The following is a 56,550-nucleotide window of genomic DNA, read 5'->3' as shown; positions in this document are numbered from 1 at the left end:
GTGCCCCGCCCGATGCTGCCGGAGATCCGGTCCTCCGCCGAGATCTACGCCGAGGCCCGCTCGGTGCTCCCGGGCGTCCGCATCACGGCCGCCCTCGGCGACCAGCAGGCGGCCCTGTTCGGACAGACCTGCTTCTCACCCGGCGAGGCGAAGTGCACCTACGGCACCGGCAGCTTCCTGCTGATGAACACCGGTACCGACCTCGTGCGGTCCCGGCACGGGCTGCTCACCACCGTCGCGTACCGGATCGCCCCCCATCCCACGGTCTACGCCCTGGAGGGCCCGATCGCCGTCACCGGTTCCCTGGTCCAGTGGTTCCGTGACCGTCTGGGCCTGATCAACAGCGCACCCGAGATCGAGACCCTGGCCCGTACCGTCGAGGACAACGGCGGCTGCTACATCGTCCCCGCGTTCTCCGGCCTGTTCGCCCCCCACTGGCGCAGCGACGCACGCGGCGTCATCGTCGGCCTCACCTCCTACATCACCAAGGGGCACCTGGCCCGTGCCGTCCTGGAGGCCACCGGCTGGCAGACGCGGGAGGTCGTCGACGCGATGAACGCGGACTCCGGGCTCGCCCTGAAGCAGCTGAAGGTGGACGGCGGCATGACCTCCGACAACCTGCTCATGCAGTTCCTGGCCGATGTGCTCGACGTCCCCGTCGTACGGCCCATGGTCGCCGAGACGGTCTCCCTCGGCGCCGCCTACGCCGCCGGACTGGCCTCCGGCTACTGGCCCGATCTGGAGGTGCTGCGCAGCAACTGGCACCGGGCCGCCCAGTGGCTGCCCGGCATGGACCCTGAGCGTCGGGAGTGGGAGTACGAGAACTGGCAGCGGGCCGTCGAACGGTCCCTGGGCTGGGTCCGGCCGCCGAAACACCCCTCGTGACGACGGACGGTGGAACGGACGGGACACCGCCGGGGCGTGGCGACACAGGGGCGGCATCACCCACACCGGAACCGCTCGCTCACGACCGTCGTCCCCGCAGGAGCGCACGGATCCGCCGGCGTGCGCCCTCTTCCGCCGGGCCGGCGGGCCGCGGCGGCTCGGTCTCCGCGTCCACGACGAACTCCACGACCACGGGCCGCCGCGCGGCGAGGGCGGCGTCCCAGGCGGCGCCGATGTCCCTCGGGCGGTAGCAGTGGACGCCCTCCAGACCGAGCAGGCGGGCGTAGGCGGCGTAGGGCACGTCCGGGACCGAGGAGGTGCCGCTCAGCCGAGGGTTGCCGGTGGTCGCCCGCCGGTCCCAGGTGGCCAGGTTGAGATCGCGGTTGTTGAGCACGCAGAAGACCAGCGGGGGGCCGCCGGACAGGCGGTCGAGCTGGTCCTTGACGGTGATCATCTCGGCCATCCCGCTCATCTGGAAGGCGCCGTCACCCACGAAGGCGATGACCGGCAGGTCCGGGTGCGCGAAGCGGGCCGCCAGGGCGTACGGGACGGCGGTTCCCATGGCCGCGTGGTGCCCCGAGAGGGCGGTGCGCATGCCCGCGCGCAGTTGCAGATGGCGCGCCCACCACACGGTGCCGGCGCCCGCGTCGGCCGTGAGCAGCGCCCGGTCGGGGAGCCGGTCGGAGAGCTCGGCGGCGACGGCGGCCGGGTTGATGAGGTGTCCGAAGTGCTGCCGCGCCTCGGCGCGCCGGTTCTTGTGCCAGCTCCGCACGCTCTTCTCCACGCTCCGGCGCCAGGCGCGGTTCTTCTTGTGGCGCAGCAGCGGCAGCAGCGCCTCCAGCGTCTGCTTCGGATCGCCGACCAGACGCACGTCCCCCGGTCGGCACGCAACGGTCACGCCCGCCTCCGGGTTGATCTCGACGCTGCGCACCTCCCACCGGCCGGGCGGCAGCCAGGCCTCGCGGGGGCCCGCCCCGACCAGCAGCAGGGTGTCACAGGCACGCACCAGCCTCTCGCTGGCCGGGGTGGCGACGCGGCCCGCCGGACCGGTCACGTACCCCAGGTCGTCGGGGAGAACGTCCAGCGCCAGGAGTGCCTTCGCCACCCCGGCGCCGAGCAGCTCGGCCACCCGCTCGACCTCCACCCCCGCGTGCGCCGTGCCCCGCCCGATGACCATGGCCACCTTCCGGCCCTCGTCGAGGATGCCGGCCGCACGACGCAACTCCCCCTCCTCGGGCATCAGGTGCGGCCGGCTCCGACCGAGTGCGACGACGTCCGCCGGAACCGCCGCCCCGGCCGCTGACGGGGCCTGCTGTTCCAGGACGTCGGCCGGCAGGACCACCACGGCCACACCGCGCCGGTCCGACGCCGCCCGAAAGGCCCGGTCCAGCGCGGCCCCCGCCTGTTCCGGGGAGGTGACGACCTCGCAGGACTCCGACACGTCCGCGCACAGCCGGTCCAGGTGCACCGCCTGCGGCCGGCGGGCCCGCGCACCGGTCCGCGGCGCGTCGCCGAGCAGGGCCACCACCGGCTGCCGGTCCAGCTGGGCGTCGTACAGGCCGTTGAGGACCTGTACGGCCCCCGGCCCGGACGGGGCGAGGCAGCAGCCGACGGTGTCCGTGAACCGCGCGTGCCCGCAGGCCATGAAGGAGGCGGCCTCGCCGTGCCGTGCCTGGACGAACTCCGGTTCCCGGCCCGCCCGGCGGAAGGCCTCCAGCAACGGGTCGGCCCCCTGCCCCGGATAGCCGTACACCCGGACGACGCCCCAGGCGCGCAGGCGCTCCCGTACGACTTCCGAAACCAGGGCCATGAGTCCTCCCGCACATGTGCTGTGACGAGACCTGCCCCCGAGCCCGGCCGTCCCCGACCGCCACCGGCGGGAATGGGTCCCGGCGGACCGCTTTTTCCACCCATTGGCGCAGGTCCCTCGGGAGAGCCCGGCCGCCGGCGGATGCCGGACGCGGGCACCTGTACGGCGCAGCGGGCGTTTCGCCCGCGTCTCGACAGGACACGGCTGTGTCGATCGAAGCGGACGGCTGCCCCGGGAGGACGAGCGCGTGCGGGCGTCAGAGGATGAGCGGCCCAGTGGGGCGGAGCACCGCGGGGAGCGCCTGGTGTCCGTGCTCGACCGGCGCATGCCGCTGCGGACGCTGGCACAGGAGTACCTGCGCAAGGCCTTCCCCGACCACTGGTCGTTCCTGCTGGGCGAGATCGCCCTGTACAGCCTGCTCATCCTGGTGGTGACGGGTGTCTACCTCACCCTCTTCTTCCACCCGGACATGACCGAGACCTCGTACACCGGCTCCTACGCCCCGCTGCGGGGTACCCGGGCCTCCCAGGCGTACATCTCGACGCTGTACATCAGCTTCGACGTCCGGGGCGGACTGCTCGTCCGGCAGATCCACCACTGGGGAGCGGATGTCTTCGTGGCCGCCGTCGGCTGCCATCTGCTGCGGATCTTCTTCACCGGCGCCTTCCGCCGCCCCCGCGAGGCCAACTGGATGATCGGGGTGACGCTGTTCCTGCTGGCCCTGCTCGAAGGGTTCTGCGGCTACTCGCTCCCGGACGACCTGCTCTCCGGCACGGGGCTGCGCACCTCGCAGGGGATCGTGCTGTCGATCCCCGTCGTCGGCACCTATCTGAGCTTCTTCATCTTCGACGGCCAGTACCCGGGGCACGCCATCGTCTCCCGGCTGTACATCGCCCACGTCCTGCTGGTCCCGGGTCTGCTGCTGCTCCTGGTCCGGGTGCACCTCGGGCTCGTGGTGAAGCTCAAGCACACCCAGTGGGCCGAGCCGGGCCGCACCAACCGCAACGCGGTCGGCAAGCCGATGTTCCCCCAGTACGCCGCCAAGTCGACGGGCCTGTTCTTCGCCCTCGCCGGTGTCCTCACCCTGATGGCGGCCCTGTTCCAGATCAACCCCATCTGGGACTTCGGTCCCTACCGCGCGGACCACGTGTCGCTGGACTCGCAGCCCGACTGGTACGTCGGCTATCTGGAGGGCGCCCTGCGCCTGATGCCCGCCTGGGAGACGAACTTCGCCGGCCACACCATCGCCTGGGACGTGTTCCTGCCCGGGGTGGCGCTGCCCGCCGTGCTGTTCGGGGTCCTCTACGGCTATCCGCTGTTCGAACGCTGGCTCACAGGACCGTCCCGCGAGCACCACCTGTGCGACCGGCCCCGCAACCAGCCCACCCGTACGGCGCTCGGTGTGGTCGGGGTGACCGTCTACGGGGTGCTGCTGATGGCCGGGGGCCAGGACGTGCTGGCGTATGTCTTCCACGTTCCGGTCGAGTACCTGACGTACACCTTCCGCACCCTGTTCTTCGTCGGCCCCCTGTTCGCCTACTGGGCGACGCGGCGTCTGTGCCTGGGGCTGCAGGCTGCGGACCGACGCAGGCTGCGGGAGGGAGGGGGCACCGGGGACGTGCGGCGGACGGCGGTGGGCGGCTACCGCGAAGGCCGGACCGCGGTCCCGGCCGAGGAGGCGTACCGGATCCTGGTGCGTGACACCCCTCGTCCCCGGGCGGAGGGCACGGAGGTGTGGCGGCTCTTCCGTCGGCACCGGGTGCGCAACCGGCTCAGCGCCTGGTACTTCGGCGACCGTGTCGAACTGCCCGCCGCGGACTGGCAGACGCGGGCGGTACGGGCCGTGACCGCCGACCCGGAGGAGGCCGAGAAGGCGCACAGCGGCTGAGGGGCCGCGGGGTCAGCCGGCGCGTCGCACCTCCCGAGCCTCCTCCGCGTGGATCCACCGCCAGGTCACCGTCAGCGCCGCGAGACCGACCGGCAGCATGGACACCACCATGGCGAGCCCCGCCGCGTCCTCACCCGCGGCGATCAGCCCGACGGCGGGCAGGTCGAGCAACGGCATGGACAGGTAGAGGTACAGGCACCTTCCTGGGTCCGACAGCCGGTGCCGGGTGCCCACGACCGGCAGCCAGAACCACACCGCCGCCGCCACCACGGCCGCCTCCCACCAGGCCATGGGGCCCGGCGGCCGGGCGGCCCCGGTGCGCGCGAGCGTCACCGCGGCGTGCAGCAGGAGGAAGAACGGCAGCGCGACCGCCGCGGGCAGAGACAGGCGCCGCCACACCGGGTGCCGCCGGGTCGCCCGGATGACACCCGGAACCAGCGCGGACACCGCCAGCCCGGTCACGGCCATGTCCCACCCGGGGCCGACCATCGCGTGCCCGGTCACGGCTCATCCCTCGCCCGGGGTGGAGGTGCCCCGTACGGCGAGGGCGGCGGCCACCCCGAGCAGCGGGACGGCCACGACCAGCAGCCACAGACCGTAGACGGAGGACAGCACGCCCACGGTGATCCCCGCCGCCGCGGGCAGGACCGCCGCCGCGCCGCCGCGGTGCAGCCGGTAGCGGGTGTGCTGCTCCGGCCCGGCCTCCGAGGACCCGAGCACGAGCAGTGCGGCCACTTCGAGCAGCGCCACAGCCGAGCCCCACAGCCAGTAGACGAGGCTCGCCTCCCCGTAGACGGCGAGGACCGCGAGCAGCACGCCGTTGAGCAGCCCCCACGCCGCCACCAGCAGCGCCGCCGCATGCCGTTTCACGGGCGGCTCCCGGACAGCGCGGCCGGGCCGGCCGACTGCGCCCGCTCCTCCCGCAGCGTCAGCAGTGGGGCGTGGCCGTGCACCGGCGGCACCGGGTGCTCGGGCGTGAAGTTCGTCGCCGGCGGAGGCGAGGAAGTGGCCCACTCCAGGGTGTTCGCGCCCCAGGGGTCGGGCGGAGCGGGCACATGGCGGCCCAGTGAGCGCTTGCGCAGCGTCCACAGCACATTGACGACGAACACGACCATGCCCGCCGCGAGCACGGCGGCCCCGCAGCTGGCGAGCAGGTTGAGCAGGCTGAATCCGTCGAAGGGGGCGTAGCCGGCGACCCGGCGCGGCATTCCTTCGTAGCCGAGGGCGAACATCGGCAGGAAGGTGAGGTTGGTGCCGATCACCAGCAGCACGAAGTGCAGACGGCCCAGGCGCTCGCCCAGTTCCACGCCGGTGGCCTTCGGGAACCAGAAGTAGACGGCCGCGAACAGCCCGAAGGCGCTGCCGGCGAACAGCACGTAGTGCAGATGGGCCACCACGAAGTAGCTGTCCGTGAAGTGGTAGTCGAGGACCGGGGTGCCGACCATGATCCCGGTCAGGCCCCCGATCAGGAACTGCGGCAGGAAGGCCAGGGCGAAGAGCATCGGGGCGCGGAAGACCAGCCGGCCGCCGAGCACCGTGCCGATCATGCTGAAGTACTCCACGCCCGCCGGGACCAGCAGGCTGATCGACGTCAGGGAGTAGTAGTCGTTCGCGACCTGCCCGGTCGCGAACATGTGGTGGGCCCACACACTCATCGACAGCGCGGCGAACACCAGCAGGGACAGGACCGTGCCCTTGTAGCCGAAGAAGGCCCGTCCGGAGAAGACGGCCAGCACCTCGGCGACCGCCCCGAGATACGGGAAGAACATGACGTACACGACCGGGTGGCCGTAGAACCAGAACAGGTGCTGGTAGCCGATGTTCCAGGCGTTCGCGTGGAAGACGGACGGGTCGGCGCGGCCCGCGGCGAGCAGGATCAGCGCCGCGAGGAGCGAGGGGAAGGACCCGATGACCATCAGACAGCTGGCCACCATGGACCAGGTGAAGACGGGCATCCGCAGCATGGTCATCCCCTGGGTCCGCTTGCGCAGCGCCGTCCAGAGCACGGTCCAGCCCATGAGGATCATGCCGGTGGTGGAGATCAGTACGCCGGCGATCCACAGGTCGGGGCCGACGCCGGGGGAGTAGTCGCTGTCGGCCAGCGGCGGATACGAGAACCAGCCGGAGCTGGCGCTGCCGTTGGCGGTGGCGAGGCTGACCAGGACCAGAGCGGCGCCGCACGCGTAGAGCCAGTGGCCGAGCAGCGTGGTGCGGGGCGCGGCGATGGCCGGGGCACCGATCTGCAGCGGAACCAGGTAGACGCCGATCCCGAGGGCGAAGGGAGTGATGACGAGGTAGATCATCCCCGAGCCGTGCAGGGTGAACAGCTGGTTGTAGGTGTGCGGGGCCACCAGGTCCAGCTCCGGCTGGGCGAGCTGGGCGCGCATGACCAGGGCGAAGGCGCCCATCACCAGCAGCAGCACCAGCGAGGTGGCGATGGTCAGCAGGCCGATCCGCTTGTGGTCGGTGCTGGTGGCCCAGCCGAGCCAGTTGCCGGCCGGAACCTTGCGCGACCGGCTCCGCGCAGGAGCCGTCGTCATGCCGGCGTACCGCCCGCGGCCGCCCCCGCGTGCTGGGCCAGCCATGTGTCGTACGCGGCGGGTGACACGGCCTTGAACCAGAAGTCCATCGTGTGGTGGCGGTCCCCGCAGAACTCCCCGCACCGCCCGATCCAGCGGCCCTCACGGTCCACGGTGAGGGTGAAGGTGTTGACATGGTGCGGGAAGATGTCGCGCTTGTACCGGAGTTGGGGCACCCACAGGGAGTGGATGACGTCCCGGGAGGTCATCGTGAACCGGATCGGCCGTCCGGTCGGCACCACGAGCGTCGGCTGTTTTCCGCCGCGGCAGTCGGCGCTCACCGCGAGCGGCTTCGCGGCCTGCGGATAGTCGAACCGCCAGCACCACTGGAACGACGAGACCTTGATCTCGACCGGATCGGCCTGTGCCGCCGCTTTGTGCTCGTCGTGGTTCTGCCGGGCCGTGTAGGCCACCAGGAAGGCCGCCACGGCGGTCAGCACGGCGACGTAGAGGACTTCGGGACGGGTGTGCTCCAGTCGGCGCGACGGGCTGCGCCGGGCCCCCGCCCGGCGCCACACCAGGGCCAGGCACACCAGCGCCACGACGACGGCGAACACGAACGCGGCGAGAGCGGACTCGAGCGCGAACACCGTCCCGAAGAACTGCCGCGTGGTCATGGTGCTCCTGTTGTGTCGCGCCGGACGCGTGAACAGGAAGCGACATTACGGGCGTACGGTGCTTTCCGGCCAGGTGACACACCGTACGCCGATGCTCAGCGGGGGTGCCTTGAGCCGTGCCGGAACGCAACCATCCGCCAGATCCTGACCTCGCGCATGATTCCGGGCATCTCCCTCACCAGCAGGGACAGCGCCAGGCCGCCCACGATCAGCGCCTCCGCCATCAGCACTCGTCTGGCCGTCATCTTCCGTACTCCTCGCTCGTCGTCTGTCGGGCCGCGCCCCAGCGGGCGCGGCCTCGGGGCGCCCTGGCCGGCGCCTCACCCGGGGGAGAGGCTCGGCATCATCTTCATGATCGCGTCGTGCTTCTTCCAGTGGACCCCGGTCGAGCGCCGCGCGTCGGCGGTCCCGTCCCTGTGGTGTCCGGGCTGCCGGTGGTAGGGGCCCTTGTTCCCCTGGTGCAGCCCGGTGACGTGCCGGGGCGTAGTGGGTTTGACCTGCGGTCTGCCTACTCGGATCCTGCCCATCGTCAGCTCCTTGCCGGTCCTGGGGGTTGTTCGGTCAGCTCCTCGAAGAACCGCTCGATGGCGGGCCACACCCGGCCGCCGCCGGACAGGCCCCGCCACTCCCGCCGGACGAGCGCGACCATCCGGAAGCAGTCGTCGATCGGGACGATCCAGTGGTGCTTCGCGGAGCGTGCGGTGTTCACCAGCAGTGCCTCCACCTCCGGTACGAGGTCGGCGAGCGGGGGACACCGGGCGACCACATCACGCCAGGCCCCCGCGTCCGCCTCCCAACGGGTGGCGCCCGCGGGGCTCGGGTAGTGGGCGCTCACGGTGCCGTCCGCGTGCCGTACGAAGAACGCCAGCCCCACCGGAACGCCGAGTTCCCGGGTACCCACCTCGGGGAGCCGCACCCTGCGCCGCGGCACCAGCCGGTACCGCCCCTCGCTCGCCTCCTCCTCCACGAAGAGCAGGGAGCACGGCCGGCAGGCGCACAGCACCTCCTCCTGCCCGGTGTCGTACAGATGCCGGTGCCCGGGCTCGACGTCGGCGCCGCACAGGTCGCACCGCTCCGCGTCCGCACGCCGGTCGGCGCCCGAGCGGATGACGCGGGCCAGCGCGCCGGTGGTCATGACCGCTCCCCGGCGGACATGCTGCGCACCCTGAGCGTGTCGACCGGGACGAAGGCGGGGGGCCGCGCGTCGTCGCCCGGCGCCCGTTCGACGCCGGAGAGTTCGGGCGCCAGGGCGAGCACGGCCTCGCGGACCGCCTCCTCCAGCGAGGCCGAGGAGGACCCGCAGCCCTTCGCGGCCAGCCGTACCCGGGCGACCCCCTCCTCCACGCCCGTGAGCTCCACGTCCCCGCCCCGCTCCCGCACCGCCGGGCGCACACCGTCCACGGCGCGGGCGGCCCGGACCTCGGGCGGCTCGGGGTGGATGTCGTGCAGCACCAGGAGATGGCCGAGGAGGTCGTCGGCGGCCATACGGTCGACGAGGGCGGGGTCGGCGGCGTCCAGGACACGGGCCAGGGCCTCGCCGTAGATCTCGGTGAGGGTCCGCACCGCCTCGATCGCCGTCCCGGCCATCGGGCCGGGAGCGCCTTCCAGCTGTTCGAGCAGCCCGTCGAGGCGGGCGAGCCGCTTCGCGACCGCCGCCTCGTCGAGCCGCGCGGTGTCATCCATGAGCCGCTCCGAACATGGGCGAGTGCAGCTTGGTCAGCGTGTTGCCCTTGCCGAGGTACATGTGCACACCGCAGGGCAGACAGGGGTCGAAGCTGCGGACGGTGCGCATGATGTCGACGCCCTTGAAGTCCTCCGGGCCGTTCTCCTCGAAGATCGGCTGGCCCTGCACGGCGTCCTCGTACGGTCCGGGGGTGCCGTAGGGGTCACGGGGGCTCGCGTTCCACGGCGTCGGCGGGTACGGGTGGTAGTTCGCGATCTTCTTGTCCTTGATCACCAGGTGGTGGGAGAGGACGCCGCGCACCGCCTCGTGGAAGCCGCAGCCGATCGCCTCGTCCGGCACCTCGTAGTTCTCGAAGATCTTGGTGTCACCGCTGCGGACGTGGTCCATCGCCCGCTCCAGGAAGAAGAAGGCCATGGCGGCGGAGTAGGCGACGAAGTACGGCCGGGCCCGGTCGCGTTCGATCGTGTTGCTCCACTGGGGGATCTTCCACTCGAACGTCATCTCCGGCAGCTTGTCGCTCTTGGGCAGCGAGATGCGCACGCTGTGCCCGGTGGCCTTCACATACGGCGTGTCGACCAGCCCGTTGAGCGCCGTCGACCACAGCCGGGCGAGCGGGCCGCCACCGGTGTCCAGCGCCAGGTGCTGGGCGCTGTTCCTGTCGTACCAGCGCGGGCTCATCACCCAGCTGTAGTTGCCCTCGAAGTTCCGCTTCTGCGGCACCGGCACCGTCGTCTGGTTCCAGGGGTGGCGCATGTCGACGGCGTTGCCGAGCGGGTCGTGGGTGACGAACGGCTCCTCGTTCACCCAGTCCTCGTAGTACGAACTGCCCAGCAGGATCCGCATGCCGAGGTTGATGTCGACCAGGTCGTTGGTGACGAGACTGCCGTCCACGATGATGCCCGGGGTGACGAACATCGCCTTGCCCCAGTCGCTCATCGTCTCGTAGCGGTAGTCCACGACGTCCGGGTTCTGCCAGGCACCCCAGCAGCCGAGCAGGATCCGGCGGCGGCCCACCTCCTCGTAGCCGGGCAGCGCCTCGTAGAAGAAGTCGAAGACGTCGTCGTTCATCGACACGGCCTGCTTGATGAAGTCCAGGACGCGCAGCAGCCGGGAGAGGTAGTCGGTGAACGTGGTCGGCTGCGGCATGGTGCCGACCCCGCCCGGATAGAGCGTGGACGGGTGCACATGGCGCCCCTCCATCAGGCAGAACATCTCCCGGGTGATGCGACTGACCTTGAGTGCCTCCTTGTACAGCTCGCCCTCGAACGGGTTGAAGGCGCGCATGATGTCGGCCACCGTCCGGTAGCCGTGGATGTAGCCGTTGCGGGCCTCGGTGCGCTCGGCCCGGGCCAGGAGGCTCGGGTTGGTGGCCTTGACCATGGCCTCGCAGAAGTCGACGAACACCAGGTTGTCCTGAAAGATGGTGTGGTCGAACATGTACTCGGCCGCTTCGCCCAGGTTGACGATGGTCTCCGCCAGTCGCGGCGGCTTGACGCCATAGGCCATCTGCTGGGCGTAGTTGGAACACGTGGTGTGGTTGTCACCGCAGATCCCGCAGATGCGCGAGGTGATGAAGCCCGCGTCACGGGGGTCCTTGCCCTTCATGAAGACGGAGTAGCCCCTGAAGAGCGAGGACGTGCTGTGGCACTCCACCACCTCGCGGTTCGCGAAGTCGATCTTCGTGTAGATGCCGAGATTGCCGATGATCCGCGTGATCGGATCCCAGGACATGTCCACGATCTGCGCGGGCTTTCGCGCCGCGGCCCGCGCCTCGGTTGCCGTCATGTCCGTGCCTACCTCGCTCTCTCTCGCTGTCGTCTGCGCCCGTCGGGGCGCCAGTACGGGTCGTAACCGCTCGTCAACTTGTCCTTGTTGTGGCGCCACTTGGGCTCACGGTTGACGGCCATGTTGGTGATGCCGCGCAGGCGCCGGATCACGGCCCCGTAGGGCCTGATCACAGCGGACGAGAGGGTGCCGCCCGTCGGTTCGTCCATGAACGGCATGAAGGCGTCCGGGAACCCGGGCATCGTGCAGCCGATGCAGATGCCCCCGACGTTCGGGCAGCCGCCGATGCCGGCCATCCAGCCGCGCTTGGGCACGTTGCAGTTGACGACCGGACCCCAGCAGCCCACTTTGACCTGGCACTTGGGGGAGTTGTAGTCCTTCGCGAAGTCGGCCTGCTCGTAGTAGGCGGCCCGGTCGCACCCCTCGTGCACCGTCTTCCCGAACAGCCACTGCGGGCGCAGCATGTGGTCCAGCGGGGGCGGCGGCGCCGATCCGGCCGCGTGGTAGAGCACCCAGGTCAGGGTCTCCATGAAGTTCTCCGGCTGGATGGGGCAGCCCGGCACGTTGACGACGGGGAGCGCGCCCTGCGACCTGAAGTCCCAGCCCAGGTAGTCCGCGAGGCCCATGCACCCCGTGGGGTTGCCCGCCATCGCGTGGATCCCGCCGTACGTGGCGCAGGTGCCGGCGGCGACGACCGCCCAGGCCTTGGGCGCGAGGTGGTCGATCCACCAGTTCAGGGTGAGCGGTTCACCGGTGTCCGGGTCGTTGCCGAACGACGTCCAGTAGCCGTCGCCCTCGATGATGTTCTGGTTGGGGATCGAGCCCTCGATGACCAGGATGAACGGCGCCAGTTCACCGCGGGCCGCCGCGCGGAAGGGCGCGAGGAAGTCCTCGCCGCCCAGGCTCGGCGAGAGCACCTTGTTGTACAGGTTGACCTTCGGCAGGCCCGGGATCAGCCCGGCGACGATGTCCTCGATCGCCGGCTGGCCGGACGCCGTCATCGAGACGGTGTCCCCGTCACAGCTCATGCCCTCGGAGATCCACAGGATATGGATCTCGTCGAAGCCGTTCCTCTGTTCAGCCCTTGAGGGCTGCTGGCTGACCTCCGTGGTTCCGCTTTCGACGGTCATGTCCTCGGCCTCCCTTGCAGTCGGTCCCTAAGGCGGTCGTAGGCCGCGGCCACCGGTCCGGCGAACGCCAGCGCGGGAGGCTCGTCGGGCGCGTTGGGGTGCGGTCGGGTCGGGGCGGTCTGCTTGGACCGGGCCAGGAGCTTGCCGAGTCGCAACAGGTCCTCCTCGGAGACCGCGTCGCGGAGCAGGGGCATCAGCTCGCCCTCCTCCTCGCGGATGTGCTCCTCGACCTCGCGGCGCAGTTCGTTCATCAGTTCGCTCGTGCGCTCGTCGTCCCCGGACTGCTTGTCCAGGGCCAGGAGGGTCTCCTTGACCGCCCTGTGCTCGCTCAGGTGCTCGCGGATCCGCTGGTCCCCGTCCGACAGGACCTTCTTGGCCAGCGGATAGACCATCAGCTCCTCGAGCGCCGCGTGCTTGGACAGCTCGCGGACCAGGGTTTCCACCACGGCCCGGCGCTGCGCGGCGGAGGCGGCGGCGTGGTAGTCGCGGAACAACTGCTCGACCATCCGGTGGTCGTGCATCAGCAACTCGATGGCATCCATAACGGCCTTCCTGGTCGGGGACGGTGGCGGCACAGAGGTCGGGCGGATCCGCCGACTAGGAGGCGGAGGAGGCCGACGAGTGAGACGGGGCCGCTGAGGGGGCGAGGGAGCGGATGGCGCCGTGCAGCCGGGCGAGCACCTCCGGCGGCATGGTCTCCACCCGGTCGAGGATCCGCGCGGCCCGCGGGTCGGTGGCGCGTGCCTCGCGTTTCTCGTCGTCCGTGAGCAGCAGCGTCCGCAGGGTCAGGATCTCGTCGATCTCGGCCGCGTCGTGCAGGTCGCCGGGGCTCTCCGGGGCCACCTGCGGGTGGTCGGGCAGGATGATCGGCGACGACAGAACGAGCGAGTCGGACCCCTCCGGGCCCGCGAGCACCGGGAACGTGTGCAGGTTGCGGCACTCCCGCACGTGGGGCGCGACATCCTCGGGCGGGTCGATCGAGGAGTAGAAGCCGAGTCCCTCGCCGCCCAGGAAGGTGTGCGCCGCGATGAGCGAGTGGCGCAGGGCCTCGTCGCGGGGAGCCTCGGGCGGCGTCGTACGGCCCGTGTTCTCGGTGCGGACACGCAGGCGGTACAAGGAGGCGGCACCGGCGACGGGTTCGAGGTGCAGCGTGGTGCGCGCCTCGACGGGGGAGCGCCGGCGCACCAGCCGTCCCGCGCCCGCGGGCAGGGGCTCGGTGTCCTGGCCGCCGGGCGCCCCGAAGGTGAACTCGGCGTCACATGCGAGGAGTGCGGCGAGCGAAGCGGTGAGGTCGGTCTCACGCGGCACCGCCTCGTCGAAGGAGAGATGGACCGCATCGGCGGTCTCCAGGGAGTCGACGGGCGTGTGGCGACCGTCCTCGTCCCGGCGCTCCACGCCTCTGTACTGCATCTGCAGATAGCGCACCCGCACCCGCACCACGGCGCCGGGCCGCGCGCGCAGCAGGCACTCGGTCTGCTGCTGCCAGGACTCCACGGACCCCGATACCCCCGGCGTCACCGGGCCGTGGGCCTCGGCCCAGGCGCGGGGCGCGAGGATGCCGAACTGCCAGCGCACCCGGTTCTTGGCCGACGAACGGCGGTACGGGTAGAGCAGGTATCCCTCGTAGAGGACGGCGTCGGCCACGGCGCACGCCTCTTCGACCGCGGAATGCGCGCTCTCCGTTTCGCCCAAGGGGTCGCTCACCGTAACTCCTCGCTGACGGACTGTGCGTATTGCAGTGGTTTACAACGATCACACCTTTTATTGCGATGGGCGCGTATTGAGGGCGGACGGGTGAGTGGCGCGTCGACCCGGGCGTGGAGCCGTCGTGTCGGCACGGCCTGAGCGGGTACTGCGGGGGAGGTGACTGACGGCCGTCGGCCTCGGCGGGAACCCGATGCGGAACGAGACGGAGGCGGCAGCGATGCGGATGCAAGGCGACGACTCGGCGGAGGGCAGGAGCCGGGTGGGCGACGCGGCGGCCCGGCTGGCCCAGGACACCGCGCAGCTCGCCCGGCACGAGATACTCGCGGTGCAGAGCGAGGTCAGGGCGGCGCTGCGCCGGATCGGAGCGGGCGGTGCGCTGCTGGGCGCCGCCGGGGTGTGCGGCCTGCTGGCCGTGTGGTCGGCCCATGAGACGGCCCTGCGGGTACTGGAGCCGGCCCTACCCGGCGCCCGTGCCTCGGCCGTACTGACCTGCGCCTACGCCGCGGGGGGCGCGCTGCTGGGCGTCGCGGCCCGCAACCGGGTACGCGCCGCCGGCCAGGCGTCGGCGGACGCACTGGACCGGGCGCGGGAGGCCGTACCGACGGGCGCGCGCAGGGGCGAGGGGGGCGAGCGGGCCGACTGAGCGGGTTACCGGTGGCCGGCGCGGGCGCGGAACCGGGGCGGCCCGGACGGCTCGGTCGTGCCGGGCGTTGGGCCGTTCGGGTGGTCGCGTGGGAGTCGATGCGGCGCGTATGCGGGGCTGGGGCGCGTGTGGGGTGCCGGGGTGGCAGGCTGCGGGGTCGGGTCGGGGCCGTCTGGGCGAACCGTGGCCCTGCCGGGCGGTACCACGCTCGCGCGCCGTGTGGGCCGTCGGGTCCCTGGACGGCGCGTACGGAAGGAAGGGGTGTCCGTGGAGATGATCCCGGTCGACTCCGAACCGGCGCGATCCGGTACCGCGGTCACGGAGCCGGCGTACCGGCGCGTGCGAGCCGCACAGGGCGGCGGCACCCCGGTAGGGGACGCGACCGCCTGGGACCTGTTCCGCATGGCCTTCGCCTCGGTGGCCCCGCCCGGCGCCGCCCGGCCGCCCGCCGGGGGCGGCGGCTGCGGACGCCCGTGACCACCGCGGGACCTCAACGTCCGCCTCCCCTTTCCGCCATCGGTGTCTCCGGCGCGTTCTCCTGGTGCAGGTCCAGGCTCGTCGTCAGGTGGATCTGGGCAGCCACCCAGTGGGGGACGGCCGCCGTCGCGCCCTGGGTGTGCAGGGTGCCGGTCAGGTCGTCCACGAGGCGTGCGGTGGCGTGCAGGCCGACGCGGCGCAGGTGCGTGGCGGTGTCCGCGAGGGTGGTGCGGGACGTGCCGGTGAGGTGGCGCAGGCCGTGGTGGGCCGCGTCGGCCAGGGCGCTGAGTGCCGACTCTAGGGCTGTCGTGATCGGGTCGGACGGGCGGGGGCGGATCGTGGTGAGCCGGGTGTCGCCCTCGCCCGGGGCGAAGTCCGGGACGGTGACGCCCTCCGGGGTGAGCACGGCCAGCGGGTCCAGGACGATCCGGCCGCGGGCCCGGCTCAGCACGCCGCTGACGCAGCGGACCCCGCCGTCGGCCAGCGCGGCGGCCAGGGCGTCCAGGCCACCGGGGCACAGCGGGTTGTACTCGGCCCGGAGGTGGACGGGGTTGCCCGCGGGATCGCGCAGCACCGCTTCCAGGTACTGCCCGGCGGGGTCGTAGCCGATGTCGTCCACGGTGTCCACCGCGATCACGCGTACCGCATCCGCCTCGACCCGGGGGCGGATCAGCCGCGGTGGGCGTTCTCCGGCCTCCCGCAGGTGCGCGGAGGTGTCCCTCAGCAGCAGCCTGTCCGGCAGCTCCGTCCAGGCGGAGCCGACCGGTGTGATGCTGGTCGCGGCGATCCGGCCCCGGGAGAGGATGACCGTGCGGTCGGCGGCCCGTGCGGTGTGCTCGCTGACGACATTCGCCGTGGCCAGGGCGCGCAGCGGGGAACCGAGCAGGCGGCGGGCCGACAGCTCGTGGCCGGTGGGTGCCTGATCACTCGTCAGCTCCCACCGTTTGCGCAGGACCAGCGCGGTGCCGGCGGCGGCGTGCGCGAAGTACGTCTCGGCCGTACGGTCCCGGGCGGTGCCGCCGATCCGGCAACCCAGCGCCACCAGACGCACCCGCCGCAGCGGTGTCACCGGTGCCTCGGAGGTGCCCAGCACGCCGACCCGATTGCGATCGGCGGCACGGTGCCGGGCGTGCAGTTCGGCAAGGAGCAGGGCCAGGCGTTCGGGCGCGTAGCGACCGGCGCGGGCCGCGTAGGCCTCCAACTGGTCCCGCAGGTCGGCCACCGCGCCGGCGGGCCAGTGGTGGGAGACGGCGGTCAGCGCCTGTTCGGCGCGGCGCAGTGAGCCGGTGAAGACCGGCCGCCCGCCGCTCGCCGCGCCGAGCGGGCGCAGCACCGCCGACGTCGCTGCGCCTGCGGGTATGATCTACCATTTCTCCAGGTCAGAGGGGTGGTCTGGTATGTGCGGTCGATATGTCTCCACGCGTAGCCCGCAGGACCTCGTACGACTGTTCAGGGTCACCGACTGGGACGAGCGGGACGACCTGCCGCCGAGCTGGAACGTCGCCCCGACGGACGACGTGTGGGCGGTTCTCGAACGCGCCCCTCGTGGCTCGGAAGCCGTCCGGCGGCAGTTGCGCCCGCTGCGGTGGGGTCTGGTGCCGTCGTGGGCGAAGGACCCCAGGATCGGCGCCAGGATGATCAACGCACGGATGGAGACGGTGCACGAGAAGCCCGCCTTCCGCCAGGCTTTCCTCAGACGGCGCTGTCTGCTGCCCGCCGACGGCTTCTACGAGTGGCAGCAGGTCCCGGCCACCGAAAGGACCAAGGCCCGCAAACAGCCGTACTTCATCAGCCCGCAGGACGGCCAGGTGATGGCCCTCGCGGGGCTGTACGAGTTCTGGCGCGACCCGTCGGCGGCCCGGGACGACGACTCCGCCTGGTGGACGACCTGCACCATCCTCACCACGGAGGCCACCGACGCCGCGGGCCGCATCCACCCCCGGATGCCGCTGGCCGTCGCCCCCGGTCACCAGGACGCCTGGCTCGACCCCGCGCACCAGGACCCGGCCCGCCTGCGCGCCCTGCTGCACCCTCCCGCCGACGGACGTCTGGACGCCCGCCCCGTGTCCACGGCCGTCAACGACGTCCGGAACAACGGCCCTCAGCTGCTGGAGCAGGCCGAGGCGTAGACTCCGACGGCACCACGCCCGTCGGCGTATTCGTTCGTATGCTGGTCCCAGAATCGCTCAAACGAACATTCACGGGCGGGGAGGCCTCATGCGTGAGCCGGTCGATCTCAGGCGTCGGCGGATCCTGGCCGCGGTGCAGTCGCGCGGTGCGGCGCGGGTGCGCGATCTCGCCGCCGAACTCCAGGTGTCCGTGGTGACGATCCGCCGGGACGTGGAGGAGCTGACTCGTGAGGGGAAGCTGCGGCGCGGTCACGGGGTGGTCCGCTCGCCGCTTCCCGCCCAGGAGGTACCGGGCAGCCCCGTCACGGACGGGGACACCGTGGCCGTGGTCGTGCCCGAGCGGCACTCGTACCTCTACGAGACCCTGTACGGCGCCCGCACCGCACTGGAAGCGGCCGGCCTGCGCATCGCCCTGCACATCGCGCCACAGGTGCCCGGAGCGGAACGCCCGCAGGTGGAACGGGCGTTGGCGGAGGGCGTGCGCGGTGTTCTCCTCGCGCCGCGGTGGCGTACACCGGCCGTGGCCTGCTCTACGCGGTCGTCGGTGCCGCGCTCGGCGCGCTGATCAGCGTGGCCTGCGGGTACGCCTTCGACAAGTACCGCTTCCGGCACAAGGAGAAGCTGTTCGGCCTGGTCCTCGCGGCGGTCATGGTCCCGCGGACCGTCCTCGCGCTCCCGCGGTACCTGATGGCCTCGGGCGCCGGCCTGGTCAACACCTTCTGGGCGGTGTTCATCCCGGTCCTGTTCAACCCGTCCGGCGTCTACCTGGGCCGCATCCTCAGCCAGGGCTGCGTGCCCGACGAGGTCCTGGAGGCCGCGCGGATGGACGGCGCCGGCGAGCTGACCACGTACGTCAGGGTGGCGCTTCGTATGCTCGGCCCCGGCCTGGTGACCGTGTTCCTCTTCCAGCTCACCGCCATCTGGAACAACGTCTTCCTGCCCATGGTGATGCTGTCGGACCAGGACCTGTATCCCGTCAGCCTCGGCCTCTCCCTGATCCTCGCCTTCGTCCTGCTGCAGCGCTTCTGGCGCGGCGGACTGACCGCCGGCGCCATCAAGTAGCCCTGGCCCTACTCCCAGGAGTTCCCCGAACAGCCCCCCGCGTCAGGAGTTCCCGCACCGACATGCCCGTCTCCACACCAGGACCCGGCTTCCGCCCGCGTGCCGCCCTCGCCATGTCCCCCGAGGCCGCCGCGGCCGTCCTCGACCCCGAGTCGCTGGACAAGTTCGCGGCGCTCTGCGACCTCGCCCCGCCGCCCGTCCTGGACGACTTCACCACCCCCCGGGCCCGAGCCGTCCTCGCCGACGTCGACCTGCTGGTCACCGGCTGGGGCTGCCCCCCGCTCGACGCGGGCGCGCTCGCGGCGGCGCCCCGGCTGCGGGCGGTCGTGCACACCGCGGGGAGCGTGCGGGGCCACATCACCGACGCCTGCTGGGACCGCGGCATCGAGGTGTCCTCCGCCGCCTCCGCCAACGCCGTCCCGGTCGCCGAGTACACCCTCGCGATGATCCTGCTCACCGGGAAGCACGTCCTCGAACGCGCCCGCGCCTACCGCGCCTCCCGCACCCGCGACGACTGGCTGAACACCCCCCGCACCGTCGGCAACCACCGCCGCACCATCGGCATCCTGTCCGCCTCGCTCACCGGCCGCCGCGTCATCGAACTGCTCCGCCCCCACGACCTCGACATCCTCCTGCACGACCCGTACGTCACCGACGCCAACGCCACCGAACTCGGCGTCACACGCGTCGAGTTGCGCGAACTGTTCACCCGCAGCGACACCGTCAGCGTGCACACCCCGCTGCTGCCCGCCACCCGTGGCCTGGTCAGCCGCGACCTGATCGAGGCAATGCGCCCGGGCGCCGTCCTGATCAACACCGCCCGTGGCGCGGTCGTCGACCAGGACGCGCTCACGGACGCCGCCGTGGCGGGCCGCGTCCGGGCCGTGGTCGACGTCACCGACCCCGAAGTCCTTCCGCCCGGGCACCCGTTGTGGGACTGCGACAACGTTCTCATCACCCCGCACCTGGCCGGCTCCCAGGGCAACGAGTGGTGCCGCCTCGCCGACCTCGCCGTCGCCGAGACCGCGCGGTGGGCCTCCGGCGCAGGCTTCCTGCATCCCGTACGACGCGAAAGGCTGGCCTTCCAGGCATGAGCACCCCCCGCACCCCCGGCATCCCCTTCGAACTCCCCCCGGAAGACCGCGAGTCGAGCCCGTACACCGGATACACCCGGGTCCACTGGGAGGCTGTCGCGGACGGGCTGCTGGCCTCCGCATGGCGCTGGAGCACACCGGGCTGCGCCCTGCTCCACCTGCCCGGGCGCCCCTCACGCTCGGGCGTGCGCTCCGACGGGCTGGAGGGCTACGCCCGGACGTTCCTCGCCGCCGCCTTCCGGGTGGCGGGCGCCGGCGGGCATGACCGGCACGGCTGGCTGGAGCGGTACGCGCGCGGCCTCGCCGCCGGCACCCGCACCCCCGGCCGCGACGACAGCGAGTCCTGGCCGCTGATCCTGGACCACGACGTGCAGGGCCAACCGATGGTGGAGTCCGCGTCGGTCGCGCTTGGGCTGCGGCTGACGGCACCCTGGCTGTGGAAGAACCTCGACGCGGACGTCCAGGACCGAGCGGAGGAATGGCTGCGCGGCGCCCTGCGCCACACCCCGGCGCCCAACAACTGGTACCTCTTCCCGTACACCGTCGCCGGGTTCCTGGAGTCGGTCGGCCGTGGCGACGCGGAGACGGCCGCCGTACGGCAGCGGGCGATGGGCCTGCTGGAGGAGTGGTACCGGGGCGACGGCTGGTACGCGGACGGCGACGGCCGCGCCTTCGACCACTACAACGGCTGGGCCCTGCACCTGTATCCGGTGCTCGACGCCCACCTCGCCGGGGACGAGGAGTCGTCCGCCCGCTACGGGGCGCGGCTGCGCGAGCACCTGGACGGCTTCTCGCTGATGTTCGGCGCGGACGGCGCGCCGTTGCACTTCGGCCGGTCGCTCGCGTACCGCTTCGCCGCGTCGGCAGCCGTCGGCCTGGGCGCCCTGACCGGCCACACCCCCCTGACCCCGGGCACCTCGCGGCGCCTGGCGAGCGGCAGCCTGCGCCACTTCCTGGCGCGCGGCGCGCTGACCGAGGACGGACTGCTCAGCCTCGGCTGGCACGGCCCGCACGAGGCGACCCTGCAGCGCTACTCGGGTCCGGCGTCCCCGTACTGGGCGTCGAAGGCGTTCGTGTCCCTGCTGGCACCCGCCGGCCATCCCCTGTGGACGGCCCCGGAGGAGCCCGCGCCCGCCGAGCGGGCCGACCGGGTGCTCGCCCTGCCCGCACCGGGGCTGCTGGTGCAGGCCACGCGGGCCGACGGGATCGTGCGGCTGCACAATCACGGCAGCGACCATGTGCGGCCCCACGAGGGCGAGTTCGCCGCCGAGGACGATCCCCACTACGGACGCCAGGCGTACTCCACCCGTACCGGACCCACGGCTTGGGGCAACATCGCGGACAACCACCTGTCCGTCGAAGTCAAGGGACGGGGCAGCGTACGGCGGCGCGTCCACCCCCTGGGGGCGGGGTACGGCGGCGGCTGGGGCTGGGCCGCCTCCTGGCACCGGCCCGTGTTCACCGCCGGGCCCCCGATGGTGCCGGGCCTGACGGTGCAGAGCGTCACGGTGGTCCGCGGCCGGTACGAACTGCGCGTCCACCGGGTGATCGGCGCCCCGGACGGTGCCCGGGTCACCCACACCGGCTGGGCCACCGGCCCGGAGGAGCCCGTGGTGTCGGCGCTGCACGGGCTGTACGGCTGGGACGAGGGCCCCGAGCCGGTCCCCGCGCCCGGCGGCACGGCCTACACCCGCTGGGCCCGGGTCCCTCGGCTCACCGGACGGGCCGGCGGCACCACCGTCCATGTGTGCCTGGCGAGTCTCACCGCGGAACCCGACCCGGCGCCCCTGGCGGAGGCGGTCGCCGACGTGTCCGTCGACGACGACGGCGTCGAGGTGACGTGGGCCCACGACGGGGCACGGTTCCGGGTCGGGTTCCGGCCGCTCGGCGTCTCGTTGCCGGGCTGAGCGACGGTCTTTCGGGTCGACCGGCGGCCGTCAGCCGATGTGGTAGCTGTCCCCGTAGACCTTCCAGTCCAGCGGCGGGTCGAGGTTCAGATTGCCCTTGCGCAGGAACACCCGCTGTTCGGTGTCGACCCTGCTGGTGTCACTGTGGGCCTCCTCCTGCTTCATGGCCCACACGCGCGCGTCCAGGAAGGCGTTCAGGTAGGCCACCTCGCCGCCGCCCTGCGCCGGCGGCTTCGCCGTGCGCAGGGCCCGCTTGCGGATGTTGCGGAAGCTCGTGGGATCGTCGCCGTCGCCGTGCATCACGATGGCGTCGTAGTACGTGAACTGCCCGAGCACGCCGAGCCCGTCGGCCTTGCCCTGCTGGACGGCCGGGTTGAAGTACACCCGGTCGCGTTCGTCGTTCTGCGCCTGCTGGAACACCGGGTCCTGCGCCGCCTTGCGCCAGTCCTTGGGGAAGTTCGGGTCCAGACCGTCGTGGGAGTCGCTGCCGTTGACCCGTCGCAGCGCCGGCAGGTACTTGGCGAGGACGTTGCCGGGCTTGCGGTCGGTGTAGAGCTGGACGAGTTCCAGCATGTCGCCGGTGCCGGAACAGAATCCGATGATGCCGGCGGTGTAGCCGCGGCCGTCGCCGATGTCCTCGATGTACTTGTACTGGGCCTTCCAGTCGAGGGAGGAGTTCTCCGCACTGGAGACCAGTTCCATGGCGATCTCCTTCTTCGCGGGGTCGTCGAGCCCGATCGCCCGTGCCGCCTCGGGGGCCGCGGCGGCACGCGTGGCTCCGAGGAGCGGGACGGCCGCCAGCGAGGCGCCCAGGAGCGCGAGGACGGCGCGGCGCGAGGTGTCGGCGGGGTCTGCTGCGTCGTGGTTGTGATGCACCACAGGGACTCCAAGTGAAGGTGGGGGGTGGAATCTTGGGCCGTGCGTTGTTAGGAAGGTTTCCTATCAGACAATGCGCCGCGGGGTCACCCATGCGGTGGGCAAGTTCCTGGTAAAGAGCGGAAGTTGAACGGGCGGGCTTTTCAGGGCAGCGGCTGCTCCGCCCAGATGACCTTCCCCCTGGGCGTGTAGCGGGTGCCCCAGCGTTCGGCGAGCTGGGCCACGAGGAACAGGCCGCGCCCGCCCTCGTCGGTCATGGCCGCGTACCGCAGATGCGGCGAGGTGGTGCTGCCGTCGAACACCTCGCAGATCAGGCTGCGGTCGTACAGCATGCGGACCCGCACGGGCGCGCTGCCGTACCGGAGCGCGTTGGTGACCAGCTCGCTGAGGATCAGCTCCGTGGTGAACGTCAGATCCTGAAGGTCCCACCGTGCCAGCTGCCGGGTCACCGACGCCCGCACCTCGCCGACGGCCGCCGGGTCCATCGGCACCGGCCACTCGGCCACCCGGTCGGCGGCGAGCGCCCGGGTGCGCGCGACGATCAGTGCGATGTCGTCGCTCGGCCGCTCCGGCAACTCCGACTCCAGCACGGCCCGGCAGGTGTCCTCCGGGGACGGCCCGGCTCCGGCCAGCGCGGTGCGCAGCAGTTCCAGACCGTCGTCGATGTCCCGGCCCCGGTCCTCGACCAGCCCGTCGGTGTACAGCACCAGCCGGCTGCCCTCCGCCAGCTCCAGGTCGGCCGTCTCGAACGGCAGCCCCCCGAGGCCGAGCGGCGGGCCGGCCGGCACGTCGGGGAACTCCACGCTGCCGTCGGGCCGGACCACGGCCGGCGGCGGATGACCGGCCCGCGCGACGGTGCAGTGCCGGGAGGCCGGGTCGTAGATCGCGTACAGACAGGTCGCGCCCGTGACGGGGGCGCTGCCGGGCTCGGCCGCCTCGTCCTGGTCGATGCGGCCGACCATTTCGTCGAGGAGGCCGAGGAGTTCGTCCGGCGGCGGGTCGAGCGCGGAGAAGTTGTGGACCGCTGTGCGCAGCCGCCCCATCGTGGCCGCGGCGTGCAGCCCGTGGCCCACGACGTCGCCCACCACCAGCGCCACCCGGGCACCGGACAACGGCAGTACGTCGAACCAGTCACCGCCCACTCCCGCCTGCGCCGGGAGGTAGCGGTAGGCGATGTCCAGGGCGCCCTGCTCGGGCAGCGTCCGCGGCAGCAGACTGCGCTGCAGCGTCACCGCCATGCTGTGCTCGCGGGTGAAACGGCGCGCGTTGTCGATGGAGACCGCGGCGCGGGCGACCAGTTCCTCGGCGAGCGCCAGGTCCTCCGCGTCGAAGGGCTCCGGCTTCTCGCACCGCCAGAAGTTGACCAGGCCCAGGACCAGCGACCCCGCCCGCACCGGCACCGTGATCAGCGAGTGGATCCCGTACTCCACCACCTTGGCGGTCCGCTCGGCGTCCTGCGCCGACCGGCCCGGTGCCTCGCCCAGACGCGGTTCGAGGACGGCCCGGCCGCCCCGCAGGCTTTCGGCCTGCGGGGAGGACTCCACCCACCGGATCCGCTCGCCCGGCGTATAAAGGGGAGCGTCCTTGCGGATGCCGCTGAACGCCGCACGGCGCAGCTCGCTCCCCGCCGCCGGTTCCTCGCCGTCCAGCACCGCGTCGAACAGGTCCACACTGGCGAAGTCCGCGAACCGGGGCACGGCCAGCTCGGTCAGCTCCTCGGCGGTACGCGTCACGTCCAGGCTCGTGCCGATGCCCAGACCCGCGTCGTAGAGCAGGCTGAGGCGTTCCCGCGCCACCTCGGCCCGGCCGGACAGGGCACGCAGCTCGGTCGTGTCGCGGAGCGTGGCCACACTGCCCGGCGGGCCGCCGTCCACGTCGGTGGGCCGCTGGTTGACGGCCAGCAGCCGGTCTCCGACCAGGTGCACCTCGTCGGTCGCGACCCGTCCGGACGCCAGGAGGGCGGCGGTCTCGGGAGGAAGGCCGAGCTCGGACACATGCCGCCGCTCGGCGTCCTGGGGCAGACCGAGCAGGCGGTGCGCCTCGTCGTTGGCGAGCAGCAGGTCGCCGTCCTCGCCGAGGATCAGCACCCCTTCCCGCACCGAGTGCAGCACCGCGTCGTGGTGCTCGTACATCCGCGTCATCTCCCGCGGCCCCAGGCCGTGGGTCTGGCGCAGCAGCCGCCTGCTGACAAGTGCGGTGCCCGCCGTGGCCAGGGCGAGGCCGACTGCCGCGGCGGCCAGGACGAGCGGCATCTGCCGGTTCACCGCGCCGCCCACGTGTTCCGTCGTGACACCGGCCGCCACCAGTCCCACGACCTTGCCGTCGGGCGCCTTGACGGGCACCACCGCCTGCACCAGCCGCCCGATGGTCCCGTTGATCTCCTCGATCTCGGTGCCCCCGGCCAGCGCGGGCCCGATGTTCCCCACGAACTTCTTGCCGATACGGTCCGGTCTCGGGTGCGTGTAGCGGATGCCGTCGGTGTTCATGACGACGACGAAGTCGACGTTCGCCGCCTTGCGGGCGGCCTCGGCCCGCGGCTGCAGCACGGCCGTGGGGTCGGGGGCGCCCAGCGCCTGGACCGTGCCCGGCGCGTTGGCGAACGCCTCGGCCACGGCGAGCGAACGGTTGCGGGCCTCCTGCGTGCTGTCGCGCCGCACCTGCAGCAGCAGCGCCACCACGGCCGCGAGGACCAGCAGCAGCACGATGACGACCTGCAGGACGAAGACCTGCCCGGCGACGCTGCGCCCGCTCAGCGCCGCGCGCAGCCCCGCGCCAGGTCCCGACCGGGACCGGCCCGCCTCCCGCTCGCGGCGGGCGAGCGAACGGCGCGCCCCTCGCCCCGGAGCCTGCTCGGACGCCCCTGCAGCGCGGTCGTGCGCCGATGCGCGCACACCGCTCGGACGACGGGGCGAACGGGTACCCGGTCGAGCCGGAAGCCGGACCATGTGCCATGTCTACACTGCCGCGCCCCGGGACGCGAGAGGCGTCACACACGGTGGCGGTTCCGGGACGATCCGACCGACGCGCCCGCCGCCGAGTGGCGGCCCCGATACCCGCCTTTCGGGTGAACCTGCCGCCTGTCTGCGGAGGCGCCCCACAGGTGTGGCCGACGATCGCAGACGGCCGGGCACATCTGTCCGCACCGTCGTCCGCCGGGAGTACGCCGTGCACATTCTGCTCGTGGCCAGCGCGTTCAACAGCCTCACCCAGCGCGTCCATGCCGAACTGCGCGACCGCGGCCACACCGTCGCGGTGGAACTCGCCCTGCCCGACGGTTCGCTGACCGAGGCCGTACGGCGGCACGCCCCCCAACTCGTCCTGGCGCCGATGCTGAGGACGGCGATCCCCCGCGAGGTGTGGGCGGCGTACCCGTGCTTCGTCGTCCACCCGGGTCCCGTCGGCGACCGGGGCCCGTCCTCCCTCGACTGGGCCGTCCAGGAGGGTGCCGAGCGCTGGGGGGTGACGGTCCTTCAGGCCGAGGAGGAGATGGACGCCGGTGACGTGTGGGCGTCCGTCGCCTGCCCGCTCCCGCCGCTGTCCAAGAGCGACCTGTACCGGGGCGAGATCGCCGACGCCGCCCTCGCCGCCGTCCTCCTCGCCGTCGAGCGGTTCGCCTCCGGGACCCACACGCCCGTGCGCCAGGACACCGCGCGGACCCGTCCGTATCTCGACCAGAGGGTGCGGCGCATCGACTGGGACACCGACACGACCGACACCGTCCTGCGCAAGCTGCGCGCCGCCGACTCGCAACCCGGCGTGCTGGACGTACTGCTCGGCGACGAGTGGTACCTGCACGGCGGTCACCCCGAGAACGGCCTGCGCGGCACCCCTGGTCAGCTGCTCGCCACCCGGGCCGGAGCGATCTGCCGGGCGACACGCGACGGCGCCGTGTGGATCCCCGAGTTGCGAGGGCGCCGCCGCCCCGGGCAGCCGCGCCCGGTCAAGCTGCCCGCCGTACAGGCCCTCGGCGACCGGCTGCCCCCGCTGCCCGAGCTGCCCGTGCCGCCCGGTGCGCGGTGGCCCACCTGGACGGACATCCGCTACCGGGAGGAGGGCGGCGTCGGCTTCCTCTCGTTCTCCTTCCCCGGCGGCGCGATGAGCACCAGTCAGTGCCGCCGCCTGCTCGACGCCTACCGGGAGGCCTGCGCGCGCCCCACCTCGGTCCTGCTGCTCGGCGGGCAGCGGGACTTCTTCTCCAACGGGATCCACCTCGGAGTCATCGAGGCCGCCGCCGACCCCGCGGCCGAGTCCTGGGCGAACATCAACGCCATCGACGACCTGGTCGAGGCGGTCCTGACGACCACGGACCGTCTGGTGGTCGCCGCGCTCGCGGGCAACGCGGCCGCGGGCGGCGTGATGCTCGCGCTGGCGGCCGACGAGGTGTGGTGCCGCTCCGGCTGTGTACTGAACCCGCACTACCGGCTGATGGGCCTGACCGGCTCGGAGTACTGGACGTACACACTGCCCCGCCGGGTGGGTGCCGCCGCGGCCGACCGGATCGTGCGCGAGGCGCTCCCGATGAGCGCCGCGAGCGCCCGCGGCCTCGGGCTCGTCGACCGGGTGATCGAGTGCGCGCCGCAGGACTTCGCCGCGGAGGCCGGCCGGCTGGCGGCGCGGCTGGCGTCGCTGCCGGGGACCCGGACAAGGATCGCGGCGAAGAAGGAGGCACTGGAGCACCGGCAGAGCACCGAGCCCCTGTCCGCCTTCCGGGAACGGGAGCTGGCCGCGATGCACCGCGTCTTCCACGACCCGGACGCCCCTTACCACGCCCTGAGACGCGCCTTCGTCCGCAAGGAGAAGCCGTCGTGCACGCCACCGCACCTGGGGCGCGCCTGACGCACCTGGGGCGTCTGAGCCCTGGCCCCCGGCCACCGGCCCGCGGACGGCGGCGGAACCGGACGGTCCGGGCCGAGGCCCCGGCCGAGGAGCACACCCCCGCAAGCCGGTACCACCGGAAGGACCGCCATGAGTGTGACCGCGTTCGCCGCGCAGACCGCGGCCCGCTTCGCCCGCGCCCGGAAGGTGGCGGACGCCGTCCTCTTCGAGGGCAGCCCGCTCCACCCCTACCGCACCTCCGCCTCCGGCGCCCTGCTGCGCAGACAGTGCGGCGCACTTGTACCGCCCGCCTGGGGCGCGGGCAGCGAGGAGCACGACTTCCAGCACACCGAATGCCTGATGGAGCCCGGGCCCGGCGCCACCCTCGCGGTGGAGCTGCGCTTCCTGCGCGCCCGGCGGCGCACGGTGCAACGGGCGTGCCGCGACGGCGAGTTCGAGACGGTGTCCGAACTTCGGGTGGGGGAGCGCCTGCTGGTGCCCTGCGCCGAGGGCACCGAGGAGCGCGTCGAGGCGGTCGCCACGGTGGACGAGCTCACCCACGGCGACGGGATCATGGTCGCCTTCGGTCGCCCCGCGGGGGAGGAGTGCGAGCAGATCCTCGACGACGCCGGCCGGGTCGCCGGCCGTACGGTCCGCCGGGGTGAGGAGATCCGTGGCCTGCTGCGGCTGTCGGCACACCGGATGGCGGGGCCCTGCCCGGTCCTGCGGCTCACCGCCGTGGTGGAGAACACCAGCGCCTGGGCGCCCGAGGCCGGTGAGAGCGCCGACCGGGACGCCGCACTGCCGCACTCCCTGGTCTCCGCCCACCTGCTGATGGGCCTGAGCGAGGGATCCTTCCTGTCGATGAGCGATCCCCCCGAGTGGGCCCGGGCCGCGGTCGCGTCCTGCCGCAATCTGCACACCTGGCCCGTCCTCGCCGCCGAACCGGGCCGCGCGGACGTGATGCTGTCCGCACCGGTCGTCCTGGAGGACCACCCGAGGATCGACACGCAGGACGTGTCCCACCCGGACCCGCCGTGGTGGGACTCGGCGGGCGAGCCCGGCGGCGAACCGGCGGGCGAGCGGGTGGTGGTGGACGGGCGGCCGGTGGGCCCCGGCAGCCGGGTGCGCCTCAACCCGGGGCTGCGGCGCACCGACGCCCAGGACGTGTTCCTGCGGGGCCGCCCCGCGACCGTCGAGGCCGTGCGGCACGACGTGGACGGCTCGGTCCACCTGGCGGTGACCGTGGACGACGACCCGGGCGCCGACGTCCGCCGCGAGCGGGGAACCTTCCACTACTTCCGCCTCGACGAGGTCACCCCGCTGGAGGACCACGGATGAGCGGCACCGTCCTCGTCGCCGGCATCGGGAACGTCTTCCTCGGGGACGACGGCTTCGGCGTGGAGACCGCCCGCGCGCTCACCCGGTGCGCACTGCCCGCGCACGTCGAGGTCCTGGACATCGGGGTGCGCGGAGTGCACCTCGCCTACCAACTCCTCGACGGCTACGACACCCTGATCCTGGTGGACGCCACCGCACGCGGCGAGGCCCCCGGCACCCTGTACGTCATCGAGCACGACGACACGGGCGCGGACGGTCTGGAAGGGGCCGCGATCGACGGCCACCGGATGACGCCCGACGCCGTACTGGCCCTGCTGAGCACCCTGTGTGCCGGAACCGGAGCGGAGCCGCCGCGCCGCACGCTCGTGGTCGGCTGCGAACCGGCCTCGGTGGAGGAGCGCGTCGGCCTCAGTCCGGCCGTGTCCGCCGCGGTCCCCGAGGCCGTCCGGCTGATCGAGGAGATGTTGTCCGGCGAACGGCGTACCCCGCCGGGCGGCGACGGCGTGCCGGTCCACGGGCCCGGGGTGCCTCACCTCTAATGGATCCGGCGGGCCGCACACGCGGTCCCCGTCCCACGGGGCGGGAACCGGCCCTCGCCGGGACGGAGACCCATGCACGAGATGTCCATCGCGCTGGCGGTGATCGGCCAGGTGGAAGACGCGGCCGAGCGGGCCGGTGACGTCACGGCGGTGCGTTCGGTACGGCTCCAGGTGGGCGAACTCGCCGGTGTCGTACCCGACGCCCTGTCCTTCTGCTTCGAACTGGCCTGCGCCGGAACCCTGCTGGAGGGCGCCGAACTCGTCACCGACGAGGTGCCGGGGCGGGCCCGCTGCGCGCCGTGCGCGCACGAATGGGCCGTCGGCATGCCGCCCCTGCTGAGCTGCCCCCGCTGCGACGGCGCCGCCATCGAGCTGCTGTCGGGCCGCGAACTGCAGATCGTCAGCGTGCACTGGGAGGACGCCCGGACGCACGCACCCACCCGCGAAACCGTCCCCGAGGAGCGCTGAACCATGTGCCGAGTGGTCGACCTGCAGCAGGCCGTACTCGCCAAGAACGACCAGGCCGCACACACCCTGCGCGCGGAGCTCGCGGCCCGCGGCACCACCGTCGTCAACCTGCTCTCCAGCCCGGGCAGCGGGAAGACCGCCCTCCTGGAACGCGAACTCGTGCTGGCCCGGGAGCGGTCCGTGCCGGTCGCGGCACTCACCGCCGACCTCGCCACCGAGAACGACGCGACGCGCCTGGCGCGTTCGGGCGTCCCGGTCCAGCAGGTCCTCACCGACGGGCTGTGTCACCTCGAGGCCGACATGCTCGCCCGCCACCTCCAGGGATGGCTGCCCGAGGAGACTCGGCTGCTGTTCGTGGAGAACGTCGGCAATCTCGTCTGCCCGGCCTCCTACGACCTGGGGGAGACGCTGCGCGTCGTCCTCGCCTCCGTGACCGAGGGCGAGGACAAGCCGCTGAAGTACCCCACCGCCTTCGGCCTCGCCCACCTGGTGGTGGTCACCAAGACCGACATCGCCGAGGCCGTCGCCTTCGACCTGGCGGCGTTCCGCGCCAACGTCGAGCAGGTCAACCCCGGGGTGGAGGTGCTGCTCACCTCAGCCCGCCGGGACCTCGGGCTCGGCGCCCTGCTCGACCGGGCGCTGGCCGCCGCGGACGGCGCCCCCCTGCACACACCCGTCATGGCCCGGCCGGCCCACGGTCACACCCATGACCACGCGGACCGCGCCGGCGCCCTGGCGCAGTCCCGCTCGTGAGCGCTCCGCCCCCGACGGCCGTCGCCGTCCAGGCGCCGCTGCGCCGCAGGGTCACCGTCCGGGGTGTGGTGCAGGGCGTCGGCTTCCGGCCGTACGTCCACGGCCTCGCCGGCTCCCTCGGCCTGTCGGGGTATGTGACGAACACCCCGGAGGGGGTCGTCGTGGAGGTCGAGGGGGTGCCCGCGGCCGTCGGCCGGTTCTGCGACCGCATCGCGGAGGACGCGCCACCGCTGGCCAGGGTGGAGCGCGTCGACCACCAGGACGTGCCCGCCACCGGCGACACCGCGTTCACCATCCTTGCCTCCCGCACGGACGGTCCCGCGGGCACCCTGATCCCGCCCGACACCGCCACCTGCGCCGCCTGCCTGCGTGAACTCGCGGACCCGGCGGACCGGCGCCACCGTCACCCCTTCATCACCTGCACGCACTGCGGCCCCCGGTTCACGATCGTCACCGGCCTGCCCTACGACCGGGCGGCGACCACCATGGCCGGCTTCCCGATGTGCCCCGACTGCGCCCGCGAGTACGCCGATCCCGCCGACCGCCGCTTCCACGCGCAGCCGGTGGCCTGTCCCGCCTGCGGGCCCCGCCTGCGGCTGCTCGTCCGCCCCCGGGACGGCGAGGGCCCGCCGCGGCCGGTCACGGACGTGGACCCGGTCGCCGGGGCGCGCCGGCTGCTGGCGTCCGGCGCGATCCTCGCCGTCAAGGGCCTGGGCGGCTACCACCTGGCCTGCGACGCCACCGACCCCGCCGCCGTCGCCCGGCTGCGCCGCCGCAAGGCCCGCGGGGACAAACCGTTCGCCCTGATGGCCCGGAACACGGACGACATCGCGCACCTGGTGCGGCTCACCGATGAGGAGCGGAGCCTGCTCACCGGCACCGTCCGCCCCATCGTGCTGCTGCGCCGCCTGACGTCCGCGCGCGGAGCGCCCCGGCCCGCCGACGCCGTCGCACCCGGCAGCCCCGACCTCGGCGTCATGCTGCCCTACACCCCCGTGCACCAGCTGCTGCTCGGCCTGCCCGGTGACGCCGACGGGCCGCGCCTGCTCGTCATGACCAGCGGCAACGTCTCCGGCGAGCCGATCGTCACCGACGACGAGGAGGCGCTCGAACGGCTGGCGCACCTGGCCGATGCCTGGCTGACCCACGACCGGCCCATCCATGTGCCGTGCGACGACTCCGTGGTGCGCGTGTGCGACGGCAGACCGCTGATCGTGCGCCGCGCCCGCGGCTACGCCCCCCTGCCGCTGACTCTCCCGGTGCCCGTGCGCCCGGCCCTGGCCGTCGGCGGCGACCTGAAGAACGTGTGCTGTCTCGGCGAGGGCCGCCGGGCCTGGCTGTCCGCGCACATCGGCGACATGGACGACCTCGCCACCCAGCACGCCTTCGAACGCGCCGTCGCCCAACTGGAGTCGATCACCCCCGTGCGGCCCCGGCTGCTGGCCGCCGACCGGCACCCCCTCTACCGCTCCGCCCGGTGGGCCGCCCGCAACGCGGCGGGCCGCCCCGTCGTCCGCGTCCAGCACCACCACGCCCACGTCGCCGCCGCCATGGCCGAACACGGACTCGACGGCAGCAGGCCGGTGCTCGGCGTGGCCTTCGACGGCACCGGCTACGGCGACGACGGGGCCGTATGGGGCGGGGAGTTCCTGCTCGCCGACTACGACGGTTTCACCCGCCTCGGGCACCTCGCCTATGTGCCGCTGCCCGGCGGCGACGCCGCGGTGCACCGGCCGTATCGCATGGCGCTCGCGCATCTGCGCGCCGCCGGCCTCGACTGGTCGCAGGCGCTGCCCTGCGTGGCCGCCTGCCCGCCCGACGAACGCCGCGTGCTGGCACGACAGTTGGAGCGCGACCTGAACTGCGTGCCCACCTCCAGCATGGGCCGGCTGTTCGACGCGGTGTCGTCCCTCGCCGGCGTCTGCCACCGGGCGGGATACGAAGCCCAGGCCGCCGTCGCGCTGGAGGCCGCCGCGCTGCGGGCACCCGCGGGGGACACCTCCGCCTACGGGTTCGCCGTGCGGGATCCGGAGACGGACGGCGGCCCCGTGCGGGCCGATCCCGCCCCGGTCCTCGCCGCGATCGTCGACGACCTGCACGCGGGCGCGGGAGCCGCCCTGATCGCGGCGCGGTTCCACCGGGCCGTCGCCGGTCTGGTCCGCCAGGTCTGCGCGCGGGCCCGGGAGCGGCACGGAGTGGACACGGTCGCCCTGACCGGTGGCGTGTTCCTCAACTCCCCGCTCTCCTCGGCCTGCGCGCGGGCCCTGGGCGCGGACGGCTTCACGGTGCTGCGCCACCACCTGGTCCCGCCGGGCGACGGCGGACTGGCCCTCGGCCAGCTCCTCGTCGCCGCACGCGCCGGGGCGGCCCCCGACTGACCGACCGTCCCGGCAGCGCCGGGCGACGCACCCCCCACAGCGAGGAGAGGCCCATGTGCCTGGCGGTACCCGGCAGAGTGCTGGACATCGAGGAACGCGACGGCACCCGAATGGCCACCGTCGACTTCGGCGGTGTGGTCAAGGAGGTGTGCCTGGAGTACCTGCCCGACCTCCAGGTCGGCGAGTACGCCATCGTCCACGTCGGCTTCGCCCTGCAGCGCCTGGACGAGGAGTCGGCACGACAGACGCTCGAGCTGTTCGCCGAACTCGGCATGCTGCAGGAGGAGTTCGGCGACCCCTGGGAAATGGCCGCGGAGGCGGGTGGGGTGCTGCCGCCCGCGCGCGAGGAGGCGCGGAAGTGAAGTACATCGACGAGTTCCAGGATCCGGATCTGGCACGCCGGCTCCTCGACGAGATCCACGCCACGGTGACCCGGCCCTGGGCACTGATGGAGGTCTGCGGCGGACAGACGCACAGCATCATCCGCCACGGCATCGACCAACTGCTGCCCGACCAGGTCGAACTGATCCACGGGCCGGGCTGCCCGGTCTGCGTGACCCCTCTGGAGGTCATCGACAAGGCGCTGGAGATCGCCTCCCGACCCGAGGTGATCTTCTGCTCCTTCGGCGACATGCTCCGCGTGCCCGGGACCGGACGGGACCTGTTCCAGGTGCGCGGTGAGGGCGGCGACGTCCGGGTCGTCTACTCCCCGCTGGACGCCCTGAGGATCGCCCAGCAGAACCCCGGCCGGCAGGTGGTGTTCTTCGGCATCGGCTTCGAGACCACCGCGCCGCCCAACGCCATGACGGTGTACCAGGCGCGCAGGCTCGGCATCCCGAACTTCAGCATGCTGGTCTCCCACGTGCGCGTCCCGCCCGCCATCGAGGCGATCATGCGGTCCCCGCAGTGCCGGGTGCAGGGCTTCCTGGCCGCGGGGCACGTGTGCAGCGTGATGGGGATCGACGAGTACCCGGAGCTGGCGGAGCGCCACCGGGTCCCGATCGTGGTGACCGGGTTCGAACCGCTCGACATCCTGGAGGGCGTGCGCCGGACCGTGGCCCAGCTGGAGCGCGGTGAGCACACCGTCGACAACGCCTACGCGCGCGCGGTGCGACCCGAGGGGAACCCGGCCGCCAAGGCCATGCTGGAGGACGTCTTCGAGGTCACCGACCGCTCGTGGCGCGGCATCGGCGTCATCCCGGACAGCGGGTGGCGGTTGTCCGCCAAGTACCGCGACTACGACGCCGAGTACCGCTTCTCGGTCGAGGGCATCCGGACCGAGGAGCCGGCCGCCTGCCGCAGCGGCGAGGTCCTGCAGGGCCTGCTCAAGCCGCACCAGTGCGAGGCGTTCGGCACCGTGTGCACCCCGCGCACCCCGCTCGGCGCCACGATGGTCTCCAGCGAGGGCGCCTGCGCCGCGTACTACCTCTACCGGCGCCTGGACACCACCCCTGCGGCACGGGAGGCGACCTCCGTTGTCTGACGCCATCGACCTGACCGCGCCGCTGCCGGACCCGGCGGCCTGGACCTGTCCGGCTCCGCTGCGCGACCAGTCCCGGATCGTGATGGGCCACGGCGGGGGCGGGGCGCTGTCCGCCGAACTGGTCCAGGGCGTGTTCGCGCCCGCGTTCGGGGGCGAGGTGCTGCACCGGCTCGGCGACGCCGCCGCGCTGTCGCTGGGCGGTCTGCGCCTGGCCTTCTCCACCGACTCCTTCGTGGTGCGGCCGCTGTTCTTCCCCGGCGGCAGCATCGGCGACCTCGCCGTCAACGGCACCGTCAACGACCTCGCCGTCAGCGGGGCGCGGGCGGCCTACCTCTCCTGCGGGTTCATCCTGGAGGAGGGTGTCGAACTGGACACGGTCAGCCGGGTCGCCGACGCACTGGGCGCGGCCGCGCGGGCGGCCGGGGTCGAGGTGGTGACGGGCGACACCAAGGTGGTGGAAGCCGGCCACGGCGACGGCATCTACATCAACACGGCCGGGATCGGGCTCATCCCGGCGGGTGTCGACCTGCGGCCGCAGCGGGTCGTGCCCGGGGACGTCGTGATCGTCAGCGGTGCGATCGGCGTGCACGGTGTGGCGATCATGAGCGTGCGGGAGGGGCTGGAGTTCGGCGTGGAGATCGTGAGCGACTGCGCGCCGCTGGGCGGACTGGTCGACGCCATGCTCGCCGTCACCCGGGACCTGCACATGCTGCGGGACCCCACCCGGGGCGGGCTGGCCGCCGCCCTGAACGAGATCGCCGCCGCGGCGGGCGCCGGGGTCGTCATCGAGGAGCGCAAGGTCCCCGTCCCGCCCGCCGTCGCCAACGCGTGCGCCGTGCTGGGCCTGGACCCGATGTACGTGGCGAACGAGGGCAAGCTGGTGGCGTTCGTGCCCCGCCAGCACGCCGACGCCGTGGTGGACGCGATGCGGGCCCACCCGCGCGGTGCCGAGGCCGCGATCATCGGCGAGGTGGTCCGGGATCATCCGGGCATGGTGGTGGCGCGTACCGGGCTGGGGGGTACCCGGGTGGTGGACATGCCGCTCGGGGAGCAGCTGCCCAGGATCTGCTGATCCAAGGGCATCGAAGGGGCCCACATGCTGGTGCACGAGGACCCCGCCGGGTTCTGCGACCCGGCGGGGTCCCGTCGCCTTCCGGACACTCGAAAAGACCGCGATTGAACGTTTGAACGTGAACCGCCGTCCCTCCGTATTCGATGGTGTGACCAGGAATCCCGTCACCGTCGCACATCAGGTGGTGGCGGGCCGCGCGGCCGATTTCCACTCAGCGTTTTTCAAGAAAAGGCCGTATCCGCCGCTCCAGGTGCTCCGTGGACGGCACGAACGGCGGACTGCTCGAGGCCCGGGAACGACGCAAGGGAGGTGAGCGGGTGAAGACCCTGCTCATCGACAATCACGACTCGTACACCTACAACCTGTTCCAGTTGATCACCGAGGTCAATGGCGAGCAGCCGACGGTGCTCCTCAACGACACACCCGCCGACGCCGTGCCGGACCTCGCGGAGTTCGACAACGTGGTGGTCTCGCCGGGCCCCGGACACCCCGCCGAACCCCGCGACTTCGGCATCGCCGCCCGGATCATCGCCGAGGCCCGCATCCCCGTGCTCGGCGTCTGCCTCGGCCACCAGGGCATAGCGGCGGGGGAGCGGGGCCGCATAGCGCGGGCGCCGCAGCCCCGGCACGGGCACCTGTCCACCGTCCGGCACGACGGCCGGGACCTGTTCCACGGGCTGCCGCAGAACTTCACGGCCGTGCGCTACCACTCGCTGGCCGTCACGGAGCCGCTGCCGGAGACACTGGAGGCCACCGCCTGGGCGGAGGACGGCGTGGTGATGGGCCTGAGGCACCGCACCCGGCCGCTGTGGGGCGTGCAGTTCCACCCGGAGTCCGTGCTCACCGACTACGGCCACCGCCTGCTCGTCAACTTCCGCAACCTGACCGCCGAGCGTGCCCGCAGACCCCGTACGAAGAACACCACCATTCCTCGTTCCCCGTCCGTCGCCCGCCCCCGCCGTGCCACGCCCCCCGCCCACCGGCTGCACTACCGCCGCCTGCCCGGCGCCGTCGACGCCGAGGCCGCCTTCGCCCGGATGTGCAAGGACGCCCCGCGTGCGTTCTGGCTGGACAGCGCACGCGTCGAGCCGGGTCTCGCCCGCTTCTCGTTCTTCGGTGACGGCACCGGCCCCCTGGCCGAGTTCGTGCGCTACGACGTCGAGGCCGGTGTGTGCGAGGTCGAACGGCCCGGCCGGCCCCCGCGCAAGGTGCGTGCGAGCATCTTCGACCACCTCAAGCGGCAGCTCGCGACCCGCCGCGTCGACGCCACCGGACTGCCCTTCGACTTCACCGGCGGCTATGTCGGCTACTTCGGCTACGAGACGAAGGCCGACTGCGGCTCTCCCAACCGCCACCGGGCCCGAACCCCCGACGCCTGCTGGCTGTTCGCGGACCGCCTCATCGCCGTGGACCACGAGGAGGGCGCCACCTACGCGGTCTGCCTCGCCGAGGACACCCCGCAGGCCACGCAGGAGGCGAACGACTGGCTGGACGCCGCCACGGCCCAGCTCACCTTCGTCACGGGACGGGACACGGCGACCGAGCCGCCGGGCGACGAGCCGGGGCCCGAGCCCACCGCTGCCGAGCCGTGGCTCGTCCGGGACCGTGCCACCTACCTCGCGGACATCGAGGCCTGCAAGGACGCGCTCCGGGCGGGCACCAGCTACGAGGTCTGCCTGACCGACGCCGTGCGGTTACCGGCACCGCGCGACCCGTACGCCTTCTACCGGGCGCTGCGCCGCGTCAACCCCGCCCCCTACGCGGCGTTCCTGCGGTTCGGCGACCTGCAGGTGGCCGGTTCCTCACCCGAGCGGTTCCTGCGGATCGGTCCGGACGGGGTCGCCGAGGGCAGGCCGATCAAGGGCACCGCCCCCCGCGGGGAGAACCCGGCGCAGGACGCACGGCTGCGGCACTCGCTGGCCGTGGACGACAAGACCCGCGCCGAGAACCTCATGATCGTCGACCTGCTCCGCAACGACCTCGGCCGGGTCTGCGAGACCGGATCCGTACGGGTCACCCGGCTCATGGCCACCGAGACGTACGCCACCGTGCACCAGCTGGTCTCCACCGTCGAGGGGCGGCTGCGCGAGGGGGTGGACGCCGTGGACTGCGTCCGCGCCTGCTTCCCCGGCGGCTCGGTGACCGGCGCCCCCAAACTGCGCACCATGGAGATCATCGACGGCCTGGAGAACGAGGCCCGCGGCGTGTACTCCGGCGCCCTCGGCTACTTCGGCTGCGGTGGCGGCGCCGACCTGAGCACCGTCATCCGCACCGCCGTCATCACCGACGGCCTGCTGCACCTCGGCGCCGGCGGTGCCATCGTCCTCGATTCCGGTCCGGCCGCCGAGTACGACGAGATGCTGCTGAAGACCGCCGCCCTGATGCGCGCCTACCGGGAGCACACCGCCGCCCCGGCCGCCGAGGAGGAGCCGGCCCGATGACCACACCCCAGGCCACGCTCGTGCCCGCCGACGCCCAGGCCCCCGGCAATCTCGCGGCCCGGCTCGCCGCGCTCGCCGAGCGGCGGGCGTGGACCGACCGGCCCGCCTTCCACCAGGGCCACCGCACCTGGACCCACGGCCAGGTGCACGACCTCGCGGCCCGCGCGGCCACCGTCCTCGCCGACCACGGCCTGGGCCCCGGCGACCGGGTGCTGCTCGCGTTGCCCGACTCCGTCGCCTGGGTGACGGCGTTCCTCGCCACCGCGCGCCTCGGCGCCGTCGCGGTCCTGGTCGACCCCGAACTCGCCCCGCCCGAACTGAAGTTCATGGCTGAGGACACCGAGGCCGTGCTGTGCATGACCGGCCCGGGCCTCGACGACCGGTTCCCGCGCCGCGTCCGGCTCGGCCCCGACCAGCTCGTCGCGCTCGCCCGGACCGCACCGCCCACGACCACCGCCCACCAGGCCGACCCGCACACCCCGCTCTACATCCAGTACACCTCCGGAACGACCGGCCGCCCCAAGCCAGTCGTGCACGGCCACGGCGACCCGAAGGCGTACCACGACCTCATCGGCCGGCGACTGCTGCGCATCACCCCCGACGACGTCACCCTGTCGGTGTCGAGGATGTTCCTCGCCTACGGCTTCGGCAACACCTTCGTCCTCCCGCTGTGCTCCGGCTCCTCCGCCGTCCTGGTGGACCGCCGCCCGACCCCCTCTGCCGTGGACGAGCTCGTCGTGCGCCACCGGGTGACCCTGCTGTACTCGGTGCCCTCCCAGTACGCGGCTCTGGCGGCGGAGTGCGCGGACGGGCACGAGGCGTGCTTCGCCTCCGTCCGGGCCGCGGTGTCGTCCGGGGAGGGGCTGCCCGCCGGGCTCGGCCGGCGCATCACCGATCTGCTCGGCGCTCCCGTCCTGGAGCAGATCGGCTCCACGGAGGCCGGACACGCCTTCTGTGCCAACAGCTTCGACCACAACCACCCCGGCACCGTCGGCCGTCCCGTGCCCGGCTTCGAGGTGGAGGTGCGCGACGCCGCCGGAGGCCCGCTGCCCGACGGAGAGGAGGGCGAGCTGTGGGTGCGCGGGCCGACGGTGACGCCCGGCTGTCCGGGCCGGCCCGAGGAGACCGCCCGCACCCCCGTCGGCGGCTGGCTGGCGACCGGGGACCGGACGCGCCGCAACCCCGACGGCACCTTCACCCACCTGGGCCGCGCGGACGACGTGGAGATGGTCGGCGGCATCACCGTCTCCCCGCTGGAGGTGGAGGCACTGCTGCGCACACACCCGGACGTGCAGGAGGTCGCGGTCGCCACCGTCACCGACCACCGGGGCGCGGGCCGACTGCGTGCCTTCGTCGTCCCCGTCACCCCGATCCCCGTCGGCCTGGAGGCCGACCTCATCTGCCTGGCCCGCGAGAACCTCACCGCCTCCCAGGTGCCCCACGGCGTCAGCTTCGTACCGTCGCTGCCCCGCACCCCCACCGGCAGGCTCCGCCGCCACCTGGTCCGCCGGGGAGCGTGGTGACCGCGGCCGGCAGAAAGGAACCCCGATGATCCGACCGGCCATCGCCGAGGACCTGCTGACCTGGACACCGGCCGACGGGCTGTCCACCGGGCCCGACCCGGACGGGCGGCTGCTCGTCGCCGACTCCTGGCTGCTACGGGACGGACGCGTCCGGGGCTTCGAGCGCCACCGCGAGCGTTTCCTGCGCGCCTGCGGCGACTGCGACGGGCCACCGCTGCGCCGGCTCCTGGAGTTCTGGCGGGACATGACGACCGCGCTGCCGCGCACGGGGGAGTGGTTTCCGCGGGTCGAACTCACCGCACGGCCGCCCCTGTTGAGGCTGCGGCTGCGCAAGGCCCCGCCGTCGGCCCGGGACCTGCGGCTGTGGGCGGTGGGCCAGCCCGACCCGCGGACCACGCCCCGCCGCAAGGGCCCGGACCGGGACCGGCTGGCCCGGATCCGCAACCGGGCCTCGCTGCACGGCGCCGACGAGGCCGTGCTGATCACCCCGTCCGGGGTGGTGCTGGAGGCGGCCCACTCCAGCGTGGTGTGGTGGGAGGAGGACACCCTGTGCCTGCCCTCACCGCATCTTCCCGTTCTCGCCGGGGTGACCGTCGCCCTCGTCCAGGAACACGCCGCCCGGACCGGCGTCCGTGTCGCGCACCGCGAGCGGACCGTCGAGGAACTCGACGGCCGCGAGGTGTGGCTGGTGAACGCCCTGCACGGCATCCGGCCCGTGACGGAATGGACGGAACGGCCCATGACGGCGGGACGCGCGGCACGCGCGCCGGAATGGCAGGCCCGACTCGACGCCGCAATGGAGCCGTTGCCGGAAAGCCGCTGAATTTCGTCCGCAGACGCCGAGGCCGTTTCCGGACCCCGGTGCCGCGCGAGTTGTTTTCGGACGAATTCGAGGAATCCACTTCCGGGTGGGCTGAGGGGTCCCGGGGTCGACCGGGAATTCCTTTCACGCCGATCCCTTGTAGACGTCCTTCACGTTCGGGCGCGGCGCGGGTCGATGGCCGGCGGCCGGGCCCAGCGCGAAGGCGTGCAGCAGGTTCTCCGTCGTCCGGGTGACGAAGGCACGGGTGCGGGCGTCCATGCCGTGGTCGCGTCCCCCGTCCGGGGTGCCGGCCATCAGGGCCTCCACCCAGCGCATGGTGCCGGTCGCGAAGACCCCCGCCCCGCTCGGGACCGTGTAGTACGCCGAGTCGCTGGTGCTGCGCCGGCCGTTGCACACCAGCGGCGAGTGGGCCGTGATCTCCAGGGGTTCCGGGACGGGCGCGCCGGGGGTGACCCGGTCGTACTCCACACCGACCAGATGGGCGAAGCCGTCGCCGGGGCGCACGCCCGTCCCCTCGTACAGCCAGTGGTCCGCCGCGCGCACGACGTACGGCGCGTCCGTCGGGTAGCCCTCGTACAGCACGCCCGTCATCGACGACTCCGGATCGGCCCCCGGGGACTGACGGAAGTCCGTCGTCACCAGCGTGGGGTGGGTGGTGTAGCAGGGGTCGGCACGGAAGGACGACTTGTAGCAGACCACGGTACGGTCGGGCCCAGCCTCGCCCTGCTCCAGCCGGACCCGGCGGAAGCAGGTGTTGGCCCCGAGGAAGGCCACGTTGGTGCCCGCGTCGCGGGCCTGGGTGACATGCCGGCGCTGCTCCGGTGTCCAGTACTCGTCGTGACCGAGGCAGATGACGGCCCTCGCGCCGCGCAGCACACCCGGGTCGCGGTGCACGTCCATCCCGGTGGTGTAGGCGAGGGGGATGCCGAGCCGCTCGGCCAGCACCACCGCCGCCCGCTCGTACACCAGGAACTTCTCCGCGCCGCTGGAGCCGTAGGGCCGGTCGAAGCTGACGGCGAGGGACCGGGCGGCGTACGCCCCCGAGGGACCCTCGTAGAGGCTGTAGCCACCCCACCGGTTGTACGCCTGCCAGGTCGCCGGGGCGTGCATCAGCACCGTACGGCCCGAGCCCCGCGTGGAGCGCACGATCAGCGGCACGTACCGCTGGTGGCCGCCCTCCGCGTCCAGCCGCAGCAGATACGCGCCCTCGGGCCAGCCCGCCGTGCCGAAGGCGAGCGTGCGCCTCCAGTCGGTGCGGACGGTGCGGGTGTCGGATGCGAAGCGCGGCTCCGGCTGGACGCGGCCCGGTATGCGCCCGGAGGACCAGACCAGCCGGGCCTCGGCCCCGCCGTACCAGCCGACGCGGAAGGCCGAGACACGGAACGACGGTGCGGTCGTCGACACGTACAGACCGCACTCCTCGCCCGGGGTCACGCTCACCCGGTCCGTGTACCCGACGACGGCCGTCGCGGGACCTTGGGAGCGGATACGCCAATCGGGTGTGCCGGCGCGATCCCGTTCCGCCTCGGGAAGGTGCGAGGCGGCCGCGTGGGGACGGTGCGTGGCAGGGGCCGGGTCGCAGGCGGCGGCCGCCGAGACGAGCCCGACGCCCGCGCACGCTTCCAGGAAGGTCCTGCGCCGTATGTGCTCCGTCCCGTGCCGCGGCACCTCTCGCTGGTCGGGGCCCACATCGCCTCCCGTGCGTCCGGGTGTCCCCCCGCCTCCGCGAGTCAGCGTGGCACAGCGGGCAGGGGCGCGCGCCTCAGGGAGGCGCCGGGCGCAGCGCCTGCAGCACCGCCCAGGCGACGGACACGAACGGCACGGCCACCACGGCACCGACCACGCCCGCGACGATGCTCCCCGCGATGACGGAGACGGCGACGACCAGCGGGTGCAGCCGGACGGCCCAGCTCATCACGACGGGGTGCAGGACATGCCCCTCGATCTCACCGATGACGACGATGAGCAGCACCACGGCCGCGGCCGTGATCGGACCGCGCCCGGCCAGGGCGACCACGGTGGCCACGGCGAGCGCGACCGGCGAGCCGACCAGCGGTACGAAGGTGGCGAAGAACTCCAGCAGGGTGAGCGGCAGCGCGAGCGGCACCCGCAGGACCAGCAGGACGATGCCGACGAGGATGGCGTTGGTCGCGGCCACGATGATGATGCCCCGCGTGTACCCGGCGAAGGTCCGCCAGGCCGCGTGCCCCGCCCGGTCCCACGCCGGCCGGGCGCCCCGCGGCAGGAGCTGGTCGCGCACCCAGGACCACAGGCGTTCGCCCGAGTGGATGAAGAAGACGGCGAAGAACAGCGCGAGGGCGAGCCCGGTGACCAGCTCGACGACCCGGGTCAGTCCGCTGAGAGCGCTGCTGAACAGCGCCGCCCGGTGGGACGAGAGGTAGGAGGCGATCTGGTCCAGCAGGTGCGACAGGGTCTTGTGACTGAGCCGGAACGGCGGGCGTTCGAGCCACTGCTCGATCCTCTGGACGCCGCCGCGGAACTCCCCGGTCAGCTTTCCCCATTCGCCCGCCACCGCCTCACCCACGAGGGTGAACAGGGCGACCAGGAGCAGCAGGCTCCCCACGAGGGAGACCGCGACGGTCAGGGAACGTGGCAGCCAGCGGCCGAGCAGGTCGGCGAGGGGACGCAGCACCGAGGTGATCACCAACCCGAGGAACAACGCGACGGCGATGAGCTGGAAGCGGCCGAGGATGGTGAAGACGCCGTAGACGACGATGCCGACGAGGACCAGGCGCCAGGCGTAGGCGGCGGCGACGCGCAGCCAGGGAACGACCCGCTCGGCCGTGGGCACCCGGTCGGCGGTCCGGGCGTGCGGAGGGAGGCGCACGGACGGGTACGGCCGGCTGCCCCGTACGACACGCACCCTGCGCCGCCCCCGCCCCGTCCCGCCCGCGTCCGCCACCACACCTCCCGCGCGCCGACTCCCGGTCACCTCCTGAAGTCAGTAGGCACCAACCGCACACCCGCCGCCACAGCAGGCGCCCCCACCCACGGCCGGCGGCCATGGCCATGCCCGCGCACACCGCCGAACAGCTCACTCCGAATGAACGCCTGAGCCCGCCGTCCGGCCCGAAAGTCAGTATCGTGAGGGCGGGAGAGTCGCCGTTGGCCCGCACCCTGTCTGCGTGATCCGGTCGGAGGAAGCGATGAGCGGGGAAGCGCGCGGGCGGTCCGAACAGCATCTGCCCAAGCTGCGGCTTGACGAGCTGCTGGACGAACTGCAGACCCGCATCGACGCGGCACGCGGCACCCAGGACCGGGTGCGCCGCCTCCTTCAGGCCGTGCTGTCGGTCGGACGCGAACTCGATCTGGCGCAGGTGCTGCGCAGCATCGTCGAGGCCGCCGTGGTGCTCGTGGACGCCGAGTACGGCGCGCTCGGCGTCATCGGTGACGACCTCACGCTCTCCCAGTTCCTCACCGTCGGCGTCAGCGAGGACGCCCGAGCGAGCATCGGGGCGCTGCCCAGCGGGCACGGCATCCTTGGTGAGCTGATCCGCCATCCGGAGCCGCTGCGCCTGTCCGAGATCTCCGACCACCCGGCCTCCTACGGCTTCCCGGCCCACCACCCGCCGATGCACTCCTTCCTCGGCGTGCCCATCCGGGTCCGCGACCAGGTGTTCGGGAACCTCTACCTCACCGAGAAACGCGGCGCCGAGGAGTTCGACGCCGAGGACGAGGCCGTGCTCTCCGCCCTGGCGGTGGCGGCCGGCGTCGCCATCGAGAACGCCCGGCTGTACGAGGAGACACGGCTGCGCGAGCGCTGGGTGAGGGCCAGCTCCGAGGTCACGAGCGCCCTGCTGTCGGGTGCCCCGAGCGGGGACGTGCTGGAGTTGATCGTGGAGCAGGCGCGCCGGATCGCCTCCGCCGAGGTCGGCATGATCGCCGAACGGGTGCCCGGGGAGGACGTGCTGCGCCCGATGTTCGCGGTCGGCCGCGAGGCCGACAGGCGCCGCGGCCTTGTGATGTCCCGGCAGGACGGTTTCGTGGAGGCCGCGCTGAGCACCGCCGAACCGGTGGTCAGCCCCGACATCCGGCACGATCCCCGGATCGACCCGGACTCGGCCCTGTGGAGCGGACTGGGACCCGTGGTCGGCGTACCGCTGGTGGCGAGCGGCAAGTCCATCGGCGTCCTGGTGCTGGGGCGCACGGCGGGACGCACCCCGTTCACGGATACCGACGCCGGCCCCCTGCTCGGGTTCGCGGGGCAGGCGGCCCTGGCCCTGGAGCTGGCCGAGCGGCGCCGGGACGCCGAGCAGATCACGCTGCTGAAGGACCACGACCGGATCGCCCGCGATCTGCACGACCTCGCGATCCAGCGGCTCTTCGCGGCCGGTATGACCCTGCAGAGCACCCAGCGCTTCGTCGACCACCCGGAGGCCGCCGAACGGCTGTCGCGGACCGTCGACGACCTCGACGAGACCATCAAGATCATCCGGTCCACCATCTTCGGGCTGCGCGCGCACGCCGACCGCGGGCAGCAGGAGTCGGGACTGCGCACACGGGTGTCGGAGACGGTGACGGCGTCGGCCGACTCGCTGGGTTTCACACCCGCGCTGCGCATCGAGGGCCTTGTGGACACCGACGTCCCGGCCGAGGTCGCCGACGATGTGACCGCCGTGCTCGGGGAGGCCCTGAGCAACTCCGCCCGGCACTCCGGGGCACGCTCCGTGGACGTCCATCTGCGGCTCGACGGGGGTGAGCTGACGCTCACGGTGGCCGACGACGGCTGCGGCGTCCCGGCCGGTGCTGTCCGCAGCGGCCTGCGGAACCTAGAGGAACGGGCCGTCGCCCTCGGCGGCACGCTCAGCGTGGGGGAACAGCCGCAGGGCGGCGGGACCCGGCTGGTGTGGCGTGTTCCGGTGCGGCCGGAGGGTGACTGAGGGTGCGGCCCGGCGGGTGAGCGGCGGTACGGCATCCTGAAGTGCCGTACCGCACGTGAAGTGCCGTACCGCATCCTGAAGTGCCGGACGGTACGGCTCAGCGGGCGGTGCGGTCGCCCGATTCGGACGGTTTCAGATGGGAGACGAGGACGGCCGCCTGGACGCGGCGCTGCACGCCCAGCTTGGCCAGCAGCCGCGAGATGTGGTTCTTGACCGTCTTCTCCGACAGATAGAGCCTCTTGCCGATCTCCCGGTTGGTCAGCCCGTCCCCGATCAGCGTGAGGATGTCACGCTCGCGCGGGGAGAGGCCGGCCAGTTCGGGGGACAGGGCCGGCTGCTCGGCGGGGTCCGCGCGCAGCGAGTGCATCAGCCGCGCGGTCGTCGCCGGGTCGAGCATCGACTGGCCGGATGCGACGGTGCGGACGGCGGACACCAGGTCGGAGCCCTTGATCTGCTTCAGGACGTACCCCGAGGCGCCCGCCATGATGGCGTCGAGCAGGGCGTCCTCGTCGTCGAACGAGGTCAGCATCAGACAGGCCAGCTCGGGCATGCGGCTGCGCAGCTCACGGCAGACGGTGATGCCGTCGCCGTCCGGCAGGCGCACATCGAGGACGGCCACGTGCGGGCGCACCGCCGGACCGCGGGCGAGCGCCTGTTCGACGGTGTCGGCGTCCCCGACCACCGAGATGTCGGGTTCCGCGTCCAGCAGGTCGGCCAGGCCACGTCGTACGACCTCGTGGTCGTCCAGCAGGAACACCCGGATCGGGTCCTGCTCGCTGAAGGTGCGCGCCTCGGCCATGACGACTCCTCGTTCCCCTCATCGAACCTCTGCCGAAGGACGGACCACGGCCGCCCATTGTCGACGATCATCACGCACCCCGCCCCGACGCACTAGGGCCGACCGGCCCCACTCGCCGCCGCCCGCTCTGTCCGGCCCCGGCCCAGACGCCGTGGACCGCGGCCCCGCCGGGGCGTGCCGTCCTCGGCCCCCCGTCAGCCGAAGCTGCCGCTGCCGTAGGGGGCGTACAGGTCCAGCAGCCGGGTGCGTTCCGAGCCGAGGCGGTGCGACAGGACGCCGCCCATCCACTGGGCGACCGCGAAGCCGAGCGCCGGATCGTCCTGGCACATCGAGCGGACCGCGGCGGCGTCGAACTCGTACGCCCGCACCGGCGTCGTCACCTCGGCGCCCAGGTGCCAGGCGTGCGAGCCGAACAGCCAGGACCAGCCGAGGAGTTCGTCGTGCCCGAGGGTCTCGATGACGGCGGCGCGGCGGCCGGGAACGTGCAGATCGAGGTCGACCGTGCCGGAGCGGATGATCCAGAACCGGTCGGCGCGTCCGCCCTCCTCGCACAGGCGCGTTCCCTGCGGGAAGGACACCTCACGGGCGGTGCGCATCAGCCGCTCGCGGTGCGCGGTGGGCAGCGCACGCAGAATGCTGGTCGTCGGGGGAGCGTTCATGACGGCCTCCAGGGACGGCGTGGGGACCCTACGCTCCCAGCGTGACCCCGCCGCCCCGCGCGGACCATGGGCCACCCGGCCCCCGGTCCGGGACGTCCGGCACCACGCCGACGACCCCCACGACCTGGGTCATGAGCCCTGGCCGAGGCACCGGGAGGTGAGGAGCCGGCCAGCGGAGCGTTGGGCCGTTGGGCCCCCCTGATGGGTCCCTGCGGCCCCTGCGCACGGCGCCGTTCCCGCGCCAGGCTCGACGCAGGAGCAGCAGAGCCGTGCAGGAGGTGCGCGCCATGGTCCGGCCCCTCACCGCGGGAGTCGACGCGTCCGGCGAGAGCCTCGCGGCCGCCCACTGGGCCGCCCGGGAGGCGCTGCGCCGGGGGGCGCCGCTCCACGTCGTCCACGCATGGAAGCGGCAGCCGCTTCCGGCGCCGTCCGGTGGGTGCGGGGACGACCGGCGCGAGGTGGGGGAGCAGGTCCTGGAGCGGGCCGTCCGCAGTGTGCGCGCCGCGCATCCGGGGCTGGAGGTGCAGGCTCTTCTGCCGGCCGAGTCCCCGGTGACCGCGTTGCTCGCCGCGGCCGAGGACTCGGAGATGCTGGTACTCGGGTCCCGTGGTCTGGGCCGCGTCGCCGGGTTCGTGGTCGGCTGGGTGTCCCAGCGTGTCGTCGCCAGGGCAGCGCGCCCCGTGGTGCTCGTACGCGCCGGTGAGACCTCCGCCGACGAGCACCTGCCGGCCCTGGACGGCGTCTCGCCCGAGGAGATCCCCGAGATCCCCTACCGTGACGTCGTGCTCGGGCTGGACCCGCGGCACCCGCTCGACGAGCCGATCGAGTTCGCCTTCGACTCGGCCCGCCGCCGCGGCACCGCGCTGCACGTGGTCCACGCCGTCGGTGACGTCCACGCACACGCGGCCGGCGGACCGGCGGTGCTGACCGAACAGGAACACCTCGTGAACGCCGCGCTGCGGCCCTGGCGCGAGAAGTATCCCGGGGTCCCGGTGACCGAGACCGTCTCCACGGGCCGCCCCGCCCCGCAGCTGGTGCGTGCCTCCAGCCGCGCCTGTCTCCTCGTCGTGGGGCGCCGGACCCGGGACGGCCTGTTCGGCCCGCACATCGGTTCCGTCGCGCACGCCGTGCTCCACCATGTGGCCTGCCCCGTCGCCGTCGTCCCGCATGCCTGACACCGGCCCGGGGACGGCGGCCCGACCCTGCCGCACCATCCCGCCCGTCCGGTCGCCGTCGTTGCCCCGGCGGACAGGTCTTGCGGCGTTCGCACCTCCCGCACGACGGGTACCCCAGCCCCTCGCGCCCGATGAACACCCCGACGACGTGTGGAGTCACCGATGCCCAACGCCGAGCACCACGGCACCGTACTGACCGACGAGGAACTGCACACCCTTGACGCCCACTGGCGGGCCGCCAACTACCTGGCCGCCGGTCAGATCTACCTGATGTCCAACCCGCTGCTGACCGAGCCCCTCAGGCCCGAGCACATCAAACCCCGCCTCCTCGGCCACTGGGGCACCTCGCCCGGGCTCAACCTCGTGTACACCCACCTCAACCGCGTCATCAAGGCCCGCGACCTGAACGCCCTGTGCGTCTGGGGACCCGGGCACGGCGGACCGTCCGTGTTCGCGGGCTCCTGGCTGGAAGGCTGCTACAGCGAGACCTACCCCGACGTGACACGGGACGCGGCGGGGATGGCGAAGCTGTTCAGGCAGTTCTCCTTCCCGGGTGGCGTACCCAGCCATGTCGCACCGGACGTGCCGGGTTCCATCCACGAGGGCGGCGAACTCGGCTACTCGCTCGCCCACGCCTACGGAGCCGCCTTCGACAACCCGGACCTGGTGGTCGCCTGCGTGATCGGCGACGGCGAGGCGGAGACCGGACCGCTTGCCGCCTCCTGGCACTCCGACAAGTTCCTCGACCCCGTCCACGACGGCGCGGTCCTGCCGATCCTCCACCTCAACGGCTACAAGATCGCGAACCCGACCGTCCTGGCCCGGCTCCCCGAGCCCGAACTCGACGAACTGCTGCGGGGGTACGGCCACGAGCCGATCCACGTCAGCAGCGACGACCCCGTCCAGGTGCACCGGGCCATGGCGGAGGCCTTCGACGCCGCCCTGGACCGCATCGCCGAACTGCAGCGCACGGCACGCGAGGTCGAGACGGCCGAGCGGCCGCACTGGCCGGTGATCGTGCTGCGCACCCCCAAGGGCTGGACCGGGCCCACCGAGGTGGACGGCGAGCCGGTCGCCGGTACCTGGCGCTCCCACCAGGTGCCGCTGGCAGGCGTCCGCGAGAACCCCGAGCACCTCCGTCAGCTGGAGGCCTGGCTGAGGTCGTACCGGCCCGAGGAACTCTTCGACGCCGACGGCCGCCCGCGCGCCGACGTACTCGCCTGCGTGCCCTCCGGTGCCCGCAGGCTCGGCGCCACCCCGCACGCCAACGGCGGGCTGCTCGTCCGCAGCCTGCCGATTCCGCCCCTGGACCGCTTCGCGGTGCCCGTCGACAAGCCGGGCTCGGCCCTGCACGAACCCACCCGCGTCCTCGGCGACCTGCTGGAACGGATCATGAAGGACACCGCGGAGCGGCGGGACTTCCGCCTGGTCGGCCCGGACGAGACCGCCTCCAACCGGCTGCAGGCCGTCCTCGACGCCAGTGGCAAGGCCTGGCAGGCCCAGGTGCTCCAGGTCGACGAGCACCTCGACCGGCACGGCCGCGTGATGGAGATCCTCTCCGAACACCTCTGCCAGGGCTGGCTGGAGGGCTACCTCCTCACCGGCCGCCACGGGCTGTTCTCCTGCTACGAGGCGTTCGTGCACATCGTCGACTCGATGGTCAACCAGCACATCAAGTGGCTGAAGACCTCGCGGCGGCTGCCCTGGCGCGCCCCCGTCGCCTCCCTCAACTACCTGCTGACCTCGCACGTGTGGCGCCAGGACCACAACGGCTTCTCCCACCAGGACCCCGGTTTCGTCGACCACGTCCTGAACAAGAGCCCCGAGGTCGTCCGCGTCTATCTGCCGCCGGACGCCAACACACTGCTGTCCGTCGCGGACCACGCCCTGCGCAGCCGCGACTACGTCAACGTGATCGTGGCGGGCAAGCAGCCGTGCTTCGACTGGCTTTCCCTCGACCAGGCCCGCGCCCACTGTGCGCGCGGCGCCGGGATCTGGGACTGGGCGGGCACCGAGAACGGCCGCGAGCCCGACGTGGTCCTCGCCTGCGCCGGAGACGTGCCGACGCAGGAGGTGCTGGCCGCCGCGCAGCTGCTGCGCCGGCACCTGCCCGAACTCGGGGTCCGGGTGGTCAACGTGGTCGACATGGCCCGGCTGATGCCGCGCGAGGAGCATCCGCACGGTTTGTCGGACTTCGAGTACGACGGCCTGTTCACCGCCGACAAGCCCGTGATCTTCGCCTACCACGGCTACCCGTGGCTGATCCACCGCCTCGCCTACCGCCGCACCGGCCATCGGAACCTGCACGTGCGCGGCTACAAGGAGGCCGGCACCACGACCACGCCGTTCGACATGGTCGTCCGCAACGACCTGGACCGCTACCGCCTCGTCATGGACGTCATCGACCGCGTCCCCGGCCTCGCGGTGCGTGCCGCCGCGGTGCGCCAGGAGATGGTCGACGCCCGCACCCGCCACGACGCGTGGATCCGTGAACACGGTACGGACATGCCGGAGGTCGCGGACTGGACGTGGGCGTCCTGACTCCACCTGTCCGGGGCCGACGGCCTCCGGGGCCGCCGAGGGCTCCCAGGCGGCTTCGGAGGCGGTCGGCAGCGGCAGGCGCCCCCGCAGGGGTACTCGAAAGGCTGCCTGTTCGCTCTCCCGTCGTCCGGCCCGCTCGGGCCGACCGGTGTTCGGGGCCGACCGGCCCAAGCAGATACCCCCAAGGTGCGACAAGCTGGATGTGATGGCCGATTCCGGCATCAACGCCGGATGTAGCGCCGTACCGGCTTCCGGACGGTCCCCGGGCCCCGGCCCGGGGGAGGAAGGAAGGATTGTCATGAAGGGCTTCGTCTTCCACGGTCCCGGGAAGTCCGCCTGGGAGGACGTCCCGGACCCGGACATCAAGGAACCCACCGACGCGATCGTGCGCGTGGAGGCCACCACCATCTGCGGGACGGACCTGCACATCCTCAAGGGCGACGTGCCCGAGGTGCGCCCCGGCACGGTGCTCGGGCACGAGGCGGTCGGCGAGATCGTGGAGGCCGGACGGGACCTGCACGCCGTACAGCCGGGGGAGCGCGTTCTGGTCTCCTGCATCACCGCCTGCGGCCGGTGCGGCTACTGCTGGGAGCGGACGTACGGCCAGTGCCGCGGTGGCGGGGGCTGGACCCTCGGGCATGTGATCGACGGAACCCAGGCCGAGTACGTCCGGGTGCCCCACGCCGACCTGTCCGTGCACGCCCTGCCCGGCACGGTCGACAGCAAGGACGCGGTGCTGCTCGCGGACATCTTCCCCACCGCCTACGAGGTGGGCGTGCTCAACGGACACGTACGCCCCGGGGACAGCGTGGTCGTCGTCGGGGCCGGCCCCATCGGGCTCGCGGCGATCGCCACCGCCCGGTTGTTCGCCCCCGAGCGGATCGTCGCCGTGGACCCGGCCGCGATGCGGCTGGACGCCGCCAAGGGGCTGGGCGCCGATGCCCTGGCCGATCCGGTCGACGCCCAGGAGCTGATCGCCGACCTCACCGACGGACTGGGCGCCGACGTGGTCATCGAGGCGGTCGGCGTGCCGGAGAGCTTCGAGCTGTGCACCAGGGTGGTGCGGCCCGGCGGGCACATCGCCAACGTGGGCGTGCACGGCCGGCCCGTGACCCTGCACCTGGAGGACCTGTGGAGCAGGAACGTCACCATCACCACCGGCCTGGTCGACACCTACTCCACACCCACGCTGCTGCGGATGGCGGCGGCCGGCCGGCTTCCCGCCTCGTCGCTGGTCACGCACACCTTCCCGCTGGACCAGATGGAGGAGGCGTACGACGTCTTCGGCCGGGGCGCCGACACCGGCGCGCTCAAGGTGGTCCTGGGCGGGCAGCAGCACGAAGTCGTCGCCGTCCGGGCGACCTGACGCAAGGAAGTGACGCGCCATGTCCGCACACGCATCGCCGGACGCGGTGGAGGGTCATCAGGGTCACCACCCGCCCGGAAATCTCGGACGCCGGATCGCCCTGCGGCGCGAAGAACTCGGACTGTCCCGAAAGGAGGCGGCGTGCCGGGCGGGCATGGCCTCCAGCTACCTGCAGTACCTGGAGGAGCAGCCCACCGCCGCGCCCGGGGTGAGCACACTGCTGAGGCTGGCCGGCGCACTCGAGACCACGGTGCTCGAACTCACCGGCGGGGACGTCGACCTGCCGCCCGGCCTCGGACAGGCCGGAGGGCACCCCAAGTTCAGCGAACTCAGTATCCGGGAGTGCCGGGACCTGCTGTGCACGCACGGCGTGGGGCGGCTCGCGGTGCCCACGGAATCGGGTCCGGTGATCGTCCCGGTCAACTACGGCGTCGTCGGCGACTCGATCGTCTTCAGGACCGCCCCGGAGGCGGTGCCCTCGCAGGCCGCCGACGCCCAGGTGGCCTTCGAGGTCGACCGCATCGACGGATCGTTCAGTCAGGGCTGGAGCGTGCTCGTGTGCGGTCACGCCCGCACCGTGACGGACCCCGAGTCCGTCCGGCGACTGGAGGAGCAGGCGTACAGCACACCATGGGCGGGCGGGCAACGGGACCTGTGGATCCGTATCGATCCGCACAGAATCACCGGACGGCGCATCACCGTGTGACCGGGCCGGGCGGACCCCGCCGGACGCCTGTCCCCCTTTGGAGGAGACCATGGACGGCACCCCGCACCGCGTCGGCGACGTCATGACCCGCAGGGTCGTCGCCGTCGGCCACGCCGCGACCTTCAAGGACATCGTCAAGGCCATGGGGGAGTGGAAGGTCAGCGCTGTGCCCGTGCTGACGGAGGGCAACCGGGTCGTCGGCGTCGTCTCCGAGGCCGACCTGCTGCGCAAGCAGGAACTCCGCGACGGCGAACCCGGCCGGTACGCGTCCCGGGAGGGGGCGGCCGACCCGGCGCTCGCGGCACCGGACAAGGCCGGCGCGGTGACCGCGGAGGAGCTGATGACCGCACCCGCCGTCACCGTCCACGTGGAGGCGACTCTTGCCCAGGCCGCCCGGTCCATGGCCCGGGCCAGGGTGAAACGTCTTCCGGTGGTCGACGACGAGGGCACGCTGCTCGGCATCGTCAGCCGCTCCGACCTGCTGAAGGTGTACCTGCGCGAGGACGAGGACATCGCCGAGGAGATCCGCCGCGAGATCGTCGCCCGGGTGTTCCCCGCCCCGTCGGAGCCGGTCCACGTGGAGGTGCGGGACGGCGTCGTACGTCTCACCGGCCGCGTCCGCGACACCGGTCTCGTGCCCGTCACCGCACGGCTGGTGCGGAGCGTCGAGGGCGTGGTCGACGTGGACTGCGCGCTCATGGGGCCGCCCCGGGTGCCGGACCTCGAGGCCGACTTCCCCGAGGACGAGGTGTCGCGGTGGCCCTGGAGAGCCGGCAGCATCACGTGACGCTCCGAGAAGGTGACGACCCATGGCGACGACCTGCCGTACGGCCGGGACCAGGGTGTGGCTGTGGCGGTGGCGGCGCAATCCGCTGCTGCGGCGCAGCGACCGCCTCGAGGCCTGGATCGTCCTCGTCACCTGGTTGCTGGTCCTGCTGGCCGGGGTGCTCGCGGGGCGGGCGGCGGCGGGCGCCGTGGAACACGGTCTGGCCGTGCGGGCCGCCCGCTCCCACCCGGTGCGGGCGGTGCTGATCCAGGACGCGGTGTGGAGCCCGAAGGACGTGCCCGCATACGCCGACGGCGGCGCGTGGGCGAAGGTGCGCTGGAGCGCTCCCGGCGGGCCGCACACGGGTCTGGTGAAGGTCGAGCCCGGGCTGAAGGCGGGAGCCGCGGTCACCGTGTGGACGGACCGCGACGGGGACCCGGTGTCCAGACCGGCCACCGGCGCCGAGACACGGCTGCAGGCATCGCTCGTCGGCACGATCGTCGGGTCCGGTGCCGCGGGCGGGGTGCTGGCCTGCGGGTGGCTGGCGCGCGGGCGCCTGGAGCGGCAGCGCATGGAGCAATGGGCCCGGGAGTGGGAGTGCGTCGGGCCTCGGTGGCGGTAAGGAGCAGACCCCGGCGCGTGGTTTGCGGTCGGTGGTGGTTGGGGGTCGGCTCCGGCGCGTGGGCTGCGGTCGGTGGTGGTGGGCGACCTGCTGAGGCGCGCGGTCGGCGCTCGGCAGCGGTGGCCGACCGGCCGGCCACCGGCGGTCAGCCCGCCTCGTCCCCGCAGAGGTGGCAGTCCACGTCGACCACGCCCTCGACGGCCCGCACCAGCCGGACCGTCATGGGGATCATGGTCGTGTCCCCGACCTTTCCCGTGAGCGTGACGACGCCCTCGGCGACCATGACGTGGATCGGCTCCACCGGGGCCGGGAAGAGGACGTCGAGGATGTCGCGGCGTATCTCGTCCGCGATGTCGTCGTCCTCCCGCAGGAACACCTTGAGCAGGTCGGCGCGGCTGACGACGCCCTCGAGCAGACCCTCGTCGTTGACCACGGGGAGCCGCTTCACCTTGCGCAGGGCCATGATGCGGGCCGCCTGGGCGAGGGTGGAGTCGGCGTGCACGGTGACCGCCGGAGCGGTCATCAGCTCGCCCGCGGTCACCGCCCCGGCCTTGGCCAGGTCGGACCGGCGCAGCGCCCGGCTGTACGGGTCCGGATCGGCGTCGCGGAACTCCTCCTTGGGCAGCAGGTCGGCCTCGGAGACCACGCCGACCACCCGGCCCTCCCCCTCCAGCACGGGCAGCGCGCTGACCTTCCACTGCTCCATGAGCTTGACGATGTCCTTGAACGGGGCGTCTCGGCCGACGGCGACGACGGCGTGCGTCATCACGTCGCTGACGACGTGCGGGCCGGCGGTCACGGTCTCCTCCTCGGGGTCGGACGCGGTCCCCGGCGGCGGTGCACCGGCTCTCAGGGGCTGCCGCTGCCGTAGGGGCCGTACAGGTCGAGCAGCCGGGTGCGGGCCGCGTTCAGCCGGTGGGCGAGGACCTGGCCCACCCAGACGGCGACGGCACGGCCGAACTCGGCGTCCTCCGCGCACATCGCCCGCACGGTCACCGCGTCGAACTCGTAGGCCCGCACCGGGGACATGGCCTCGGCGCCCAGCTGCCACACATGGGGGTCGAAGTGCCAGGACCAGCCGACCAGCTCGCCACGGCCCAGCGAATCGATGACGGCGGGCCGACGGCCGGGCACATGCACATCGAGGGCGACGGTCCCGGTCCGCACGATCCAGAACCGGTCGGCCCGACGGCCCTCCTCGAACAGGCGGGTCCCCTCGTCGAAGGAGACCTCGCGGGCGATCCGCATCAGCCGTTCGCGGTGCTCGGCGGGGAGGGCCGCGCCCACGGTGGTGACAGAGGCCATGGCTTCACTGTCCTTTCGTTCCTGCCGCCACGAGGGCAGGCCCGGCCGCACTCGTCGCCGGTACGTCACATGAGCGGCCGCACTCGGCGCCGGTACGTCGCATCAGCCGCACCGGGCGCGGGAACTCCACATGACACATGACGGGGCGGGAAGGACCCATCCGGTTCTCCCGGATCCTGATTGCGCGGTGCGCGGCTGCAGGCCGCTTCCCCGCGTCTTCGGCGGGTCCTTCCCGTCACCTTCAGCACACCACACACCCACCGCGGCCACCAGTGCCGATCGGCCCCAAGGCCCGCCACCGCCACCGGGCGGGGGTGGTGCCCGTCACCGTTCGGCAGGGCCCGCCATCTGCACGATGTCCTCGGAAGCGACATCGTGCAGCCGGATGGCGAGGTCCTCCAGCGCCCGGCTGACGGCGAGCTCGTCGCCGATCTCCGGGATCGGCCGGTCGACGGGGTTGCGCCGGGCCACGCCCCTGCCGGCGACGGTCGACGTCTCACGCGTCCTCAGCACGGCGCGCGCATGGGTGTCGTCGCCGTCCTCGGTGATGTAGATGTCCACGGTCCACTGCTTGGCTTCCATCGGGATCACTTCCCCGCACCACGAGGTGTTCGTGTTCGTCCCCGTCCTGGGCTTTCTTGGGCTTTCTCGGGCAGTCTTCGGCTTCTTCCAGCCTGCGCCTGTCCCCGGGCCCGGTCCACACCGGCCTACCGCAGCCGTGGCGGCATCTTGTGACGGAACACACCGTTTGCCGGGCTGCCTCTGTGATTGGCGCCATTTCTCCGTTTCGGGCCGGCCGGTAGCGTGACGCCGATGTCAGCCGATCTGTCCCCCGTCATAGCCGCCACCACCCAGTGGCTGCTGCGCTCCTTCCCCGGCACCGGAGGAGCCATGGACGCCGCCCTCGCCGAGGCCCAGGCGTCCCAGGCCGTCATGGTCGCCGCCTGGCTGCGCTACCCCACCGAGGCCGACGCGGCCCTCGTCGTGTTCGTCGGGCCCGGCGGCTCCGACCGTCTGGACTGGCTGACCGGAGCGGAGGCGGCGGCCGTCGACGAGGCCGACGCCGGCTGGCGGACCTGGGTGGACGAGGTGGTCGCCAGCTGGGCGGCCTGCCTGCTGACCACCCCCTCCCTGGCCCGCGACGCGGTCGCCGCACTCGACGGCGGCGAGCACGCCCGTGGTCTGGTGTTCGACTTCCGCAGGCTCACCGACCCCGGTGAGCAGGACCGCCGGGCGGCGGCCCTGCTGCGCCACCCCGACCTGTTGGCGCCGCTCGCCGGCCTGCACCGGGAGTCCCTCGTCGAGCGACTGCACGGCGAGCCCGTGGACGAGGGCGGTCAGCTCGGGGACCCGGTCGTCGGCTGACGCAGGTTTGCCGCGAGGGCGCCGGGAAACTCGGCGTCCCGATGACCGGGACCGACCGGATCACCGACATCTGGGGCGCGCGCCTTCGCCCCGGGCACCCGCTGGCCGGAGCGGGTCGACCAGTACCTGACCGTCGACGAGGAGCGCGTCGAGCGCTGGGTGCCCTCGGCGTGCGTTCTGTGCTCCAACGGCTGCGGCCTGGACATCGCCGTCGCCGGCGACCGGATCGTCGGCGTCCGGGGCCGGGCCGGCGACCGGGTCGACCACGGGCGTCTCGGACCCGAGGGCCTGTTCGGATGGCAGGCGAACAACTCCGGCGACCGCCTCACCACGCCCCTTGCCCCGGGCACCCGCTGGCCGGAGCGGGTCGACCAGTACCTGACCGTCGACGAGGAGCGCGTCGAGCGCTGGGTGCCCTCGGCGTGCGTTCTGTGCT

50 protein-coding genes and 3 pseudogenes (1 of these 53 running past the window's edge) are annotated in these 56,550 nt (G+C 72.8%); 30 read left to right on the top strand and 23 right to left on the bottom strand.

Features of this window, described 5'->3' with window-relative positions; all coding sequences use genetic code 11:
* Positions 1 to 885: the 3' portion of a glycerol kinase GlpK gene (gene glpK, locus ACFYZJ_RS06450; protein WP_388563508.1), read on the top strand. Its footprint begins 633 nt before the window's first position; 885 of the gene's 1,518 nt are visible here — the last part of the coding sequence; its start codon lies off the left edge, out of view; it ends in the stop codon at positions 883 to 885.
* Positions 886 to 964: 79 nt separating this feature from the next.
* Here glpK and ACFYZJ_RS06445 read toward each other — a convergent pair whose 3' ends face one another.
* Positions 965 to 2,695 (bottom strand): thiamine pyrophosphate-dependent enzyme, encoded by a 1,731-nt coding sequence (locus tag ACFYZJ_RS06445; protein ID WP_388563506.1) that lies wholly within the window; start codon positions 2,693 to 2,695, stop codon positions 965 to 967.
* A 325-nt stretch (positions 2,696 to 3,020) separates the two neighbouring features.
* Between ACFYZJ_RS06445 and ACFYZJ_RS06440 the strand changes: the two genes are divergently transcribed.
* Positions 3,021 to 4,583 carry a cytochrome bc complex cytochrome b subunit gene (locus ACFYZJ_RS06440; protein WP_388564511.1) on the top strand — a complete coding sequence of 521 codons (1,563 nt, stop codon included), beginning with the start codon at positions 3,021 to 3,023 and terminating at the stop codon, positions 4,581 to 4,583.
* 12 nt (positions 4,584 to 4,595) lie between these two features.
* Here the strand turns inward: ACFYZJ_RS06440 and ACFYZJ_RS06435 are convergent, their stop codons facing one another.
* The 12 genes from ACFYZJ_RS06435 to ACFYZJ_RS06380 form a co-directional block, all read right to left on the bottom strand.
* Positions 4,596 to 5,087 (bottom strand): hypothetical protein, encoded by a 492-nt coding sequence (locus tag ACFYZJ_RS06435; RefSeq protein WP_388563504.1) that lies wholly within the window; start codon positions 5,085 to 5,087, stop codon positions 4,596 to 4,598.
* Positions 5,088 to 5,090: 3 nt separating this feature from the next.
* Positions 5,091 to 5,453 (bottom strand): hypothetical protein, encoded by a 363-nt coding sequence (locus ACFYZJ_RS06430; RefSeq protein WP_388563503.1) that lies wholly within the window; start codon positions 5,451 to 5,453, stop codon positions 5,091 to 5,093.
* On the bottom strand, positions 5,450 to 7,123 hold the full coding sequence (locus ACFYZJ_RS06425) for a cbb3-type cytochrome c oxidase subunit I (protein ID WP_388563501.1): 1,674 nt from the start codon (positions 7,121 to 7,123) through the stop codon (positions 5,450 to 5,452). Before ACFYZJ_RS06425 ends, ACFYZJ_RS06430 begins: the two co-directional genes overlap by 4 nt.
* On the bottom strand, positions 7,120 to 7,779 hold the full coding sequence (locus tag ACFYZJ_RS06420; RefSeq protein ID WP_388563499.1) for a cytochrome c oxidase subunit II: 660 nt from the start codon (positions 7,777 to 7,779) through the stop codon (positions 7,120 to 7,122). Before ACFYZJ_RS06420 ends, ACFYZJ_RS06425 begins: the two co-directional genes overlap by 4 nt.
* Positions 7,780 to 7,874: 95 nt before the next feature.
* Positions 7,875 to 8,024, bottom strand: a complete 150-nt coding sequence (locus tag ACFYZJ_RS06415) for a hypothetical protein (protein ID WP_388563497.1) — start codon at positions 8,022 to 8,024, stop codon at positions 7,875 to 7,877.
* A 75-nt stretch (positions 8,025 to 8,099) separates the two neighbouring features.
* The gene (locus ACFYZJ_RS06410; protein ID WP_388563495.1) at positions 8,100 to 8,306 is read right to left on the bottom strand and encodes a hypothetical protein; all 207 of its coding nucleotides are present in this window, start codon (positions 8,304 to 8,306) and stop codon (positions 8,100 to 8,102) included.
* A gap of 2 nt (positions 8,307 to 8,308) precedes the next feature.
* Complete coding sequence (locus ACFYZJ_RS06405) at positions 8,309 to 8,914, bottom strand: DUF5947 family protein (RefSeq protein ID WP_388563493.1); 606 nt, start codon at positions 8,912 to 8,914, stop codon at positions 8,309 to 8,311.
* Entirely contained in the window at positions 8,911 to 9,462 is a 552-nt protein-coding gene (locus ACFYZJ_RS06400; protein ID WP_388563491.1) for a NifU family protein, read from the bottom strand. The genes ACFYZJ_RS06405 and ACFYZJ_RS06400 overlap by 4 nt, the downstream gene beginning before the upstream one ends.
* On the bottom strand, positions 9,455 to 11,248 hold the full coding sequence (locus ACFYZJ_RS06395) for a nickel-dependent hydrogenase large subunit (protein WP_388563489.1): 1,794 nt from the start codon (positions 11,246 to 11,248) through the stop codon (positions 9,455 to 9,457). Before ACFYZJ_RS06395 ends, ACFYZJ_RS06400 begins: the two co-directional genes overlap by 8 nt.
* A gap of 8 nt (positions 11,249 to 11,256) precedes the next feature.
* Positions 11,257 to 12,378, bottom strand: a complete 1,122-nt coding sequence (locus tag ACFYZJ_RS06390; RefSeq protein WP_388563487.1) for a hydrogenase expression protein HypE — start codon at positions 12,376 to 12,378, stop codon at positions 11,257 to 11,259.
* On the bottom strand, positions 12,375 to 12,920 hold the full coding sequence (locus ACFYZJ_RS06385; RefSeq protein WP_388563486.1) for a hemerythrin domain-containing protein: 546 nt from the start codon (positions 12,918 to 12,920) through the stop codon (positions 12,375 to 12,377). The genes ACFYZJ_RS06390 and ACFYZJ_RS06385 overlap by 4 nt, the downstream gene beginning before the upstream one ends.
* A gap of 55 nt (positions 12,921 to 12,975) precedes the next feature.
* Complete coding sequence (locus ACFYZJ_RS06380) at positions 12,976 to 14,082, bottom strand: hypothetical protein (RefSeq protein ID WP_388563484.1); 1,107 nt, start codon at positions 14,080 to 14,082, stop codon at positions 12,976 to 12,978.
* A gap of 220 nt (positions 14,083 to 14,302) precedes the next feature.
* Between ACFYZJ_RS06380 and ACFYZJ_RS06375 the strand changes: the two genes are divergently transcribed.
* Positions 14,303 to 14,728 (top strand): phage holin family protein, encoded by a 426-nt coding sequence (locus tag ACFYZJ_RS06375; protein ID WP_388563482.1) that lies wholly within the window; start codon positions 14,303 to 14,305, stop codon positions 14,726 to 14,728.
* A gap of 267 nt (positions 14,729 to 14,995) precedes the next feature.
* Positions 14,996 to 15,205 (top strand): hypothetical protein, encoded by a 210-nt coding sequence (locus tag ACFYZJ_RS06370; protein WP_388563480.1) that lies wholly within the window; start codon positions 14,996 to 14,998, stop codon positions 15,203 to 15,205.
* 13 nt (positions 15,206 to 15,218) lie between these two features.
* Here the strand turns inward: ACFYZJ_RS06370 and ACFYZJ_RS06365 are convergent, their stop codons facing one another.
* Positions 15,219 to 16,538, bottom strand: coding sequence for a hypothetical protein (locus ACFYZJ_RS06365; protein WP_388563478.1), 1,320 nt, complete (start codon positions 16,536 to 16,538; stop codon positions 15,219 to 15,221).
* A gap of 64 nt (positions 16,539 to 16,602) precedes the next feature.
* Between ACFYZJ_RS06365 and ACFYZJ_RS06360 the strand changes: the two genes are divergently transcribed.
* The 5 genes and pseudogenes from ACFYZJ_RS06360 (at position 16,603) to ACFYZJ_RS06340 (ending at position 21,397) form a co-directional block, all read left to right on the top strand.
* Positions 16,603 to 17,334, top strand: a complete 732-nt coding sequence (locus tag ACFYZJ_RS06360; protein WP_388563476.1) for an SOS response-associated peptidase — start codon at positions 16,603 to 16,605, stop codon at positions 17,332 to 17,334.
* 88 nt (positions 17,335 to 17,422) lie between these two features.
* A pseudogene (locus ACFYZJ_RS06355) lies at positions 17,423 to 17,854 on the top strand (DeoR family transcriptional regulator); the annotation flags it as partial.
* Between the two features lie 5 nt (positions 17,855 to 17,859).
* A pseudogene (locus tag ACFYZJ_RS06350) lies at positions 17,860 to 18,396 on the top strand (carbohydrate ABC transporter permease); the annotation flags it as partial.
* Between the two features lie 62 nt (positions 18,397 to 18,458).
* The gene (locus ACFYZJ_RS06345; RefSeq protein ID WP_388563474.1) at positions 18,459 to 19,490 is read left to right on the top strand and encodes a hydroxyacid dehydrogenase; all 1,032 of its coding nucleotides are present in this window, start codon (positions 18,459 to 18,461) and stop codon (positions 19,488 to 19,490) included.
* Positions 19,487 to 21,397, top strand: a complete 1,911-nt coding sequence (locus ACFYZJ_RS06340; RefSeq protein ID WP_388563472.1) for a DUF2264 domain-containing protein — start codon at positions 19,487 to 19,489, stop codon at positions 21,395 to 21,397. Before ACFYZJ_RS06345 ends, ACFYZJ_RS06340 begins: the two co-directional genes overlap by 4 nt.
* 30 nt (positions 21,398 to 21,427) lie before the next feature.
* Here the strand turns inward: ACFYZJ_RS06340 and ACFYZJ_RS06335 are convergent, their stop codons facing one another.
* The gene (locus ACFYZJ_RS06335; RefSeq protein ID WP_388563471.1) at positions 21,428 to 22,276 is read right to left on the bottom strand and encodes a chitosanase; all 849 of its coding nucleotides are present in this window, start codon (positions 22,274 to 22,276) and stop codon (positions 21,428 to 21,430) included.
* Between the two features lie 140 nt (positions 22,277 to 22,416).
* A complete protein-coding gene (locus tag ACFYZJ_RS06330) occupies positions 22,417 to 25,218 on the bottom strand; it encodes a SpoIIE family protein phosphatase (protein WP_388563469.1) in 2,802 nt (933 codons plus the stop codon).
* A 220-nt stretch (positions 25,219 to 25,438) separates the two neighbouring features.
* Between ACFYZJ_RS06330 and ACFYZJ_RS06325 the strand changes: the two genes are divergently transcribed.
* From ACFYZJ_RS06325 to ACFYZJ_RS06270, 12 genes are all read left to right on the top strand, one after another.
* On the top strand, positions 25,439 to 27,109 hold the full coding sequence (locus ACFYZJ_RS06325) for an enoyl-CoA hydratase-related protein (RefSeq protein WP_388563468.1): 1,671 nt from the start codon (positions 25,439 to 25,441) through the stop codon (positions 27,107 to 27,109).
* 129 nt (positions 27,110 to 27,238) lie between these two features.
* Positions 27,239 to 28,429, top strand: coding sequence for a hypothetical protein (locus ACFYZJ_RS06320; RefSeq protein ID WP_388563466.1), 1,191 nt, complete (start codon positions 27,239 to 27,241; stop codon positions 28,427 to 28,429).
* Positions 28,426 to 28,968: a hydrogenase maturation protease gene (locus tag ACFYZJ_RS06315; protein WP_388563464.1), complete on the top strand. Its 543-nt coding sequence runs from the start codon at positions 28,426 to 28,428 to the stop codon at positions 28,966 to 28,968. The genes ACFYZJ_RS06320 and ACFYZJ_RS06315 overlap by 4 nt, the downstream gene beginning before the upstream one ends.
* Positions 28,969 to 29,040: 72 nt before the next feature.
* Positions 29,041 to 29,436 (top strand): hydrogenase maturation nickel metallochaperone HypA, encoded by a 396-nt coding sequence (gene hypA, locus ACFYZJ_RS06310; protein ID WP_388563462.1) that lies wholly within the window; start codon positions 29,041 to 29,043, stop codon positions 29,434 to 29,436.
* Between the two features lie 3 nt (positions 29,437 to 29,439).
* On the top strand, positions 29,440 to 30,189 hold the full coding sequence (hypB, locus tag ACFYZJ_RS06305) for a hydrogenase nickel incorporation protein HypB (protein WP_388563460.1): 750 nt from the start codon (positions 29,440 to 29,442) through the stop codon (positions 30,187 to 30,189).
* Complete coding sequence (hypF, locus tag ACFYZJ_RS06300; protein WP_388563458.1) at positions 30,186 to 32,567, top strand: carbamoyltransferase HypF; 2,382 nt, start codon at positions 30,186 to 30,188, stop codon at positions 32,565 to 32,567. Before hypB ends, hypF begins: the two co-directional genes overlap by 4 nt.
* 53 nt (positions 32,568 to 32,620) lie before the next feature.
* The gene (locus ACFYZJ_RS06295; protein ID WP_388563456.1) at positions 32,621 to 32,929 is read left to right on the top strand and encodes a HypC/HybG/HupF family hydrogenase formation chaperone; all 309 of its coding nucleotides are present in this window, start codon (positions 32,621 to 32,623) and stop codon (positions 32,927 to 32,929) included.
* Entirely contained in the window at positions 32,926 to 34,050 is a 1,125-nt protein-coding gene (hypD, locus tag ACFYZJ_RS06290; RefSeq protein WP_388563454.1) for a hydrogenase formation protein HypD, read from the top strand. The genes ACFYZJ_RS06295 and hypD overlap by 4 nt, the downstream gene beginning before the upstream one ends.
* A complete protein-coding gene (hypE, locus tag ACFYZJ_RS06285; protein ID WP_388563452.1) occupies positions 34,043 to 35,122 on the top strand; it encodes a hydrogenase expression/formation protein HypE in 1,080 nt (359 codons plus the stop codon). Before hypD ends, hypE begins: the two co-directional genes overlap by 8 nt.
* Before the next feature lie 317 nt (positions 35,123 to 35,439).
* Complete coding sequence (pabB, locus tag ACFYZJ_RS06280; protein ID WP_388564508.1) at positions 35,440 to 37,563, top strand: aminodeoxychorismate synthase component I; 2,124 nt, start codon at positions 35,440 to 35,442, stop codon at positions 37,561 to 37,563.
* Complete coding sequence (locus tag ACFYZJ_RS06275; RefSeq protein WP_388563450.1) at positions 37,560 to 39,086, top strand: AMP-binding protein; 1,527 nt, start codon at positions 37,560 to 37,562, stop codon at positions 39,084 to 39,086. Before pabB ends, ACFYZJ_RS06275 begins: the two co-directional genes overlap by 4 nt.
* 25 nt (positions 39,087 to 39,111) lie before the next feature.
* The gene (locus ACFYZJ_RS06270) at positions 39,112 to 39,909 is read left to right on the top strand and encodes an aminotransferase class IV (RefSeq protein ID WP_388563448.1); all 798 of its coding nucleotides are present in this window, start codon (positions 39,112 to 39,114) and stop codon (positions 39,907 to 39,909) included.
* A 123-nt stretch (positions 39,910 to 40,032) separates the two neighbouring features.
* Here ACFYZJ_RS06270 and ACFYZJ_RS06265 read toward each other — a convergent pair whose 3' ends face one another.
* Together ACFYZJ_RS06265 and ACFYZJ_RS06260 are read right to left on the bottom strand one after the other, a co-directional pair.
* Positions 40,033 to 41,598, bottom strand: a complete 1,566-nt coding sequence (locus ACFYZJ_RS06265) for a N,N-dimethylformamidase beta subunit family domain-containing protein (RefSeq protein ID WP_388563446.1) — start codon at positions 41,596 to 41,598, stop codon at positions 40,033 to 40,035.
* 73 nt (positions 41,599 to 41,671) lie between these two features.
* Positions 41,672 to 42,832 (bottom strand): AI-2E family transporter, encoded by a 1,161-nt coding sequence (locus ACFYZJ_RS06260; protein ID WP_388563444.1) that lies wholly within the window; start codon positions 42,830 to 42,832, stop codon positions 41,672 to 41,674.
* A 244-nt stretch (positions 42,833 to 43,076) separates the two neighbouring features.
* Here ACFYZJ_RS06260 and ACFYZJ_RS06255 point away from each other — a divergent pair, with 244 nt between their 5' ends.
* Positions 43,077 to 44,810, top strand: a complete 1,734-nt coding sequence (locus ACFYZJ_RS06255) for a GAF domain-containing protein (RefSeq protein ID WP_388563442.1) — start codon at positions 43,077 to 43,079, stop codon at positions 44,808 to 44,810.
* Positions 44,811 to 44,907: 97 nt separating this feature from the next.
* On the opposite strand, the gene ACFYZJ_RS06250 is transcribed toward ACFYZJ_RS06255, so the two are convergent.
* Both ACFYZJ_RS06250 and ACFYZJ_RS06245 read right to left on the bottom strand, forming a co-directional pair.
* Positions 44,908 to 45,609 (bottom strand): response regulator, encoded by a 702-nt coding sequence (locus tag ACFYZJ_RS06250; protein ID WP_388563440.1) that lies wholly within the window; start codon positions 45,607 to 45,609, stop codon positions 44,908 to 44,910.
* A 194-nt stretch (positions 45,610 to 45,803) separates the two neighbouring features.
* Positions 45,804 to 46,268 carry a cyclic nucleotide-binding domain-containing protein gene (locus ACFYZJ_RS06245; RefSeq protein WP_388563438.1) on the bottom strand — a complete coding sequence of 155 codons (465 nt, stop codon included), beginning with the start codon at positions 46,266 to 46,268 and terminating at the stop codon, positions 45,804 to 45,806.
* 269 nt (positions 46,269 to 46,537) lie between these two features.
* On the opposite strand from ACFYZJ_RS06245, the gene ACFYZJ_RS06240 reads away from it, so the two are divergent.
* The 6 genes from ACFYZJ_RS06240 (at position 46,538) to ACFYZJ_RS06215 (ending at position 53,444) form a co-directional block, all read left to right on the top strand.
* Entirely contained in the window at positions 46,538 to 47,443 is a 906-nt protein-coding gene (locus ACFYZJ_RS06240; RefSeq protein ID WP_388563436.1) for a universal stress protein, read from the top strand.
* Positions 47,444 to 47,605: 162 nt separating this feature from the next.
* Positions 47,606 to 49,984 (top strand): phosphoketolase, encoded by a 2,379-nt coding sequence (locus ACFYZJ_RS06235; RefSeq protein WP_388563434.1) that lies wholly within the window; start codon positions 47,606 to 47,608, stop codon positions 49,982 to 49,984.
* A gap of 298 nt (positions 49,985 to 50,282) precedes the next feature.
* Positions 50,283 to 51,350 carry a zinc-dependent alcohol dehydrogenase family protein gene (locus ACFYZJ_RS06230; RefSeq protein ID WP_388563432.1) on the top strand — a complete coding sequence of 356 codons (1,068 nt, stop codon included), beginning with the start codon at positions 50,283 to 50,285 and terminating at the stop codon, positions 51,348 to 51,350.
* Positions 51,351 to 51,369: 19 nt separating this feature from the next.
* Positions 51,370 to 52,056: a helix-turn-helix domain-containing protein gene (locus tag ACFYZJ_RS06225; protein WP_388563430.1), complete on the top strand. Its 687-nt coding sequence runs from the start codon at positions 51,370 to 51,372 to the stop codon at positions 52,054 to 52,056.
* Between the two features lie 49 nt (positions 52,057 to 52,105).
* Positions 52,106 to 52,843 (top strand): CBS domain-containing protein, encoded by a 738-nt coding sequence (locus ACFYZJ_RS06220; RefSeq protein WP_388563428.1) that lies wholly within the window; start codon positions 52,106 to 52,108, stop codon positions 52,841 to 52,843.
* A 22-nt stretch (positions 52,844 to 52,865) separates the two neighbouring features.
* On the top strand, positions 52,866 to 53,444 hold the full coding sequence (locus tag ACFYZJ_RS06215; RefSeq protein ID WP_388563426.1) for a hypothetical protein: 579 nt from the start codon (positions 52,866 to 52,868) through the stop codon (positions 53,442 to 53,444).
* Positions 53,445 to 53,589: 145 nt separating this feature from the next.
* Here the strand turns inward: ACFYZJ_RS06215 and ACFYZJ_RS06210 are convergent, their stop codons facing one another.
* The 3 genes from ACFYZJ_RS06210 to ACFYZJ_RS06200 all read right to left on the bottom strand — a co-directional run bounded on the left by ACFYZJ_RS06210 (position 53,590) and on the right by ACFYZJ_RS06200 (position 55,331).
* Positions 53,590 to 54,243, bottom strand: a complete 654-nt coding sequence (locus ACFYZJ_RS06210; RefSeq protein WP_388563424.1) for a CBS domain-containing protein — start codon at positions 54,241 to 54,243, stop codon at positions 53,590 to 53,592.
* A gap of 50 nt (positions 54,244 to 54,293) precedes the next feature.
* Positions 54,294 to 54,749, bottom strand: coding sequence for a Crp/Fnr family transcriptional regulator (locus tag ACFYZJ_RS06205; protein ID WP_388563422.1), 456 nt, complete (start codon positions 54,747 to 54,749; stop codon positions 54,294 to 54,296).
* 324 nt (positions 54,750 to 55,073) lie between these two features.
* Positions 55,074 to 55,331 (bottom strand): DUF1876 domain-containing protein, encoded by a 258-nt coding sequence (locus ACFYZJ_RS06200; RefSeq protein WP_388563420.1) that lies wholly within the window; start codon positions 55,329 to 55,331, stop codon positions 55,074 to 55,076.
* 231 nt (positions 55,332 to 55,562) lie between these two features.
* Between ACFYZJ_RS06200 and ACFYZJ_RS06195 the strand changes: the two genes are divergently transcribed.
* A complete protein-coding gene (locus ACFYZJ_RS06195) occupies positions 55,563 to 56,114 on the top strand; it encodes a hypothetical protein (RefSeq protein ID WP_388563419.1) in 552 nt (183 codons plus the stop codon).
* A gap of 159 nt (positions 56,115 to 56,273) precedes the next feature.
* Positions 56,274 to 56,550: pseudogene (locus tag ACFYZJ_RS06190) on the top strand (nitrate reductase); the annotation flags it as partial.

The organism is Streptomyces sp. NPDC001848 (genome assembly GCF_042891915.1).
Lineage (GTDB): Bacteria > Actinomycetota > Actinomycetes > Streptomycetales > Streptomycetaceae > Streptomyces.
Note: the sequence above shows the minus strand (reverse complement) of the source record. Positions and strands in the feature narration are given on the sequence as shown.

Coding starts and splice junctions, on each gene's coding strand:
- ACFYZJ_RS06390 (WP_388563487.1), bottom strand. CDS start 12,378: ATGACCGTCGAAAGCGGAACCACGGAGGTCAGCCAGCAGCCCTCAAGG.
- ACFYZJ_RS06415 (WP_388563497.1), bottom strand. CDS start 8,024: ATGACGGCCAGACGAGTGCTGATGGCGGAGGCGCTGATCGTGGGCGGC.
- ACFYZJ_RS06440 (WP_388564511.1), top strand. CDS start 3,021: ATGCCGCTGCGGACGCTGGCACAGGAGTACCTGCGCAAGGCCTTCCCC.
- ACFYZJ_RS06275 (WP_388563450.1), top strand. CDS start 37,560: ATGACCACACCCCAGGCCACGCTCGTGCCCGCCGACGCCCAGGCCCCC.
- ACFYZJ_RS06400 (WP_388563491.1), bottom strand. CDS start 9,462: ATGGATGACACCGCGCGGCTCGACGAGGCGGCGGTCGCGAAGCGGCTC.
- ACFYZJ_RS06375 (WP_388563482.1), top strand. CDS start 14,303: ATGCGGATGCAAGGCGACGACTCGGCGGAGGGCAGGAGCCGGGTGGGC.
- ACFYZJ_RS06230 (WP_388563432.1), top strand. CDS start 50,283: ATGAAGGGCTTCGTCTTCCACGGTCCCGGGAAGTCCGCCTGGGAGGAC.
- ACFYZJ_RS06410 (WP_388563495.1), bottom strand. CDS start 8,306: ATGGGCAGGATCCGAGTAGGCAGACCGCAGGTCAAACCCACTACGCCC.
- ACFYZJ_RS06255 (WP_388563442.1), top strand. CDS start 43,077: ATGAGCGGGGAAGCGCGCGGGCGGTCCGAACAGCATCTGCCCAAGCTG.
- ACFYZJ_RS06405 (WP_388563493.1), bottom strand. CDS start 8,914: ATGACCACCGGCGCGCTGGCCCGCGTCATCCGCTCGGGCGCCGACCGG.
- ACFYZJ_RS06340 (WP_388563472.1), top strand. CDS start 19,487: ATGAGCACCCCCCGCACCCCCGGCATCCCCTTCGAACTCCCCCCGGAA.
- hypA (WP_388563462.1), top strand. CDS start 29,041: ATGCACGAGATGTCCATCGCGCTGGCGGTGATCGGCCAGGTGGAAGAC.
- ACFYZJ_RS06215 (WP_388563426.1), top strand. CDS start 52,866: ATGGCGACGACCTGCCGTACGGCCGGGACCAGGGTGTGGCTGTGGCGG.
- hypB (WP_388563460.1), top strand. CDS start 29,440: ATGTGCCGAGTGGTCGACCTGCAGCAGGCCGTACTCGCCAAGAACGAC.
- ACFYZJ_RS06395 (WP_388563489.1), bottom strand. CDS start 11,248: ATGACGGCAACCGAGGCGCGGGCCGCGGCGCGAAAGCCCGCGCAGATC.
- ACFYZJ_RS06270 (WP_388563448.1), top strand. CDS start 39,112: ATGATCCGACCGGCCATCGCCGAGGACCTGCTGACCTGGACACCGGCC.
- ACFYZJ_RS06330 (WP_388563469.1), bottom strand. CDS start 25,218: ATGGTCCGGCTTCCGGCTCGACCGGGTACCCGTTCGCCCCGTCGTCCG.
- ACFYZJ_RS06250 (WP_388563440.1), bottom strand. CDS start 45,609: ATGGCCGAGGCGCGCACCTTCAGCGAGCAGGACCCGATCCGGGTGTTC.
- ACFYZJ_RS06225 (WP_388563430.1), top strand. CDS start 51,370: ATGTCCGCACACGCATCGCCGGACGCGGTGGAGGGTCATCAGGGTCAC.
- ACFYZJ_RS06235 (WP_388563434.1), top strand. CDS start 47,606: ATGCCCAACGCCGAGCACCACGGCACCGTACTGACCGACGAGGAACTG.
- ACFYZJ_RS06295 (WP_388563456.1), top strand. CDS start 32,621: ATGTGCCTGGCGGTACCCGGCAGAGTGCTGGACATCGAGGAACGCGAC.
- ACFYZJ_RS06425 (WP_388563501.1), bottom strand. CDS start 7,123: ATGACGACGGCTCCTGCGCGGAGCCGGTCGCGCAAGGTTCCGGCCGGC.
- ACFYZJ_RS06315 (WP_388563464.1), top strand. CDS start 28,426: ATGAGCGGCACCGTCCTCGTCGCCGGCATCGGGAACGTCTTCCTCGGG.
- ACFYZJ_RS06345 (WP_388563474.1), top strand. CDS start 18,459: ATGCCCGTCTCCACACCAGGACCCGGCTTCCGCCCGCGTGCCGCCCTC.
- ACFYZJ_RS06385 (WP_388563486.1), bottom strand. CDS start 12,920: ATGGATGCCATCGAGTTGCTGATGCACGACCACCGGATGGTCGAGCAG.
- ACFYZJ_RS06445 (WP_388563506.1), bottom strand. CDS start 2,695: ATGGCCCTGGTTTCGGAAGTCGTACGGGAGCGCCTGCGCGCCTGGGGC.
- ACFYZJ_RS06420 (WP_388563499.1), bottom strand. CDS start 7,779: ATGACCACGCGGCAGTTCTTCGGGACGGTGTTCGCGCTCGAGTCCGCT.
- ACFYZJ_RS06205 (WP_388563422.1), bottom strand. CDS start 54,749: ATGGCCTCTGTCACCACCGTGGGCGCGGCCCTCCCCGCCGAGCACCGC.
- ACFYZJ_RS06360 (WP_388563476.1), top strand. CDS start 16,603: ATGTGCGGTCGATATGTCTCCACGCGTAGCCCGCAGGACCTCGTACGA.
- ACFYZJ_RS06220 (WP_388563428.1), top strand. CDS start 52,106: ATGGACGGCACCCCGCACCGCGTCGGCGACGTCATGACCCGCAGGGTC.
- ACFYZJ_RS06200 (WP_388563420.1), bottom strand. CDS start 55,331: ATGGAAGCCAAGCAGTGGACCGTGGACATCTACATCACCGAGGACGGC.
- ACFYZJ_RS06245 (WP_388563438.1), bottom strand. CDS start 46,268: ATGAACGCTCCCCCGACGACCAGCATTCTGCGTGCGCTGCCCACCGCG.
- ACFYZJ_RS06320 (WP_388563466.1), top strand. CDS start 27,239: ATGAGTGTGACCGCGTTCGCCGCGCAGACCGCGGCCCGCTTCGCCCGC.
- ACFYZJ_RS06195 (WP_388563419.1), top strand. CDS start 55,563: ATGTCAGCCGATCTGTCCCCCGTCATAGCCGCCACCACCCAGTGGCTG.